Genomic DNA, 57,671 nt, shown 5'->3' on the forward strand with positions numbered 1-57,671 from the left:
CCGCTACTACGACGGTTACCGGTACGGCGCCAGTGTCTTCAAGGTCGACTACGCCCTCGACGGCCCCGTGCCCTGGACCGCGGAGGCGCCCCGCCGGGCGGGCACCGTGCAGATCGGGGCCACCAGCCAGGAGATCGGCACCGCGCTGCGGGCCGCGTCGCGCGAGGACCGGGCCCCGGACACGCCCTTCCTCATCACCGTCCAGCCCGGCGTCGCCGACCCCACCCGCGCCCCCGAGGGCAAGCAGGTCTTCTGGGCGTACGGCCATGTGCCGAACGGCTGGCGGGGCGATCTGACGGACGCCGTCGAGCGGCAGCTGGAGCGCTTCGCGCCGGGCTTCCGCGACCGCGTCCTCGCCCGCGCCACCGCGGGCCCGCCCCAGCTCGCCACGCGCAACGCCAACTACGTGGGCGGCGACATCGCCTGCGGCGCCGCCAGCGGCCTGCAACTGCTCCTGCGGCCCCGGCTCACCGCGTTCCCGTACCGCACCCGGCACCCGGCCGTGTTCCTCTGCTCGTCCGCGACCCCGCCGGGGCCCGGCGTGCACGGCATGTCCGGGCACAACGCCGCGAAGGCCGTCTGGAAGCGGCTCAGGGAACAGGACGCGACCCGATGACCGCCCGCGTCACGCTCGTCCGGGGCGACATCACCGAGCAGCACGCCGACGCCATCGTGAACGCGGCGAACTCCTCGCTGCTCGGCGGCGGCGGTGTCGACGGCGCCATCCACCGCCGCGGCGGCCCCGAGATCCTCGCCCACTGCCGCCGTCTGCGCGCAGGGCACTACGGCAAGGGACTCGCGACCGGCCAGGCGGTGGCCACGGTGGCCGGGAAGCTGGCCGCCGCGCACGTCATCCACACCGTCGGGCCCGTCTGGTCCGCGACCGACGACCGCTCCGCGCTGCTGGCCTCCTGCTACCGCGAGTCCCTGCGGATCGCCGCCGCGCTCGGCGCCCGTACGGTCGCCTTCCCGGCGATCTCGACGGGCGTGTACCGCTGGCCGATGGCGGACGCGGCCCGGATCGCGGTCCGCACGGTACGGGAGACCTTGGCGGCGGCCCCGGGAGCGGTGAGCGAGGTGCGGTTCGTCCTCTTCGACGAAGCGGCGTACGAGACGTTCGAGAGCGCCCTGGCAGCCGAAGGTTGATGTCGGATTCCCGCCAGCCCCGGGGGCGTCGTTCGCCGATCCTTGAGGCATGCCGACCGTGACGCCCCCCGCCCCCGAGCCGACCGCCCCCACGCCGCGCACCGCCGCGCCCGCGGGGATGCACGGGGACTTCGACCGCTGCGTGCGGGCCGTGCGGTCCAAGGACGACCGGTTCGACGGCTGGTTCTTCACCGCCGTCCTGACCACCCGCATCTACTGCCGGCCCAGCTGCCCCGTGGTGCCGCCCAAACCCGAGAACATGACGTTCTACCCGAGCGCCGCCGCCTGCCAGCAGGCCGGGTTCCGCGCCTGCAAGCGGTGCCGCCCCGACAGCAGCCCGGGCTCGCCCGAGTGGAACCAGCGCGCCGACCTCGTCGCCCGCGCCATGCGGCTCATCGGCGACGGCGTCGTCGACCGCGAGGGCGTGCCCGGCCTCGCCGCCCGTCTCGGCTACAGCACCCGCCAGGTCGAGCGTCAGCTGCTCGCCGAGCTCGGCGCCGGACCCCTCGCGCTCGCCCGCGCCCAGCGCGCGCAGACCGCGCGGCTGCTCATCGAGACGACCGCGCTGCCCATGGCGCAGATCGCCTTCGCCGCGGGCTTCGCGTCCATCCGCACGTTCAACGACACCGTCCGCGAGGTGTTCGCGCTCGCCCCGGGCGAGCTGCGGACCCGCGCCGCCCGCCGGGGCCGGGGCCACGGCGGGCAGCCGCCCGCCGCCAACGGCACGCTCTCGCTGCGGCTGCCGTTCCGGGCCCCGCTCAACCCCGACAACCTCTTCGGCCATCTGATCGCCACCGCCGTGCCCGGCGTCGAGGAGTGGCGCGACGGCGCATACCGCCGCACCCTGCGCCTGCCGTACGGGCACGGCGTCGTCGCGCTCACGCCGCACCCCGACCACATCGGCTGCCGCCTCACCCTCACCGACCCGCGCGACCTGACCCTCGCCATCAGCCGCTGCCGCAGGCTGCTCGACCTGGACGCCGACCCGGTCGCCGTGGACGGCCAGCTGCGCGCCGACCCGCTGCTCGCGCCCCTCGTCGACAAGGCACCGGGGCGGCGCGTGCCGCGCACCGTCGACGAGGCCGAGTTCGCGGTCCGCGCGGTGCTCGGCCAGCAGGTGTCCACGGCCGCCGCCCGCACCCACGCCGCGCGCCTGGTCACCGCGCACGGCGAGCCGGTCGACGACCCCGAGGGCGGGCTCACGCACCTGTTCCCGGCACCGGACGCGCTCGCCGCGCTCGACCCCGAGTCCCTGGCACTGCCCCGCAGCCGCCGCGCCACCCTCATGACCCTCGTACGCCATCTCGCCGACGGCACGCTCCGGCTCGGCGTCGAGAACGACTGGGAGCGGGCCCGCGCCCAGCTCACCGAGCTGCCGGGATTCGGCCCCTGGACCACCGAGGTCATCGCGATGCGGGCGCTCGGCGACCCGGACGCCTTCCTGCCGTCCGACCTCGGCATCCGGCGCGCGGCCCAGGCGCTCGGCCTGCCGCACACGCCCGCCGCGCTCACCGCCCGCGCGGCCGCCTGGCGCCCCTGGCGGGCGTACGCCGTCCAGTACCTGTGGGCCACGGACGACCACGCCATCAACCGCATCCCCGCGCACCCCACCCCGTGAAGACCCCCGCCCACCCCGAGACCCCGGGACCCACCGCCATGCACCGTACGCACACCGTCATCGACAGCCCCTACGGGCCGCTCACCCTCGTCGCCACCGACGGCACCCTCAGCGGCCTGTACATGACCGAGCAGCGCCACCGCCCCGCAGAGGAGACCTTCGGCGACCGCGACCCCGAAGGCTTCGACGCGGCGGCCGAGCAGCTCGCTGCCTACTTCGCGGGCGAGCTGACCCGGTTCGACCTGCCGCTGCGCCTGGACGGCACCGCGTTCCAGCAGTCCGTCTGGCAGCAGCTCCTGAAGATCCCGTACGGGCAGACCCGTACGTACGGGGAGCTCGCCGAGGCCCTGGGCAAGCCCGCCGCCTCCCGGGCCGTCGGCCTCGCCAACGGCAAGAACCCCATCGGCGTCATCGTGCCGTGCCACCGCGTCATCGGCGCGGGCGGCGGTCTGACCGGCTACGGCGGCGGCCTCGACCGCAAGCGGCGGCTCCTGGAGCTGGAGAGCGGGACGGCCCTGTTCTGAACCGGTCCGGGATTTCTTGAGCTGTGGGCTCTCAGCCGGTCCCGTCCGCGCCCGCCCCGGAGTCGGCGAGCTCCGCGATCACCTCGGCGTGACAGGGCTCCGGCACGCACCAGCACCCCAGGCGGTGCCCCCGCAGCGCGGGCAGCAGCGCGAGCAGGTCGGGGCGGCTGAGCAGGTGGTCCCGGTACATGGCCACGACCTCCTCCCGCGTCCCGTCCTTGCCGGGCCGGAAGGGGCTGGCGAGGGGGGACCCCTTCAGGTGCCAGCCGCCCCGGTGCATGGCCCGGCCCACGTAGACCACGTCGGCGTAGTCCGGGTCCTCCCGGTGCCCCTTGAGGTTGACGACGGTCGTACGGCTCATGACGCGGCTCCCTCCGGACGCGGCGCCGCGAAGATCGCGCAGGTCGTCGTGGCGTGGGCGTGGAGCTTGCCGTCGGCGACGTTGACGACGCGGGCCTCGGCGGTGGCCGTGGTCCTGCCGACGTGGACGGCGGTCCCCGAGCAGCGCAGCCGCGGCGTGTCCGCGAACACGGGACGGACGAAGTTCACGCTGAGCTGCGTCGTGGTGTAGGCCCGGCCCGGGGGCAGCAGGGTCGCCACCGCGCAGCCCAGGGCGGAGTCGAGCAGCGTGGCCAGGAAGCCGCCGTGCACCGTCCCCATGGGGTTCAGGAGGTGCTCGCCGGGGTCGCTCTCGAACACCGCCGTGCCCTCGCCGAACTCCACCAGGCGGTAGCCGAGCGTCGAGCCGATGGGCGGCTCCGGGAGCTCCCCGGCGAGGATCTTCCGCAGCAGCTCGGGACCGCTCACGTCGCCCGCGTCGGCCCAGGGCACCGGCGGCTGCCAGCGGTGCGTGCGGACGCGCGGCCCGTCCGGGTCCGGCTGCCCTGCCCGCCCTGCCTGCGCTGTCATCGGAACGCTCCGTCCTTCGGCCCCGCGCGCGCCGTCCGGCCCGCGCCGCTCTCCTTCGACTCTGGCTTGCTCCGGCGTCGGCCGCGCGCCGAACGCGCGGGTCAGCGGGCCCGGTGGCCGTCCTCGAGCTCCACCGCGCCGCCGCCCGCCGCCAGCACGTCGAGCGCGGCCCGCAGCCGGCGCGCGAGCGGCCCCGAGAGGTACGGCTCCAGGTCCTCGGGGGCCACCAGGCGCCAGGACAGCAGCTCTTCCTCCTGGAGCCGGATGGCCGCGAACCGCTCGTCGGGAAGCACCCCGCCGTCGTACACGAAAGCCACCAGCGGCGGCCGCTCGTCCGTGCCCGGCACCCAGTCGACCACCAGGAGGCCGCCGACCTCGACGTCCAGACCGACCTCCTCGGCGGTCTCGCGCCGCGCGCCCTGCCGCGGCGTCTCGCCGTCGGCCGACTCCACCCCGCCGCCCGGAAGCGTCCACTTCTCGCGGTAGTTGGGCTCGACGAGCAGTACGCGGCCCGCCGGGTCCCGGATGACGGCGGCGGCTCCGGCGAGGACCCGGGGGAGGCCCGCGATGTACGCGGCGTAGTCGAGAGTCGTCACGCAGGGAAGGGTAGCCCCGCGCGGCCGAGCCCCGGAGTGGCAGTCGGCCCCTCTGGGTGGTCTCACTCGTCCGTTCTGCCCCGGGACCTCGCGATCCGGCGGAGTCGGGGGTGCCGGTCGGCCGACTGCGTCGTCATGGCGTCGCCGACCATCGCCCGCACCGCGTCCCGCAGCCCGTGCAGGGCCGTGTGCCGCGCGGGCCCCGCCCCCGGGTCCACCCTGAGCTCCTTCAGGAGCGCCCAGCACAGCGCCAGCATGACGACGACGAACGGCAGGGCCACCAGGATGGTCGCGCTCTGCAGGGACTTGAGGCCGCCCGCGACGAGCAGCACGGCGGCCACCGCCGACATCAGCGCGCCCCAGGTGACCACGAGCCAGGTGGGCGGGTGCAGCGAGCCGCGGCTGCTGAGCGAGCCCATCACGAGCGAGGCGGAGTCGGCGCTGGTGATGAAGTACGTCATGACGAGGACCATCGCCACCCACGAGGTGACCGTGGTCAGCGGGAGGCCGTCCAGCATGGCGAACAGGGACGCCTCGGCGCCCTCCTTGGCCTTGGCCGCCATGTCCACCGCGCCGGTCACGTCGAGCCGGATGCCGGTGCCGCCCATGACGCAGAACCACACGACGGTCGCCCCGCTCGGCACGAGCAGCACCCCGATGAGGAACTCCCGGATCGTACGGCCGTGGGAGATGCGGGCGATGAACGTGCCGACGAACGGCGCCCAGGACAGCCACCACGCCCAGTAGAAGATCGTCCACGCGCCGAGCCAGGTGCTGTCGGTGAAGGCTCCGGTGCGCGTGGCCATCGGCAGGAGCTCGTGCAGGAAGCCGCCGACGCTCGCCGGGATCGCGTCCAGGATGAACACGGTCGGGCCGAGCACGAAGACGAACAGCATCAGGAGGGCGGCGAGCGCGAGGTTGAGGGTGCTGAGCCACTTCACACCGCGGTGCACCCCGGAGAAGGCGGAGAGCACGAAGGCCGCGCCGAGCGAGACGATGATGATCAGTTGGAGGGTGGTGCTGTCCTCGACGCCCGCGGTGAGGTGCAGCCCGGTGGCGACCTGGAGCGCGCCGACGCCGAGGCTCGTGGCGGTGCCGAAGACGGTCGCGAAGACGGCGAGCAGATCGATGACCCGGCCGGGCCAGCCGGCCGCCCGCGCCTCGCCGATCAGCGGCACGAAGACCGAGCTGAGCCGGTTGCCGCGGCCCTTGCGGAAGCCCGCGTAGGCGAGGGCGAGGCCCGCGATGCCGTAGATCGCCCATGGCGTCAGGGTCCAGTGGAAGAAGGAGTACTCGAAGGCGACGCGGGCGGCGCCCCCGGTGCGGGGCTCGGCGCCGGACGCGGGCGGCGGGTCCAGGTAGTGCGTGAGCGGCTCCCCGACGCCGTAGAACATCAGGCCGATGCCCATGCCCGCGCTGAACATCATCGCGATCCAGGCGAGGTTGGTGAACTCCGGCTCGGAAGTGTCGGCACCGAGCCTGATCCGGCCGAAGCGGCCGACCGCGAGCAGCACGCACAGGACCAGGAAGACGTCGGCGGCGATCACGAAGAGCCAGGCGAAGTTGTCCAGGACCCAGGAGAGGGCGGAGCCGGTCGTGCTCTCGAAGGACCTCTTGCCGATGGCCGCCCAGGCGACGATCCCGAGGGCGCCGATGCCCACGACGGTGAAGTCGGGGGAGCCGTCGGCGGCGGAGCCGGGCGGAGGGGGCGGCTCCGACGGGCCGCCGGGGGGTCCGTCGGGCAGCGGTTGATCGATCATTTCCGTGCTCATGCCGCCCCACTATGGGCGGCTATGCACCGGTTCTTCCGGCTGACGCGCCGTTCTTGCGCCCAGGTGGCCATGGGCAGGGGGCCCTTCCTGCGGTTATGGTCGCTGCGGCGCGACTGCCTTGACGCGAGCAAGGCCCGGAAGCAAGGGGAATGCACGGTGGCGGACGCTGCAGGGACGACAGCTCATGACGGGGGCCGCGAGGCGGGGCGCGGCGACGGCCGCGGACACGTGCTGATCGCCGCGGACAAGTTCAAGGGGTCGCTCACGGCCGTACAGGTCGCCCAGCGCGTGACGGCGGGCCTGCGCCACGTCGTGCCGGACCTGCCGGTGCGCGCGCTGCCCGTGGCGGACGGCGGCGACGGCACGGTCGACGCGGCCGTCGCGGCCGGGTTCGAGCGCAGGGAGGTGCGCGTCACCGGGCCGCTCGGCGACGAGGTCACGGCGGCGTACGCGCTGCGCGACGGCACGGCGGTCGTGGAGATGGCCGAGGCGTCCGGCCTGCAACGACTGCCCGACGGCGCCTTCGCGCCGCTCACCGCCACGACGTACGGCACGGGCGAGCTGATCCGCGCCGCCCTCGACGCGGGCGCGCGCTCGATCGTCTTCGGGGTCGGCGGCAGCGCGACCACGGACGGGGGCGCGGGCATGCTGGCCGCGCTCGGCGGGCGGTTCCTGGACGCGGCCGGGCAGCCGGTCGCACCCGGCGGCGGGCCGCTGCGCGACCTGGAGTCCGCCGATCTGTCCGGGCTCGACCCGCGCCTGAAGGACACCGGGATCGTGCTCGCGAGCGACGTCGACAACCCACTGACGGGCCCCAAGGGCGCCCCCGCGGTGTACGGCCCGCAGAAGGGCGCGTCGCCCGCGGACGTGGCGGCGCTCGACGCCGCGCTCGCGCACTTCGCGCGGGTGCTCGCCGAGTCGGTGGGGCCGCGGGCCCTGGAGCACGCCGACGCGCCCGGCGCGGGCGCCGCGGGCGGCATCGGCTACGGCGCCCTCGTGGGGCTCGGCGCGTCCTTCCGGCCCGGCATCGAGGTCATGCTGGACGTCCTCGGCTTCGCGCCCGCCCTCGCCGGGGCGCAGCTCGTCATCACCGGCGAGGGCTCCCTCGACGAACAGACCCTGCACGGCAAGGCGCCCGCCGGGGTCGCCGCCGCGGCCCGCGCCGCCGGGATCGAGGTCATCGCCGTCTGCGGACGCCTGGCCCTGTCGCCGACTGCCCTGGGCACGGCGGGCATCCGCCGCGCGTACGCCCTGACGGACCTGGAGCCGGACGTCCGGCGCTGCGTGGCCGAGGCGGGCCCGCTCCTGGAACGCCTGGCCCAGGGCATCGCCCGGGACTACCTGAGCTGACCGGTCCGGCGGGCCGGACGGCACCGCGCACAGCAGAAAGCCGGGTGGGCCCGAACCACGAGGATTCAGGCCCACCCGGCCACAGAGGTCACGCGAGGCTACGGCAGCTGTGCCGCCCGGGCCTCCCGCCGGTTGTCCCGGAAGTTGTTCACCCGCCGAGCCGTGGCGAAGAGCGGGATCACGGCCCCGAGCACCAGCTGGAGCGCGCAGCCCGTCTGGAGCAGCAGCTGCCCGCCCGGCGCGTCGAAGGCCCATGCCGCGAGCAGCCCCATCGCGGAGACGATCCACGCCAGCATGGCCACCGCGAGCGGCCCGCGCGGCTTCGGGTACTCGACCCGGCTGACCATCAGCCACGCCGTGCCGATGATCGCGAGGAGCGTGGCCACGAAGGGCAGCTCCAGGAGCACGATCGAGACGACCGTGAGCGCCCCGAAGGGCGACGGCATCCCCTGGAACACCCCGTCACGCAGCGTCACGCACGAGAATCTCGCGAGCCGTAGCACCACCGCCAGGAGGACCACGATCGCGCCCACCGCCGCGACCCGCTGATGCGCGTCGTCGGCGACCATCCCGTACACGAGCACGAAGTACGCGGGCGCGAGCCCGAAGCTGATCAGGTCCGAGAGGTTGTCCAGCTCCGCGCCCATCGGCGAGGACCGCAGCTTGCGCGCGACGAGGCCGTCGAACAGGTCGAAGACCGCCGCGCAGAGCATCAGGATCACGGCCGTGGCCGCGCTGTGCCGGGCCATGCCCGACTCGTCACTGCCCGTGAGGTGCGGGATGAGGATGCCGGTGGTCGTGAAGTACACCGCCATGAACCCGCACGTGGCGTTACCGAGCGTGAGGGTGTCCGCTATCGACAGGCGCAGCGACAGCGGCATGTCCTCGTCGGCGTCGTCCACCGCGTCGACGGCCTCGGGCACCCAGCCGCTCGTCTGCGCCTCGGGATCAGTCACGGTCAATGCGAGTCACCCCAGCCACGGTCTTCTGACCGACCTCGACATCCACCTCTACGCCCTCGGGCAGGTAGATGTCGACGCGTGAGCCGAAGCGGATCAGCCCGATCCGCTCACCCTGCTCCACCTTCGTGCCCTGCGGCACGTACGGCACGATGCGCCGGGCCACCGCGCCCGCGATCTGGATCATCTCGATGTCGCCGAGCTCGGTGTCGAAGTGCCAGACAACGCGCTCGTTGTTCTCGCTCTCCTTGTTGAACGCCGGGACGAACCCGCCCGGGATGTGCTCGACGGACGTCACCGTGCCGGCCAGCGGCGCGCGGTTGACGTGGACGTTGAGCGGGCTCATGAAGATCGCGACGCGGGTGCGCCCGTCCTTCCACGGCATGATGCTCTGCACGACGCCGTCGGCCGGGGAGATCACCCTGCCCTGGGTGATCTCGCGCTCGGGGTCGCGGAAGAACCACAGCATGCCCGCGGCGAGTGCGGTGGTCGGTACGGCGAGGGTCGCGGCGGCCTTGGACCGGCGAGCCCGGGCCAGGCTGAGTGCCGCGGTGGCGACGGTCGGCAGGAGCCACGGCGATGCTCCGCGCGCGAGGCGTACACCAGCCAGGCTGTCGCGAGGTGCAGAGGTTTGGCTGTGGGGCATGGATGACCTTCGTAGCGGATGATGCCGCACTGCATACGGGGGGACGGCGGCTTTCCCGGGATCGTATCGGTTGCGAGCCACAACTGGGCAAGCGAGGAAGCCGAGTCGGCCGCCCGAGCGTGCTGACTGGGTGTGATCTTCTTCTCGATTAGATCTCGAAGAAATCGCCCCAAACCGGGCATTCAGCCCTGGAATCGATACTCTTCGAGGAGTCGTCGGCCAATGATCATTTTCTGGATCTCGGCGGTACCTTCACCGATGAGCAGCATCGGCGCCTCTCGGTACAGGCGCTCGATCTCGTACTCCTTCGAGAAGCCGTAACCGCCGTGGATCCGGAACGCGTCCTCCACGACTTCCTTGCAGTATTCGGACGCCAGGTACTTCGCCATCCCTGCTTCGAGGTCGTTTCGCTCCCCGGAGTCCTTTTTGCGTGCTGCGTTTACCATCATCGCATGGGCGGCCTCGACCTTGGTAGCCATCTCCGCGAGCTTGAACTGAATTGCCTGGTGCTGCGCGATCGGCTTGCCGAAAGTGTGGCGTTGCTGGGCATAGGAGACGCCCAGTTCGAAGGCACGCTGAGCGACGCCGCAGCCACGCGCCGCCACGTTCACGCGGCCGACCTCGACGCCGTCCATCATTTGGTAAAACCCCCGGCCGGTGCTCCCGCCGAGCACGCGATTGGCTGGAATGCGCAGGTCATCCATGACCAGCTCGGTGGTATCGACCCCCTTGTACCCCATCTTGTCGATCTTGCCCGGGATGGTGAGGCCTGGGCGCACCTCGCCGAACCCCGGCTCCTTCTCCACCAGGAACGTCGTCATCGACTTGTGCGGGGCCGTGCCCTCCGGGTGGCCTTCGTCACTTCTGACGAGGACGGCCACGAGCGTTGACGTACCGCCGTTCGTCAACCACATCTTCTGACCGTTCAGGACGTACTCGTCGCCGTCCTTGACCGCCTTGGACGTGATCGCCGACACGTCCGAGCCGAGCGCCGGTTCCGACATGGAGAACGCGCCGCGGACCTCGCCGAGCGCCATCCGCGGCAGGAAGTGCTCCTTCTGCTCCCGCGTGCCGTGCTGCTTGATCATGTACGCCACGATGAAGTGGGTGTTGATGATGCCGGACACCGACATCCAGCCGCGCGCTATCTCCTCCACGCACAGCGCGTACGTCAGGAGCGACTCGCCCAGGCCGCCGTACTCCTCGGGGATCATCAGGCCGAACAGGCCCAACTCCTTGAGCCCGTCCACGATCTGCTGCGGATACTCGTCGCGGTGCTCGAGGTCCGTCGCGACCGGGATGATCTCTTTGTCGACGAAGTCACGGACGGTGGCCAGGATTTCCCGCTGCACATCGGTGAGGCCGTGGGTCTGGGCGAGTCGGCTCATGGCTTACTTCTCCTGAGTCTTCAGGTCCGGGCGGCCGGGCTGCTCGCCGCCGCGCTCCTTGATGTACGTCTCGGTCGGCACCATCACCTTGCGGCGGAACACGCACACCAGGGTGCCGTCCTGCTTGTAGCCCTTGGTCTCCACGTGGACGATGCCGCGGTCCGACTTCGACTTGGACGGCGTCTTGTCGAGGACGGTCGTCTCGCCGTAGATCGTGTCGCCGTGGAAGGTCGGCGCCACGTGCTTGAGCGACTCGACCTCCAGGTTCGCGATCGCCTTGCCCGACACGTCCGGCACGGACATGCCGAGCAGCAGCGAGTAGACGTAGTTGCCCACGACGACGTTCTTCCCGAAGTCCGTCGTCCTCTCCGCGTAGTTGCTGTCCATGTGCAGCGGGTGGTGGTTCATGGTGAGCAGACAGAACAGGTGGTCGTCGTACTCGGTGACCGTCTTGCCGGGCCAGTGCTTGTAGACGGCGCCGACTTCGAACTCTTCGTAGGTGCGGCCGAACTGCATGTCCCTTACGCCTCCGGAGCCTCGAACGTCGACGTGCGCTTCATGCCCGCAGCACGGCCCTTCCCGGAGATGACGAGCGCCATCTTCCGGCTCGCCTCGTCGATCATCTCGTCGCCGAGCATCGCCGAGCCCTTCTTGCCGCCCGCCTCCGAGGTGTAGTACGCGTACGCGTCGAGGATCAGCTCGGCGTGGTCGTAGTCCTCCTGGGACGGCGAGAACACCTCGTTCGCGGCCTCCACCTGGCCGGGGTGCAGCACCCACTTGCCGTCGAAGCCGAGGGCCGCGGCGCGCCCGGCGACCTCGCGGTAGCCGTCGATGTTCTTGATCTGGAGGAAGGGGCCGTCGATCGCCTGGAGGTCGTGGGTGCGGGCGGCCATCAGGATGCGCATCAGGATGTAGTGGTAGGCGTCCGCCGGGTAGCCGGGCGGCTGCATGCCCACGACGAGCGACTTCATGTTGATCGACGCCATGAAGTCCGCGGGGCCGAAGATGATCGTCTCAACTCGTGACGAGGCGCCCGCGATCTCGTCAACATTGACCAGACCCTTCGCGTTCTCGATCTGCGCCTCGATGCCGATGCGCCCGACCTCGAAGCCCATCGTCTTCTCGATCTGCGTCAGGAGCAGGTCGAGGGCCACGACCTGCTGGGCGTCCTGGACCTTGGGCAGCATGATGCAGTCGAGGTTCTGGCCCGCGCCCTCGACGACGGTCACGACGTCGCGGTACGTCCACTGGGTCGTCCAGTCGTTGACGCGCACCACGCGCGTCTTGCCCGTCCAGTCGCCCTCGTTGAGGAACTTGACGATCGTGTGCCGTGCCTCGGGCTTGGCGAGCGGCGCGCAGGCGTCCTCCAGGTCCAGGAAGACCTGGTCGGCGGGGAGGCCCTGGGCCTTCTCCAGGAAGCGGGGGTTGCTTCCGGGGACCGCGAGACAGGAGCGGCGGGGGCGAAGGCGATTGATGTCAGGAAGGTGCGCGGCGGAGCCGCTCGTTAGAGGGGTGGTGGCGGGCGACGGGCGGGTCATGCGGGGACCTCCAACGGGTCGAGGTGGTTCGCTGTGCGGATCTCGTCGACGATACGGCCGATGATCTCCGTGATGCCGAAGTCCTTGGGGGTGAAGACGGCGGCCACGCCCGCCGCCTTCAGGTCCTCGGCGTCGCTGCTGGGGATGATGCCGCCGGCGATGACGGGGATGTCGTTGGCCCCGGCGGCGCGCAGCCTGGTCAGGACGTCCGGCACGAGCTGCGCGTGCGAGCCGGAGAGGATCGAAAGGCCCACCGCGTGCACGTCCTCCGCGAGCGCCGCGTCGACGATCTGCTCGGGGGTGAGCCGGATGCCCTGGTAGACGACCTCGAACCCGGCGTCGCGGGCCCGGACCGCGATCTGCTCGGCGCCGTTGGAGTGTCCGTCGAGGCCGGGCTTGCCCACCAGGAAGCGGAGCTTGCCGGTGCCCATGTCGGCGGCCGTCTTCTCGACCTTCTCGCGGACCAGGGCGAGCGGCGTGCCCGCCTCGGCGGTGACCGCGAGCGGCGCCCCGGAGACGCCCGTGGGCGCCCGGAACTCGCCGAAGACCTCCCGCAGGGCACCCGCCCACTCACCGGTCGTCACACCGGCGCGGGCGCACTCCAGGGTGGCCTCCATCAGGTTGCCGGTGCCCTCCGCGACCTCCTTGAGCCGGTCGAGGGTCTGCTGGGCGGTCGGGAAGTGGAACGGGTCGCCACCGCCCTGCCGGTCCGAGGACTCCTGACGCGTGGTGCGCCAGTCCCGCACCGCGGTGACGACCCGCGCCTCGACCGCCGGGTCGACCGTCATGATCGCCGTGTCCAGGTCGGCCGTGAGCGGGCTCGGCTCCGTCGCCTCGAAGACGTTCACACCCACGATCTTCTCGTCGCCGGCCTCGATCCGCGCGCGCCGCTCCGCGTGCGAGGACACCAGCTGCGACTTCAGATAGCCGGACTCGACGGCGGCCATCGCGCCGCCCATCTGCTCGATGCGGTCCATCTCCGCCAGGGAGGCCTCGACGAGCGCGTCGACCTTGCCCTCGATAACGTGCGAGCCCGCGAAGATGTCCTCGTACTCCAGGAGGTCCGACTCGTGCGCGAGGACCTGCTGGATGCGCAGCGACCACTGCTGGTCCCAGGGCCGGGGCAGGCCGAGGGCCTCGTTCCAGGCCGGGAGCTGCACGGCACGCGCGCGTGCGTCCTTGGAGAGCGTCACGGCGAGCATCTCCAGGACGATGCGCTGGACGTTGTTCTCCGGCTGCGCCTCGGTCAGGCCGAGCGAGTTGACCTGCACGCCGTAGCGGAAGCGCCGCTGCTTGGGGTTCGTGACGCCGTAGCGCTCGCGCGTGACCTGGTCCCAGATGCGGCCGAACGCGCGCATCTTGCACATCTCCTCGATGAACCGGACGCCCGCGTTCACGAAGAACGAGATGCGCGCGACGACGTCACCGAACTTCTCCTCCGGCACCTGCCCGGAGGCGCGCACGGCGTCGAGGACGGCGATCGCCGTGCTCATCGCGTACGCGACCTCCTGCACCGGCGTGGCCCCGGCCTCCTGGAGGTGGTAGCTGCAGATGTTGATCGGGTTCCACTTCGGGATGTGCGCCACCGTGTACGTGATCATGTCGGTGGTCAGCCGCAGGCTCGGCCCCGGCGGGAACACATGGGTGCCGCGCGACAGGTACTCCTTGACGATGTCGTTCTGCGTCGTCCCCTGGAGCGTGGTGATGTCGACGCCCTGCTCCTCCGCGACGACCTGGTACAGCGCGAGCAGCCACATGGCGGTCGCGTTGATCGTCATGGAGGTGTTCATCTGCTCCAGGGGGATGTCCTGGAACAGCCGCCGCATGTCGCCGAGGTGGGACACCGGGACGCCGACCCGGCCCACCTCCCCGCGCGCGAGGATGTGGTCCGGGTCGTAGCCGGTCTGCGTCGGCAGGTCGAACGCGACCGAGAGGCCCGTCTGGCCCTTGGCCAGGTTGCGGCGGTAGAGCTCGTTCGACGCCTCGGCCGTGGAGTGACCGGCGTACGTCCGCATGAGCCACGGCCGGTCCTTCTGGCGTTCCGTCATGTGCGTAACCTCGGTGTCCTCTGTGTTCTCAATGGCCCCGGCGCCTCAGACGTTCCGGAAGCGGTTGATGGCGTCGATGTGCTGCGCGCGCTTCTCGGGGTCCCGCACGCCCAGGCCCTCGGCGGGCGCGAGCGCGAGGACGCCGACCTTGCCCTGGTGCAGATTGCGGTGCACGTCATAGGCGGCCTGCCCGGTCTCCGCCAGGGAGTACACCTTCGAGAGGGTCGGGTGGATCTTGCCCTTGGCGATGAGCCGGTTGGCCTCCCACGCCTCGCGGTAGTTGGCGAAGTGCGAGCCGATGATGCGCTTCAGGGACATCCACAGATAGCGGTTGTCGTACTCGTGCATGTAGCCCGAGGTGGAGGCGCAGGTGGTGATGGTGCCGCCCTTGCGGGTCACGTAGACGCTGGCGCCGAAGGTCTCGCGGCCGGGGTGCTCGAAGACGATGTCGATGTCCTCGCCGCCGGTGAACTCGCGGATGCGCTTGCCGAAGCGCTTCCACTCCTTGGGGTCCTGGGTGCGCTCGTCCTTCCAGAACCGGTAGCCCTCGGCGTTGCGGTCGATGATCGCCTCGGCGCCCATCGCGCGGCAGATGTCGGCCTTCTGCGGGCTGCTCACCACACAGATGGGGTTGGCGCCGCCCGCGAGCGCGAACTGCGTGGCGTACGAGCCGAGTCCGCCGCTGGCGCCCCAGATCAGCACGTTGTCGCCCTGCTTCATGCCCGCGCCGTTGCGCGAGACGAGCTGCCGGTACGCGGTGGAGTTCACCAGGCCGGGGGCGGCGGCCTCCTCCCAGCTCAGATGGTCCGGCTTGGGCATGAGCTGGTTGGACTTCACCAGGGCGATCTCGGCGAGCCCGCCGAAGTTGGTCTCGAAGCCCCAGATGCGCTGCTCGGGGTCGAGCATCGTGTCGTTGTGCCCGTCGCTGGACTCCAGCTCCACGGACAGGCAGTGCGCGACGACCTCGTCGCCGGGGTGCCAGGCGTTGACGCCGGGCCCGGTGCGCAGCACGACGCCGGCCAGGTCGGAGCCGATGACGTGGTACGGCAGGTCGTGACGCTTCGTCAGGTCGCTGAGCTTGCCGTACCGCTCGAGGAATCCGAACGTCGACAGGGGCTCGAAGATCGACGTCCACACGGAGTTGTAGTTCACGCTCGACGCCATGACCGCCACCAGGGCCTCGCCCGGGCCCAGTTCGGGCACCGGCACCTCGTCCAGGTGCAGCGACTTGCGCGGGTCCTTGTCGCGCGTGGCGAGCCCGGCGAACAGCTCGGTCTCGTCCTTGTGCACGGTCACGGCGCGGTACGACTCGGGCAGCGGCAGCGCGGCGAAGTCGGCGGCCGACGTGTCCGGCGATTGGATCGCGTCCAGGATTTCCTGCATGGGTTGCCTCCGGCGAAGGGCACCCCGTGGGGGGCGCTCTGAGGGGTACGTCGGGGTGGTGCGTGATGCGTGGTGCCTGGGGTGCTTCGAGGGGTGCGCGTGCTCGGTGCTCGACGGGTGCGAGGGAGCCTCGGGCCCGCGCGGTGACGGGAGGTGCGAAGCGGTGGTGCCGTCGGTTCGGCGGAGGTGGTGCGGCGACGCCGTGGTGGGGCGCGGGAGGTGCCTGTGACGCAGGCGTCCGGGCGCGCTCGCCGAGGCTTGCGGGGACAGCCGGCGTACGGGTGGTGTCCGTGCGCCGGCCGCCCGGACAACATCAACGTATGACACCGCGTGCCAGTCGGCAAGACACTCAGTGCCAAAAATTTCTCTCAGTTGTCATCGGCCCGGTTCATCTGAGCGATGATCGATCATCGCAGGTCAGAGCGGGTGCGCCGGACAGGTAGAAACCGGGCAGGCAGAAAGAAGCCCGCCCGCTCCGAGGGGGAGCGGGCGGGCGGAGTGGGAGTGCCGGGCGGGTCAGGGGCGCGTGCGGAGGGCCTTCTCGATGGTGCGCATGATCTCGTCGAGGGGCGCGTCCGTGCGGGCCACGGTCACCAGGACCTCGCCCCGGTCGGAGACGGTCGCGGGCGCCCCCGAGGGCGCCGCGTCCCGCCCGGCCCCGATCCCGGTGCCGAACGTCCGCCGCACGATGCCGAACGCGTGGTCGAGCTGCGACTCCACGTCCCCCTGCCCCCCGGCCCGCAGCCAGCGCCGCAGCACGTGGTTGTGGGCCGTGACGACGGCGGACGCCGCGACCTCCGCGAGCAGCGGGTCGTCGTTGCCGTCGTGGTGGGCGTGCTCGTCGAAGTGCCCCAGGAGATACCGGGTGAACAGCCGCTCGTAGCGCGCCACGGAGGCGATCTCGCGCTCCCGCAGCGTCGGGACCTCGCGCGTCAGCCGGTACCGCTCCACGGAGACGGCGGGCGAGGCCGCGTACATCTTCATGACTTCCTTGATGCCGCGGCACACGGTGTCGAGTGGATGCTCGTGCGCGGGCGCCGCGTTGAGCACGGCCTCCGCGCGGATCAACGTGTCGTCGTGGTCGGGGAAGATCGCCTCTTCCTTGGAGCGGAAGTGGCGGAAGAACGTCCGGCGGGCGACCCCGGCCGCGGCCGCGATCTCGTCGACCGTCGTGGCCTCGTAGCCCTTGGTCGCGAACAGCTCCATGGCCGCGGCCGCGAGCTCGCGGCGCATCTTGAGCCGCTGCGCGGCGGCACGGCTGCCCGCGGCGCTCTCCGGAGCGTCGGGCGTAGCGGGCGTACGTGAGGACTTGGCGGCCTTGGGCATGACCCGAACGTACTGCATGTGCGCAGCTGAGTGCGCCCGCGGGACGGGACCGCCCGCCGGTTCGAGCAGCCCTCCCCAGTCCGCCCGCCCGCCGCGCACGGCACCGTGCGCGGCGGGCGGGCCGTCCTGGGCCCCGTCAGCGCCGGGCATATTCGCGGAAGCCACGGCCCGTCTTGCGGCCGAGGCAGCCCGCGGCCACCAGATGCTCCAGGAGCGGCGCGGGCGCGAGGCCCGGCTCGCGGAATTCGCGGTGCAGGACCTTCTCGATGGCCAACGACACGTCCAGGCCGACGACGTCCAGGAGCTCGAAGGGGCCCATGGGGTAGCCGCCGCCCAGCTTCATGGCGGCGTCGATGTCGTCGAGGGACGCGTAGTGCTCCTGGACCATCTTGATCGCGTTGTTGAGGTAGGGGAACAGCAGGGCGTTCACGATGAACCCGGCCCGGTCCCCGCAGTCCACCGGATGCTTCTTGATCGTCGCGCACAGCTCGCGGGCCGTCGCGTGCACCTCGTCGGTGGTGAGCACCGTCCGCACGACCTCGACGAGCTTCATCGCGGGCGCCGGGTTGAAGAAGTGCAGACCGATCACGTCACCGGGGCGCGAGGTGGCGCGCGCGCAGGCGACGACCGGCAGCGAGGACGTGGTGGTGGCCAGGACGGCGCCCGGCTTGCAGATCTTGTCGAGCGTCGCGAACAGCTGCCGCTTGACCTCCAGGTCCTCCGCGACGGCCTCCAGGGCCAGATCGACGTCCGCGAACGCCTCGTACGAGCCGCTCGGCGTGATCCGGTCCAGGGTCTTCGCGGCCGACTCCGCGGTCATGCGGCCCTTGTCGACGGAGCGCGAGAGCGACTTGGCGATCCGGGTCTTCGCCGTGACCGCCTTCTCCTCGCTGCGGGCCGCGAGCACCACGTCGTACCCGGCCTTGGCGAAGACCTCCGCGATGCCGGACGCCATCGTGCCGGATCCGGCCACGCCCACCGCGCGCACCTCGCGCCCCCGCACCTGCCGCGCGCCCTCCACGGGCGTCAGCGCGTCCCGCACCACCTCGCCGCTGTCCGCCTCGGCGTACGTGTAGAAGCCGCGGCCCGCCTTGCGTCCCGTCAGGCCCGCCTCGCTGAGCTGCTTGAGGATCGGGGCGGGCGCGTGCAGCCGGTCCCGCGACTCGGCGTACATGGCGTCGAGGACGGTGCGGGCGGTGTCGACGCCGATCAGGTCGAGCAGCGCGAGGGGGCCCATCGGAAGGCCGCAGCCGAGCCGCATCGCCGCGTCGATGTCCTCGCGGCTCGCGTACTTCGCCTCGTACATCGCCGCGGCCTGGTTGAGATAGCCGAACAGCAGCCCGTCGGCGACGAATCCGGGGCGGTCGCCGACGGCGACGGGCTCCTTGCCGAGCGCGGTGGCGAGTTCGGTGACCGTGGCGACGGCCGCGGGAGCGGTCAGGACGGACGAGACGACCTCGACGAGCTTCATCGCGGGCGCCGGGTTGAAGAAGTGCAGGCCCAACACCCGCTCGGGGCGGGCCGACTCGGCGGCGAGCCGCGTCACGGACAGGGCGTTGGTGCCGGTGGCGAGGATCGCGTCCGGGCGCACGATGCCGTCGAGCGCGCGGAAGATCTGCTGCTTGACCTCGTACGACTCCGGCGCGACCTCGATCACCAGGTCGGCGTCGGCGGCCGCCTGGAGGTCGGTGCAGGTGCGGAAGCGGGCGAGGGCGTCCGCGCGCTCGCCCTCGGTGAGCCGCTCGCGGCGCACGGCGCGCGCCGTCGAGGCCTCCAGTGCGGCGACGGCGTGCGCGGCGGCCCGCTCGCTGATGTCGATGCCGATGACCTCGCGGCCCGCGACGGCGAGGACTTCGGCGATGCCCGCGCCCATCGTGCCGAGGCCGATGACGGCGACGGTGTGCAGCGGCGCGCCGGACGTACTGGACGAACTGGTGGAGGGAGCGTCCATGCGGGGACTCCAGGGAGTGAGTGACGACTGAGAGGGCGCACGCGCGGGGCGCGCGCGGGGGCGCACCGGACACGTCGGCACGCGCGCGTGGAAGCCATGCGAGCGGCGTGAAGGGGTGTACAGCGCGCGTGAGTTGCGCGAGAAGGAGAGCCGACGGGCCCTGTCCCGGAGCCGCGTCGTCCTGCGGTACGTGCGTACCGAACCGACAACACTCTCGACGGCTGCGTCACCAGGCCGTCAGGAGTCGTGGAACTGCTACGGGGAGTGCGCCCCGCTCACTTGAGATTAACCGGTGAGTAACGAGCGCGCCAGCCCCCGGTGTCTGTGACCTCGGTCGCGACTAGGCTCACCGCATGGATGCGGAGTTGCGGACGGTGACGGAGCGCTTACGACGCGAGGCGGCCGCGTCAGGAGCGCAGAAGGCATACGAGAAGCTGCTGGCCGTCAGCGATCCGGACGAGCTGGCGGGCATGCTCCAGGCGGCGGGACAGCCCCTGTGGGCACGGGAGTTGGCGGCGGTGCGGCTCGGCGCGGCGGGCGACAAGCGCGCCTTCGAGTCGCTGGTGCTGCTGCTCAACCACCGGGATCCGCCGCGCTGCGCCGCGGCCGCGTACGCGCTGGCCCGGCTCGGCGACCCGCGCACGGCACGCGCGGCGGCCGCGCTCGCCACGAACGAGCTGCGGGTGGCCTACGCCCTGCACCCCGTACGGCTGCTCACCGAGCTCCGCGCCCCGGAGTCGGCGCCCGCGCTGATCACCACGCTGCGGCGCCGCCTGGCGCCCAACGACCCCTACGGCAAGGTGGCGCTCGCCTGTGTGGAGGGCCTGGGCGCGCTGGGCGACGCCCGGGCGATCCCGGTGCTCACGGCCGCCGTCGCCCACCCGCGCCTCGCGGCGGCGGCGTCGGCGGCCCTGGCGCGGGTGTCGGCGTGAGGGGCGGCCCTGCTCCCGCATGGCCTCGCGCTACGCGCCCGCGGCGGCCTCGTCCGGCACGACCGCCAGGGCTTCTATCTCCATCAGGAACTCGGGCGAGATGAGCGCAGCGACCTGCACGGCCGAGGCCGCCGGAAGCCGCTCGGGGTCGAGGTACGCGTCCCGCGCGGCGCGCACCGCGGGCATGTGGGCCGTGTCCGTGACGAAGTACGTCAGCTTGATCACGTCGTCGAAGGTGGCGCCTGCGGCCGCCAGACAGCGGCGCAGGTTCTCGAAGACCCGCATGGCCTGCGCGGCGGCGTCGCCCGCGCCGACCAGCTCGCCCCGCTCGTCCAGGGCGAGCTGACCGGAGACGGCGACCAGGCGGCCGGTGCCCGTCACGACGTGGGTGTACGCCGTGGCGGGGGCGACTCCGTCGGGGGCGTGGATGTGCGTCAGTCGGCTCATGATCCCCATGGTGGACCATGGGTCTGACAACGCCCTCGGCGCAGTGGTGCGGGCCGTATCGGAAGGTCCGGTTCCGCAAGCCTGCCGGGGCTCCGGACCAGGTGGCGCGCCGGGCTCGGGATCAGCCGGCGCGCCGGGCTCGGGATCAGCTGCGGAAGCCGAGCAGCCCGTGCAGTTCGGCGCCCCGCGCCGCCTTGCCCGTGGGCTGCGCGCGCCGCGGCTTCGGATCGGGCAGTGCCTTGCACACGGCGTCGACCTCGCCGCCGCTGCTCGGTACCTCGCCCTTGTCCAAGTACTTCGCCAAGTACCGGTCCAGGCAGGCGTTCCCGCTCAGGGTGACCCCGTGGTTGCCGCCGCCCCACTCCACCACGAGGCGTGAGCCGCGCAGCTTGCGGTGCATCGTGATCGCGCCTTCGTAGGGGGTCGCCGCGTCGTCCGTCGCCTGGAAGAGCAGCACCGGTGGCAGCGCGGAGTTGCGGACGTCCGTCGGGCGCAGCGCGGCGGTCGGCCAGAACGCGCACGGTGCGTTGTACCAGGCGTTGTTCCAGGTCATGAAGGGCGCCTTCGCGTACACCGCCCAGTTGTCCTCGCGCCACCGGTCCCAGTCGCGCGGCCACGCCGCGTCCCGGCACTGCACGGCCGCGTACACCGAGTAGCCGTTGTCGCCCGCCGCGTCCACGGCGCCCAGGCTCTCGTAGGCCTTCACCAGCGGGCCGGTGCGCCCGTGGCGCGCGTAGGCGGCGAACGCCTCGGCGAGCAGCGGCCAGTAGCCGTTGTAGTAGCCGCCCGGCAGGTAGGTGTCCTCCAGCTCGGCGGCGCCGACCTTCTTGCCCGCGGGCTTCTTGGCGACGGCGGCGCGCAGGGCGTACCACTTCGCCTCGATCTTCGCGGGGTCCTTGCCGAGCTTGTACGCCGTGTGGTGCTTGGCCACCCAGGCGAAGAACGCCTTGTGGCGGGCGTCGAACGCGAAGTCCTGGCCGAGGTTGGCCTCGTACCAGACGGCCGTCGGGTCGACCACTGAGTCGAGCACCATGCGGCGCACGCGGTCGGGGAAGAGCCGTGCGTAGACGGCGCCCAGATAGGTGCCGTACGAGTACGAGAAGTAGTTGATCTTCCGGGCGCCGAGCGCCGCCCGGATCGCGTCGATGTCCTTGGCGGCGCTGACGGTGTCGATGTACGGCAGCACGTGCGCGTACTTCTTGGCGCACGCCTTGGCGAACGCCTGCACCCGGCGCAGGTTCGCGCTCTCCAGGGCGGGCGTCGCCGGCACCGAGTCGGGCCGGACCGGGGCGGCGTGCCCGGGGCGGCAGTTGAGCGCGGGGCTGCTGCGGCCGACGCCGCGCGGGTCGAAGCCGATGACGTCGTACTGCGCGGCCACCTTCTTGGGCAGGGACGCGGCGACGGCTCCGGCCATCGTCAGGCCGCTGCCGCCGGGGCCGCCCGGGTTGACCAGGAGGGGCCCCTGGTACGTCTTCGCGGTGTGCCGCACGCGCGAGAGGGCGAGCGTGATCTGCTGCCCGTGCCGGTGGTCGTGGTCGAGCGGCACCTTCAGGGACGCGCACTCCAGACGTGGGTGGTCGGGCGTCGCGCACTTCTTCCACACGAGGGTCTTCGGGGTGTGCGGGGTGCGCACGGTCCGTGAGTCGGTGCCCGCGGCGGAGGGCACCGCCGCGACGAGACCGGCCACCAGGGCGGCGATGCCGCACAGAGAGACGGCGCTTCTTCTCATCGAGCCTCCCGGGACGGAGGGTTCGGGGCCGTGCGGCCCACGACCCCCGCCGCATGGTCCCGGAAACGCCGCCCGGAAGAAGCCGTTCTGGAGAGAAATGACCTGAAAGGAGCACGGTGTGAACGAGTGCGCCCCGGCCGCCGGTCACAGCAGCGTGAGCTGCGTGGCGCCCGGTGCGGACGGGCCCTCCTGGGGTGCCTGCCGGAGCGCGCGGATGCGGCGCGCGGCACCCGCGCGCGTGGGGCCGATGCCGAACTCCTCGGCCAGCTCGTGCACGTGGCGGGTGATCCGGCGCTGGTACCACTTGGGGGCGTAGGCGCCCTCCGCGTACAGGCGCTCGTAGCGCCGCACCAGATGCGGGTGGTGGTGGCCCAGCCACTCCATGAACCACTCGCGCGCGCCGGGGCGCAGATGCAGGACGAGCGGCGTCACCGACGTCGCCCCGGCCTCGGCGATCGCCCGCACGGTGGCGCGCAGCTGGTCCGGGTGGTCGCCCAGGAAGGGGATCACCGGCGCCATCAGGACGCCGCAGCCGATGCCGTGCCCGGTGAGCGTGCGCACGACCTCCAGGCGCCGCCCGGGGGCCGGCGTGCCCGGCTCCACCGTGCGCCACAGGGTCTCGTCCAGGAAGCCGACGGACACCGAGATGCCGACGTCGGTCACGGCCGCGGCCTGCCGCAGCAGGTCCAGGTCGCGCAGGATCAGGGTGCCCTTGGTGAGGATCGAGAACGGATTCGCGTGATCGCGCAGGGCCTCGATGATGCCGGGCATCAGCCGGTAGCGGCCCTCCGCGCGCTGGTAGCAGTCCACGTTCGTGCCCATCGCGATGTGCTCGCCGTGCCAGAGGGGCGAGGCCAGCTGGCGGCGCAGCAGGTCGGGCGCGTTCACCTTCACGACGATCTGGCTGTCGAAGCCGAGCCCGGTGTCGAGGTCCAGATAGCTGTGCGTCTTGCGCGCGAAGCAGTACACACACGCGTGCGTGCAGCCCCGGTAGGGGTTGACCGTCCACTCGAAGGGCATGCGGGAGGCCCCGGGCACGCGGTTCACGATCGTCCTGGCCCGGATCTCGTGGAAGGTGATCCCACGGAACTCGGGCGTGTCGAAGGTCCGGGTGGTCACCGCGTCCGCGCCGAACAGCGCGGCGTCCGCGGTGCCCCGGCGCGGCCCGTCGGACAGGTTCTCCCAGCGCATGACGCCTCCTCGGTAGCACTGGTCACAGAATAGAACACATGTTCCCTTGATCGTGCGGACGTCACCCCCGACCTGAGGGGGACCCGATTTGGGGCGCCGCCGCACGGGGTGGTTGGGTGACGGTCGAACCCTTGAGACACCAACTGGAGGAAGTGCCATGGCGCAGGTCGAGGCGACCACGGAGCGGATCATCACGGCGCGGCCGGAGGACGTCTTCGATGCGCTCGCCGACTACAGCGGCACGCGCGAGAAGGTCCTGTCCGAGCACTTCAGCGAGTACGAGGTGCGTGAGGGCGGCGACGGCGAGGGCACCCTCGTCCACTGGAAGCTCCAGGCCACCAGCAAGCGCGTCCGCGACTGTCTGCTCGAGGTGAGCGAGCCCACCGACGGCGAGCTGGTCGAGAAGGACCGCAACTCGTCCATGGTCACCACCTGGCGCGTGACCCCCGCGGGTGAGGGCAAGGCGCGCGTGGCCGTCTCCACGGTGTGGAACGGCGCGGGCGGCATCGGCGGCTTCTTCGAGAAGACCTTCGCCCCCAAGGGCCTCGCCCGCATCTACGACGCCGTCCTCGAGAACCTCGCCACCGAGGTCGAGAAGTAGCCGCAGCGGGAAGCGGTCGGATCATCGGGAAGCAGCCGGATCATGGGGAAGCGGCCGAATCGAGGAATCAGTCGATTCGAGGAGTAGCCGAAGCCGAGACCGGCCGGGGCGTCGACGGGCAGTCGGGGCCGCACGGCCGGGCTTGAGGAGCGGCGGCGAGAAATCGCCTCACCCGGCAGGGGAGTTGGGGCCGGTGCGACACGGAGCCGTGTCGCACCGGCCCCAACTCCCGTTTAAGCCATCAGGGTTGTTCGCACGCTCACCGTTTCGAGTGGTTTCCGGCGCGGGCCGGTGGTGCGCCGTAGGGCTCCCACCGGCGCTTACGTGCGCCGGTGCACCTCTCGGGGGGACTCGTCGCGCTTGCTCGCAGTTGTCGCGTAATGCGAGAAATGGGCGGCGCAGGCGTGACTGAGGGGAGCAGCAGGTGGGCGGGACGACGCTGGCGATGAGCGCGGAGCACGGCGAACGGGCGGACACCCGGGCCCCGGCGGCCGACACGGCGCAGGAACCACCTCCCCCGGAAGCCTGGGGGCCAACCCCGCGGGAATTGAGCCCCGCCCGGGTGCGCATGGTCTTCTTCGCCCTGATGCTGGCCCTACTACTCGCCGCACTTGAGCAGATGATCGTGGCCACCGCCCTGCCGAAGATCGTCGGCGAGCTGCACGGCCTGGACCGAATGTCGTGGGCGATCACCGCGTATCTGCTCACATCCACCGTCGGCCTGCCCATCTACGGCAAGCTCGGCGACCTCTTCGGCCGCAAGGGCGTCTTCCAGTTCGCGATCGTCGTCTTCGTGATCGGCTCCGCGCTCGCGGGCTGGTCGCGGACCATGGACCAGCTCATCGCCTTCCGCGCCCTCCAGGGCGTCGGTGCGGGCGGCCTGATGATCGGCGTCCAGGCGATCATGGCGGACATCGTGCCCCCACGCGCGCGGGGGCGCTACATGGGCGTGATCGGGGCCGCCTTCGGCCTCGCGTCCGTCGCGGGCCCGCTGCTCGGCGGGTTCTTCACCGACCACGTCTCCTGGCGCTGGTGCTTCTACTTCAACGTGCCGTTCGGCCTGGTCACCCTGGTCGTCGTCACGCTCGTGCTCAAGCTCCCCAAGCCCGCCGCGAGGGGGCGCCTCGACGTGCTCGGCGCGCTGTTCCTCACGGCGGCGTCCACCTGTCTGGTCCTCCTGACGAGCTGGGGCGGCACCGAGTACGCCTGGGGCTCGCGCGTCATCCTGGGGCTCGCCGCGGGGGCGGTCGTGGCGACCGCGCTCTTCCTGGTGGTCGAACGGTTCGCGGCAGAACCGATCATCCCGCTCCGCCTGTTCCGTGATTCCGTCTTCAACATCACGGGTCTTGTAGGGCTCGTTGTGGGCATCGCCCTCTTCGGAGCGGCCAGTTACCTGCCGACGTTCCTTCAGATGGTCGACGGCGCGAGCGCCACGGAATCCGGGCTCCTCATGCTGCCGATGATGGGCGGTGTCGTCGGCGCGTCGATCGTCGCCGGACAGCTCATCAGCCACACCGGGCGCTACCGGATCTACCCCGTCCTCGGCGGCGTCCTGTCGGTGATCGGCATGTACCTGCTCTCGCGCCTGGAAGCCGATACGCCACGGCTGCACTACAGCCTCTGGATGGCCATCCTCGGCGCGGGCGTCGGCCTCGTCATGCCCGTGCTGATCCTCGCCGTGCAGAACGCCGTACCGCCCGCCGACCTCGGCACCGCCACCAGCGCCAACAACTACTTCCGGCAGATCGGCGGCAGCGTCGGTGCCGCCGTGTTCGGCACGCTCTTCGCGAACCGGCTCACCGACGCGCTGGCCGACCGGCTGCCCGACACCGCCGGTCTGCCGGACCCCGAATCGATCACCCCGCAGGTCGTCCACGTGATGCCCGCCCACCTGCGCGAGGGCTACATCCAGGCGTACGCGGACGCGATGCCCCGGATCTTCCTCTACCTGGTGCCGGTGCTCGTCCTCGGCCTGCTGTTCGCCTTCTTCCTCAAGGAGACCCCCCTGTTGTCCAGTGCCGCGTCCACGAACGCCTCCCTCGCCGAGCCTCCGGTCATCCCCGAGGCCCGCTCCCCGTACGTCGCCGGAGTGCCCGTCTGCGGCACCGTGCAGCACCCCGACGGCACCGTCGTGCCCCGCGCCGCCCTGACGCTCATCGATGTCGCGGGCCAGCAGATCGGCCGGGGCGCGAGCGGCGACGACGGGCGGTACGCGCTCGCCACCCCCGGGTCCGGATCGTTCGTGCTGATCGCGGCGGCAGGCGGGCACCAGCCGCAGGCCGTCACCGTCACCGTGGGCGAGCGGCCCGTGGAGCTCGACGTCGTGCTCGGCGGCGCCGGACGGCTCGCCGGGACCGTGCGCACCGCCGACGGCACGCCCGTACGGGACGCCGCCGTGACCCTCACCGACGTCCGCGGCGATGTCGTCGCCACGGCCCGCAGCGGACGCGAGGGCGGCTATGTGATCACGGAGCTGGTGGCCGGTGAGTACACGCTCGCCGCGAGCGCCCCGGCGTTCCGGCCCGCGGCCCTGCCCGTCAGCGTGCAGGCCTCCCGGGAGACCCGCCAGGACATCGAGCTCGCCGGCGGCGCCGTGCTGCGCGGCACCGTGCGGGCCAGCGGCGGCCGGCCCGTCGAGGACGCGCGCGTGACGCTCCTGGACGCCGCGGGCAACGTCGTCGACACGCTCACCACCGGCGTGGACGGCACGTTCCGGTTCATCGACCTGTCGTCCGGCGAGTACACGGTGATCGCGGCGGGTTACCCGCCGGTCGCCACGGTGCTCCAGGTCGCCGGTGGCGGTCGCACGGAGCGGGACCTGCAACTGGGCCACGAGGACTGACCGGGCCGACCCGACCGGCCGACTGACCGGGCCGACCCGACCGACTGACCGGACCGACTGGGTCGGGCGGGTCGGGCAGGCCGGGGCGGGCGGACCGCGAGGACCGGACAGTATCGCTCTCCGCGCGGTCAATTCGCGCAAGGCGGCGCGTGGCAACCCGTCCCGGTCGTACGGTGGTTGAGGGGCGGTGCAGATCTTGCCGCGCCGTTGGGAAGGAGCCTTGGCCATGGAGCGTGGGACCCCGGACGGCGGGACCGCGGCGCACAGCGCCGTGTCCGGCCGCATCCCCCTGGCCGTGGTCGTCATCGACGGCGCCGGTCTCGTCTCCCACTGGAGCACCGGCGCACGCCGTCTGTTCGGCTACGCCAAGGACGACGCCGTGGGCCACCCGGCGGGCGACCTGCTGCCCGTCTCCGGCGCGCTGCCGCCGCAGGACGGGACGCGCTACGGCACGTACGACGCCCTGGGGCCCGACCTGGGCAACTCCCTGGACGGGCACATCTCCTACCCGGCCGCGGGCCGCGCCCGGCTGACGCCGTCGGCGAGCGGCGGCGGCCACGGCGAGCGCGTCGACGTCCTGTGGTGGGCCTATCCGCTGGTCGGCCCCGGCCCGGAGCGGATGCTCGTGCTCGCCGCGGACGCGGCCCGGCTCGCCCGCGCCGACGCCGCGGACCGCGCCCATGTGGAGCGCATAGCGCCGGGGTTCGCGCTGCACACCGACTTCCCCGGAGCGGACGATCTCGCGGGGCGGCTCCCGGAGATCCTGCCCAGCATGAGCGTGGCCGAGAGCGCCCGCATCGTGTCGCAGATCCTGGAACTGGGCTATCCGGTCCTCGAGTTCAGCCAGCACGACCGGGTGCCCGTCACGCCGGACTGGGGCGTGGCGCGCCGGACCGAGCGGCAGGCGCGCAAGCAGCGTGCGGCCGAGGCGGCCGCCGCCGGACTCGCGCCGGGCCCGGCGGCCGCGGACGACGCCGAGGACCTGGAGTACGCGGCGGTCCGCGAACACCTGGAGTTCCTGAACGAGGTGAGCGCGCGCATCGGCTCCTCCCTCGACCTGTCCCGCACCATCCAGGAGGTCAGCAAGGCGGTCGTGCCGCGCTTCACCGATGTCGCGGGCACGTATCTGCGCGAGCAGGTCGTCGCGGGCGAGGGCTTCCCCGAAGGCGTGCCGGACGAGACCACGCTGTGGCACCGCGTCGCCGTGGAGCACACCGACGAGCCGGGCCGCTGGGACGACGTCGTGCCCGTCGGCGAGTCCATGCCGTTCCCCGCGCACACGCCGTTCTTCCAGTGCATGACGTCGGGCGATCCCGTGCTCGTGCCGCGCATCACCGAGGAGATGGGCAACGCCATCGCCTCGCAGTTCGAGAAGCGCGACATCCGGCCGCTCATCAACCACCGCTCCATGCTGATCGTGCCCCTGAAGGCACGCAACGTGGTGCTCGGCTTCATGATCCTGCTGCGCCACCGGGAGCGGCCCGTCTTCAACGACATGGACCGCGTGACCGGCGCAGAACTGGCCGCCCGCGCGGGCCTCGTACTGGACAACGCGCGCATGTACACCTACCAGGAGTCGGTCGCCGACACCCTCCAGGACAGCATGCTGCCGCACATCGCGTCCCGGATGTCCGGCTGCGACATCGCCACCCGCTATCTGCCGGGCACCCTGCTCGGCCGGGTCGGCGGCGACTGGTTCGACTCCGTGAAGCTGCCCGGCGCGCGGACGGCGCTCGTCGTCGGTGACGTCATGGGCCACGGCCTGAACTCGGCCGCGATGATGGGCCAGTTGCGCACCGCCGTGCAGACGATGGCCGCGCTCGACCTGCCGCCCGCCCAGCTCCTGCGGAACCTGGACGACCTCGCGCAGCGGCTCGGCGAGCACTACCTGGCGACGTGCCTGTACGCGGTGTACGACCCCATCGCGGGCGATCTGCACCTGGCGAACGCGGGCCACATCCCGCCCGTCCTGGTACGGGCCCGCTCCGGCCGCAGCGAGCTCCTCGACCTGCCGACCGGGGCGCCCATAGGAGTCGGCGGCGTGCCCTTCGAGTCCGTCCGGGTCCGGGTCGCGCCCGGTGACCGGCTGCTGATGTGCACCGACGGGCTCGTCGAGGTGCGCGGCGAGGACATCGGCGTCGGCCTCGCCACGCTCGTCGAGTCCGCGGCCCACCCCGCCGCCTCCATGGACGCGGCCTGCGACACGATCATCCGCGCGCTCAACACCCGGGGCGGGCGCAAGGACGACGTGGCCCTGCTGATGGCCCGGCTGAACGGCGTCGCCTCCGAGGACGTCGGGCACTGGCGGCTCGCGGCCGACCCCTCCGAGGTCAGCAGGGCCCGCGACCTGGTGCGCCGCCAGCTGCGCGACTGGGGCCTGGACGCCCTGGAGGACACGGCGACCCTGCTGGTCAGCGAGCTCGTCACCAACTCCGTACGGCACACGCGCGGTGGCCGCATCGGGCTGCGCCTGGTCCGCTCCGGTCGGGTCCTGTGCGAGGTCGACGACGAGGACCCGTCGCTGCCGACGCTCCTGAACGCCGGGCCCGGCGATGAGTTCGGGCGCGGCCTGCGCATCGTCACCCGGCTCGCCAAGGAGTGGGGCACGAGCAGCGGCAGCTCCGGCAAGACGGTCTGGTTCGAACTGGAGTCGCCGCGCCGGTAGCCCCACACGGGGCGCGCGCCGCGGGCCGCGCCCCGTCACTCGTGCCGGTACGCGGGCACACGCCCGGGGAACACGTATCGAAAGCGCCGTGAAGGTGCGCGCGTGTGGCTTGTCGAGCGCCCCCCTGAGCGGTAGACCGATCTTGTCGTCGCATTGCGGCGGCACCGGTCGCACCGGCCACCCGCGTCCGTCGCACCGGTCACACCCTGGGGAGCTGGGCATGAGCGTCACGAGTCGGTACCGGGAAGCGTGGGAGGGCTTCTGGAGCGAGGCGCCCGAGGACGAGGGCGCCGTCTTCTGGGACGCCGAGCCCGCCCTGACCGTGGGCCTGCACCTGGCCCTGTTCGAGCCGCACGTGGCCGCGCCCGGCCTGCCGGTCGTCGACGTCGGCTGCGGCAACGGCACCCAGACCCGCTTCCTCGCCGACCGCTTCCCGCGCGTCCTCGGCCTCGACCTCTCGGCCGCCGCGATCGCGCACGCCCGGCGCTCGGACCCCGCGGGGCAGGCCGAGTACCGGCAGCTCGACGTGGCGGAGAAGAGCACCGCCGAGCAGCTCCACGCGGAACTCGGCGACGTGAACGTGTACATGCGGGGCGTGCTGCACCAGTGCGAGCCCGACGACCGGCAGCCCCTCGCCGACTCCCTCGCGGCGCTCATCGGCGAGCGCGGCCGGGTCTTCGTCGTCGAGCTGGCCGAGGCGGCGCGGCCGGTCCTGGCCGGTCTCGCCCAGAGCCCGGGCGGCCCGCCGCCCAAGCTGGCACCGGTCTTCGCCCATGGCCTCACGCCCGGCAAGGTCTCCGACGCGGCGCTCCTCGACCACGTCCACGCGGCGGGCCTGACCATCCTCGCCAGCGGGGAACTTCCGCTGTCCACGACCGAGTTCACATCCGACGGCACCCGCATCGAGCTGCCGTCCACCTGGCTGGTCGCGGGCCGCGCCGACTTTTCCACAGGAGCCAGTGGTCTGAACCAGTGAGAGTTATCCACAGGCCTGGCACGGGGTCGTCGCGACCGCGTACGGTTTCGAGGCATGAAGATCCTCATCTCTGAGGATCTTCATGGTGACCCGCGTTGATTCAAGATTTGGGGTGCTTGACAGGTCATTGGAGGCTGTTGAGATCCACTGGCGCCCATGGTGGAAGCTGTCAGAAGTGATGTCACCCTCAGGATCGCTTACGATCCGTGATCGTGGCTGGTCTGCGACGATCATGGGGCCATTCTCCTGGTCTGTACTGTGTGCGCTGCGGGCGATAAGGGCAGTCTGTGGCAGATATGCGTGGCGCACCTTGTGGCGGAGTCTGGATGTACGGCAGCCGCCCGGCCCCGGTTCGCCCGGAGCCAGAGGTGGTTTTCGTGCGTTCAGTGAGGGCTGTGGTGCGGGTCATCGGAGCGGTCACGCAGTCCGCCAAGCAGGAGCCATGCTGCGTGGTGTTCCGTGCCTGTGTTGTGGTGCTCCCGCCTCTCGTTCGGTTTCCCGACGAGTCGGCGAACCGAGATGAGGGCAGTCGTGGCTAGGCGAGGCGATCGGCCGGTCCTGCGGAGGGCGGGCCGCGCAGATCCACGTCGTGGCGCGAACGTGGGGCGAGTGCGTGACGTGTCAGCGCGACGAGCGTGTGATCACCATCATGGAGGGTGGGCCAATTGGCCCGACCAGCCCCCTCTGCGCTTTCAGCCCATCCTCTATATGGCCAGCCTTCGCTGCATCCACGACCTTGGGCGCTCCACCGCTGTCCTCCTGGAACAGGGTTATGATCCCGCCGCCACCAAGCGGCTCCTCGGGCACGCCCGCATCGGCGCCATCGCTGCCGTCCACGCCCCCGCGTGCGACCCCGCCTCCAACGCCAAGTCGACAGCCTGAGTGGCGCTCGGGGTGGCGCTGAGGAATTCCCTGGTGGTCCGCCCGCCGCGACGCTCGTCCGCTGAATTTACCGTGTGTCTTGCTGTCAGACGTCTGGGAGCCCTCGCAGAGTACAGATTCGGCGAGGGCTCCCAATTATCCCCGAATGAACTCACAAGTCCCTGGTGATTTCCCGTTCGACGGCCCAGAGATGTTGGCTCTTAGGGCAAGTTATGCCAGGCGTGGTTACAAGTTCCTCGGCACTCTGTTTCCCTTCGGCGTGTGTCGGCTACGACGAACGTGGACAAGAGTACGCGAATGGACTTCACGTACCCGCCAGGGGGCAGATTTATTATCTTCCCCATTTGTTCGAGAATCGGCTCTCGGACAATCAGTACTGCCGGGGTCATGGTCGGCCTGACGCCCGATCGCGCTAGCCCTTCACGTGCGTCGCCCACTGTTGCGTGGGCCTGCATGGCATAGCGAACAGCCTCGTGCAGGACAGCTTTCTGCTCAACCTGATCCAGCGATGAGAACCAGGCCGCAGCGTCGTCCAAGCTGCGAATCCCTTGGGTGACTTCGTTGACGATCCGTGCTGACGCTTGCAAGTCCTCACCTACTCCGGAGCTCGAATGCAACGTACGACTCGTTCCTGTCAAACTCCGCATTGTCTGGGCGGTTTGGATTGTAACTCTGCCAGAAGTCTCTGCCACGCCCAATCCCTTCACCGTTGCCCGTCCCTCTCGGTAGAGATTCTTGACGCTGTGGCGATTTCTGGACGGGCCGGACAGATGTAGTCCCAGTCTGATGCTGGGTTTGGTGTTCCGTTCGCGCGACTCCCGACCACGACGATTGACTGCCCGACTCTATCGGCGGCGTTCTGGATTCGCTTGGAGTTGTTCAGGCTGATGCCGGCTTCCGCTGCCGTTCTCAGTCTAGGTCCGCACCATCCATTGGAATTGTGGACCAGGACCGAAGTCTCGCCCGCCAGCACATAGTACGTGTGCAGGCCCCCGATGGTGAGGTTGTAGGTGCGCTGATGATCTCGGTGCTGATCATGACCATTCATCTTCCGGCCCTGGTGGCGTCACATTGCCAGCACCGAACCGCGCAGGTGGTCAGGGCTGTGGCAACGCTTGATCGGTCGGCAATCCTCTGTCGGGGCACGCCCGGCCAGCCCGGCGCCGACAAAGCACCATCCCTGGTCGACGATCGACACCGCGTGATCGAGGCGCCTCGGTCAGATATCTCGTGAGTCAGACCCCAACCCGGGACAGCACCCACCGATACGCCCAGCCCTCGGCAGGGCGCCGGTCGGCTCTGCAGTAGCAAAGACGGGTTGAGCATCAGAGTCCGTGGCATTGTGGCCGCGATTGTGTCGACGCACGACCGAAGCCGCGGCGGCCGCCCTCTGGAAGTTCTCCTGTTCCACAACATGAGACTGGGCGCAACAACGTCACGAATGCACGGGAGCCTTGCTGATATGAAATCAGCAAGGCTCCCATATTCATCTCATAAAGAGTTTTCTAGATTCGATAAACCCTGAACGGATAAATGGCACTGCTGGCGCTCTCAACTGTCCGCAGATGGCATGCCCCAAGAGGATCCCAAAGTCCCCCTTATCGTCCTGGCGATGATCCGTAGGTCATTCCATTGAGTTGCTACTTCGAGAGCGTTATCCGACCAGATAGAGTCTGGTCCTTCGTTTACCGAATCCACTCCTCTGTTGACTGTCAGGAGTAGGAGATAATCCTCTCGTTCGAGTGAGCCATTGGCCACTCTGGCACGAGCCACATGCAGCACGTCATCGAACTGGAGCAAGAGCTCGTCAGCCCCCGTGCCCGACTCTTGCAAGTATGAAATTTGACGCTCCGGTGTTGCGCCGAGCAATCCCAGCACGTCCAGAGCCCATCGTCGAAATTCGACAGTACCCTTCGCGAAGCTCATCGGATAATACCTCCCAGATCTCCTTCAGGTCCTACGACTCGCCAATAGGCGCCGGGGCCGTGATGGCCACCACCAGGGTTCCATCTGAGCATCCGTCCAGTCGGATCGCCGCGACTTGTGTACTCGCGAACTACCCAGCCGCCACCAGAATTGCGCCCTCTTCCCAGCCCTTCTTCCCTCCAACCCTTCTGGCCTGAAAAGAAGGGACGAACCTGATCAGGCTTAACACCTCCGCTCAAAGCCGAAGGCGTATCAAAGATGTCATCTGCAGAACGGATACCTGGGAGCCGTCCTGCCTTCTCGCTGAGGTCCCTGCGCAAGCGTTCACCACTGGCAGCACTCGAGGGGCAGTCCGGATCACATTCGGAGGGCGCGCCCTTCTTGGCTCTCCCGGCTACCCCTTCCGCTTTCTTCGCTTTCTTGATGGCCTTGGCAATGGCCTTGGCTGATGCTTTGAACATCTTGCCGAACGGAATGACTTCCGCGCCAGTAACGCCACAGTCCCAGTTGGCTCCGGGATTATCCCAGCACCCCTTTGCTGAATCTACGTCAGGAGTGACCAGATCCTTAAGGTCGCTGAAGAACTGCTTCGGAGTCGGCGGCTTGGGGAACGGGATCGGATTGAAGGGGAACCCGAACTCCGTTTGGGTCATCCGGCCGCCACCGCCGCCGGTGTACAGGGCGTTGCTGGTGGATCCGCTGCCGCCCCAATAGCCGCCGCCGATGTTTCTGCCACCGCCACCGCCACCGCCCCCGCCGAAGCTGGGGCTAGCGCTGCTGTCCGAGCGCTGGGAGCGGAAGTAGGAGACGGCGTTGTTGTAGAGCTTCTTCGCCGACCGCATCAGATCGATCACGCCGAGCATCGAGAACTGGCCCGTCGCATCGGAATACACCAGCGGGCTGTTGTTGCCGTAGGCGTAGCCGTTCATCTGCTGTGGGTCCGTCAGGTCCATGATGGGGTCGACGGAGATGAAGCGGCCGGTGGTGGGGTCGTATTCGCGGGCGCCGAGGTGGATCAGGCCGGTGGAGGCCGTGTCGTCGGTGCCGCCGACGAACGTCTTCGTGCCGGGCCAGGCCTTGGGCTGCTCGCCGCGCGGGCCGCCGAAGGGCAGCGTGCGGCGCTGGTTCAGCTTCAGGTCCGCGCCCGCGATGGAGAGCTGGCCGGTGCCCTGGTGGTCGGCGGTGGTGAAGGTGACCGTGCCGTCGTCAGCGGTGACGGCCTCGTGTCCGCCGCCCAGGGGGGTGTAGCGGGTGGCCTTGGCCTTGGAGGCGCCCTTGGGGAGGGTGACTTCGGTGTGGCCGAGGTAGAGGGTGGTCTCCGTCGGGGTGCGGGCGATCAGACGGTTGCCGTTGGTGTCGTAGAGGTACTCCGTGGTCTTGGTCTTGGCCTTGCGGTTCCCACTGGCATCCGGTTCGGTGACCTTGGCCAGGTGGCCCTCGGCGTCCCAGGTCAGCTTCTGGGTGTCGCCGCGCAGGGTGCGGGTGGTGGTGTTGCCGGTCGCGTCGTAGCCGTAGGAGTCCTTGGTGGCGGTCCCGCCGGGCTGCTGAGTGGTGACCGAGGTCAGGGCGTGCGGCTGCGAGGCACCCGGCTTGGGGTAGTCGTAGGTGCGCTTGGTGTCCTTGGCGTTGTCGCCGGTGGCGCCGCTGGTGTCGTGGAGGGTTTCGGTGAGGCGGTTGCCTGCCTTGTCGTAGGTGTAGGAGTGCCAGTACGGGGCCGGGCCGCCGACCTTGTCACCGACAGGGGCGGTGCCGCAGGCCTTGTCGCCCTGGGTCCACGCCTCCGTGAGGCGGCGCAGGTAGTCGTAGGTGAAGCACTGGGTGTCGGTACCGGTGCGCGAGACGTCCGAGACGGACAGGATGTTGCCCGCGTCGTCGTAGCGGTAGGTGTCGTGCTGGTCGACGCCCGGCTGGTCCTCGCGGTCGACGCGGGAGGTGGCCAGGCGCTGGGTGCCCCACTCGTAGGTGTTGGTGGCCCAGATCTTCTTGCCGCCGGAGGTGCCCAGCGTGTACTGGAGCGGCTTGCCCGTCAGGGAGTAGCTGGTGTCGGCCTTGAGGCCGTCGCCCAGAACGGACAGGGGGCGCAGGGTCTCCTTGTCGTAGGTGGTGTTGTAGCTGCCGCCGGGCAGGGAGCCGGCCTTGGAGTAGCTGATGCCTCCGACGAGTCCCGAGGTCAGGTACTGGGTGCCGGTCTGGTAGGTGCCGGCCAGCGCGCCTTCCTTCTCGGGGATCACCACGGCGGACTTCATCGGCCGGTAGAGGGAGTCGAGCATGGTGACCTTGGACGTGTACGCCGCCCCGTCCACGTAGCGCGTGGACTCGGCCAGCTGGCCCTTGGCCCCGTCGATGGTGTCGTAGACCCACTTCGCGCGCAGTTCGCCGGTGGGGCTGCCCTCACGCAGTTCGGTCGCACGGCCGAGGTTGTCGTAGACGTGGGACAGGACGGTCTCGCGGGCGTCTTCGGTCTTGGTGACCTGGCCGCGGTCGTCGTACGTGGTGGTCGTCTTGCCCTTGTCCGGGTCGTCGGTGCTTGTCTGACGGCCCATCTGGTCGTAGCCGTACGACCACGTGTTCCCGGCCGGGTCGGTGACCTTCTCGAGTTCGCCACGCGGTGTGTACGTATACCTCGTGGTGTCGAACTCCGCTTCGACGCTGCGCTTGTGGTGCTGACGCAGCTCTGTGGTCCGGCCGCGCGCGTCGGTGAGGGTGGTGGCGGCCGTGTCGCCTTCGGGCGGGATGACCGTGGTGCGGTCGCCGCCGTAGATGGTCTTGGTGGTGGCCAGGACCTTGCCGCCGTCACCGTTTCCGGCGATCTGACGCAGCTCGACCGGACGGCCCAGGCCGTCGTAGGTGGTGCGGGTCTGGGACTCGACGCTCAGCGCGTTGTCCGGCTTGAACAGGTCGCGGTTCGGGTTGCCCTCGGTGTAATAGGGGGCGAACGTCTTGGCAGCCAGGCCCCGTTCGTCGTAGAAGGTGTCGGAGAGGATGCGGCCGCCGTCCGGGCCGACCGCCTGGGACTGGCGCTCGCGCAGGAAGCCGTCGTAGATGGTGTACGAGGCGATCTGGCCGCCGTTGTTGTTCAGGGTCTGGGTGCGGACCGCGACCGGCTTGCCCTCGTCCACGAAGTACGTGAACTCGTGACTCGGGGTCTGGCTGGTGCGGCGGTCGGGCAGCCACACCTTGGACGAGCGGCCGAGCGCGTCGTAGCTCAGCTCGGTGCGCTTGCCGTTGGTGTCCACCGTGGCAGTCGGCTGACCGCGCAGCGGCTCCAGTTCCGTGACCGAAGTCTGCGCCGAGTCCGGATCGGCGGCCTTCGCCGGCGGCGTCGTCTCGGTGATTTTGGCCGCGAAGCCGGTGGCCGGGCTGTAACTGGTCGTGACGGTGCGGCCGTCCTTGCGCACGCTGCGGACAGGGTCGCCGCTGCCGGTGACCGTGACGTCAGCGGTCAGGTCGGTGGCCGTCAGCGGGCGTCCGTAGTCGTCGAACGTCGCGCCGGACTCCAGATAGGTGGCCTTGGAACCGTCGTGCTTCTTCAGCGTGGCGGTCGCCGTGACATCGCCCTTGGTCGGGGCCTCACCATAGGCACCGCCGTCGTAGGCGGTGCGTACGTCGGAGACCACGTCCTTGGCACGGTCCGGCTTGTCAGCGCACGCGCCCGTGACCGTCTCCACGCGCGACGGCAGCATCAGGATGTTCTTGTCGGCGTTGGTGGCGTACGTGGTGCGGGTGCACTGGTTGTCGGAAGCCGTGGTGCTGTCGCCGCGGTCGTCGACCTGCACGGGGCGGCCCGCGACGGTGTCGTACTCCGTCGAGACGGAGGTGGTGCGCCAGTCCTTGCCCGCGCCGTCGTCCAGCGAGGTCCAGGTCTTGCTGTGGGAGACACCGGTCAGGTTGGCGGTGACCGTGCCCCAGTCACGCACCTTCTTCGCCGTCTGGTGGTGCCAGGGGCGGTTCACGGTCTTGGACAGCACCTTGCCGCCCGGCCCTGAGTAGGCGACGGTCTTGTACTCAACACCGGCGGCCGACTCATGGTCGGTGATCGGGTCGCCCTCGTCCTCGCCGAGCTTGACGTCGACGGACTTGGTGCCGCCGGAGGGTTCCTTGCGGTCGCCGTCCATGCCGCGCAGGAAGTAGGAGTCCTGCTGCGTCTTCAGCGCGTCGCCGCCGCCCTGGCCGCCCGTCTTCACGCGGACGTGTCCGTAGCCGCGCCACTGGGACCAGGTCTTGAACTTCTTCTTCGTCAGACCGTCGTCATCGTCGTAGTGCCAGGCCGCGTCGCCCAGGTAGTCGTACGTCGTGACGGCGTCGGGAGCGCCACCGGTGCGGTCGGTGGTGGTCGTGGAGGTGACCACGTACTTGTTGAACCACTGCTTCTCGGGGTCGTCCCCCGAGTCTCCGCCGATGTACTGGGGGAAGCAGCGGGTGGTGTTGGACTGCGGGGTGGGCAGTGCGTCCCACTTGCACGCCGGGGCCGAGTAGTTGACGTCGACCTGGCCGCCGGACTCGTCGGCGATCGTGGACAGGCGGTCCTTGATGAACGGGGCGAACCCGTCGCCGATCTTGTCCAGGCGGTTTTCGAGCTGGGTGTAGGAGAAGGTGGTCCGCGGCAGCGTCACCGCGGGCTCGGCGGTGTGGCCGGTGCGCTCGACGGAACCGAGGAGCAACTGGTAGTCGACGTCTGCCTTGCCCCAGCGGTGGCGCAGCTTCCAGGAGTCGACCTTGCTGTACGTGTCACCCTTGAGGACCTGGGTGGTCACGCCCGTCAGGCGCTTGCGGGTGAAGAAGGACGGGGACAGGCGGCCCTTGTCGCACTTGCTGCCCGCCTTGCAGTTCAGGTCCCACGGCGTGTCGTACCAGTAGTAGGCGTCCTTCTCGATGTCCTTGCAGTCCGTCTTGCTGTCGACGATGCACCGCTCCGACGTGGTGAAGTCGACCTTGGCCAGCGGCTTGCCGCCGTACATGGAGGAGGACTTCAGGCCGTACTCGATGCGCTCGAGGGAGCCGCCGCGGGTGTAGGGAGTGTCGTCCTCGGCCTTGAGGTTGCGGCCGTAGGAGTTCTTCTCCTCGTCGTAGTAGTAGGCGATGGCGTTGCCGCGCGGATCGACGACGTAGTCGAGGTTCCAGCGCCAGGCCTGCTGGCACCAGGACTCGGCGAAGGAGTCCTTGTGGCAGGGCTCACCGCTGTCGTTGCCGAAGACCGGCACCGTCCACGCGGAGTTGGTGGCGGCCTTGCCGTCCTTCCAGCCGGGCAGGCGGTTGTAGCCGAAGTAGTACCGCACGCCCTCGGGGTCGGTCAGGCGCCAGTACTCGCCGTCGTCGTCACCGTTGCCGCGGTTGGTCGACGCGAGCTTCTTGATGCGGCTGCCGTCGTCCTGCTGGAACTTGAACTCGTCGTCCCCGGCCGGGACGAGCTCGCCGCCCTTGCCGTTGAACGTGATGAACGCGTTGTCGTAGTCCCAGCACTGGTCGCCGGGCTTGTTGCCGTCCGAGTTCTTCTGCCCGTCGTCGGCGCATCCCTTGTAGCGGCGCTCGATGTAGCCGGGCCACAGGTCGAAGCCGTCACCGACCCAGGAAGACTGGTTGTTCGTGTTGCCGGTGCGTCCGTCCATCGAGCCCGAGGAGTACGACAGGCCCACGTTCGGCTTCAGATCACCCGGTACTTCCGGTACCGGCATGTCGTACGACCAGGAGAAGTCACCGGTGCGCAGGTCCGTGTCCCACTTCGCTGACGGGGACAGCGAGGTCGCTTTGTAGTCGCTGTTCTTCCCGCCTTCCTCAGCGACCGCTGCCAGCACGGTCGGGCCGGAGGCGCGCAGGGTGACCGCGCTCGCGGTCAGGGTCTGCTTCTCGGTGTCGTTGACCGTGCGGACCGGCTTGCCGGTGCGGCACTTGTCCTTCGAGGGCGCGTCGAGGGCGCAGCCGGGCAGCTCGACCAGGGTGAGGCGGGAGGCGTAGCCGCCGCCGAAGGCCTCGGCGAAGCTGGAGTAGTCGACCTTCGTCTGGACCGTGCCGGCCTTGTCGGCCTTGCGGTCTCCGGATTCGAGGGTGAACAGCAGGCCCTTGACGCCTGCTCGTTCGGCTGCCTTGCGGCTCAGTACGCGGGCCTCGACGCCGCCGCTCGCGGCGGGGCTGGGCTTGGTCGCGCTACGACTGGCGGAGCGGGCGGCAGCGGCCTTCGGAGCGCCGACGGACAGGGGCAGCCCCTGGGCCTTCTTGGGTGCGCCAGCGGCCTTCGGCGCGGCATCCGGGACGGTCACCACGGCGGAGCCGGGGCGCGGCCACGCGGCCTTGGGCTTCCGCGAGGGCGTCGTCGGCCCGTGGTCTGTCTTGCGCGGCTCGGTCTTGGCGCCGTCGCGGCCCGCGACGGGCTTCTCCGCCGAGGGAAGCCCGGGACGTCCGCCGCTGTCTGCGGTCGCCGTGGAAGTGGTGGCTGCTTGCAGCAGCGTGCCCACCATCACAGCGGACACCGCCACTGCCACTCTTCGCCGTAGCCCCTTGTGGCCACGGCGTGGTCTGGATATGCCGTTCATTGAGTGATTCAGATCCCTTGTATGCCGTCGGTAGGGCGGCATGCCTGACTGCCCGCCGCATGCGGGCAGGGTCGGTGACGTTGAACAGGAACAGAAATGAAGTACGGGTGGTGGGCCCCGGCACGCGGGGCCCACCGTGCGAGCGGTCGGCTCAGTCGTCCGTGGGGACCTCGGTCGGAACGTCCATCGTTCGGTTCTCCATCCGCTGAATCTGGGCGTCGGACAGAGCACCCTGGAAGACCCACACGTCATCGACGGTTCCGGGGAAGTACTCTCCCGATGCGCCGTCGGTCTTGGTGCGGCCGACCTGGAGCGACTTGGTCGCCTTGAAGGCCAGCGTGTCCTCCGACCAGGAGACGAGGTCCTGGCAGCCGGACTCGTCAGCCTCGCCGTCACCGTCGGCATCGCCGCATGCGACTTCCTGCAGCGCTCCGTTCACATACAGGCGGGCTTCCTTGGAGAACCCGTCGTAGACGACCGCGAGGTGATTCCACAGCCGCGCGTCGGTGAATTCGGTGTGGGCGATGCTCTTGACCGAGGCGTCGGAGTCGTCCTTGTCCGGGATGGCCAGCTCCCAGCGTCCCAAGCCCTCGGGGTCCTTCTTGTCGGGCACGAAGCGCACGGTGAACGCGCTCTGCCGGTTGCCCTCCGCGCTGACCAGCGCGACCTGGCGCTTGGGAAGCGCGGCCGCCCTGGCCCAGGCGGTCACGGTGTAACTGGTGCTGGTCCCCACCGGTGCGCCGCTGGTCGCGGCGTAGCCACTGGTGCCGTTCAGGTCCAGGCCGTGATCGTCGACCATTCCCTCGCCGGCCTTGGCGCCGCCGTGCAGGTTCAGCGGCCGGTCCTCGTCGGAGGAGTCCGGTGTGGTGGCCGAGCTCGTGCCGGTCACGGTTTCGAAGTTCCAGCGGCCCTTGACCAGCGGGCGCTGCTTGAACATCTGCCGCACTTCGTCGGCCGATACGGGCCGGTCCAGCAGGCGCACGTCGTCGATGGTGCCGGGGAAGTGGTTCTTGAGCTGCCCGTCGTAGGAACCGGCACCGATGTACATGGACTGGTCGGCGTAGAACGCTCCGGCCAGCTTGGTGGAGCCGGCCTCGGATCCGTTCACGTACAGCGTCAGAGTGTCGGCGACCATGTCGTGCACGCCCACCAGATGGGCCCATTCACCGACGTAGGCCTGGTCGTCGTCGGCCTGCATGGCCCGGATGGGCTTGGCGTCAGCGGCATCGGAGGAGTACTGGTTGACCGCCCACCGGTTGTAGGCGGAGGAGTAGTACAGCTCGAAACCGGGCGCCTTCTTTCCTGCCTGCGCGGTGATGATCGCTGCCCCGTCCGGCTTCCTGCTGAGCTTGGCCCAGGCCGAGACGGTGAAGCTGCGCGAGGTGTTCACGTGCGGGCCGCTGTTCTTGCCGATCCGGGCGTAGCCGTCGCTGCCGTTGAACTTGGCCGCCTTGCCCGTCACGCCCTTCACGCCGGTGGTGACGCCGCCCTGGTATGCGGCCGGAAGCACGCCGCCGTAGCCGGTGATCTCCTTCGCGTCCGCCTTCTCGTCCAGGTCGAAGACCGCGACCGCGGGGCGGCCGGGGTCACCGGCGCTCTCGTGCACGCGCAGCTTGTCGACCTCGTCCTGAGCGAGCGGCTTGTCGAACAGCTGTACCTCGTCGATCGCACCGGGGAAGAAGGCCGACGGCGTACCGCTGTAGGAAGCGGCACCCAGCTGGAAGCCGCGGCGGGCCTCCCACGGATCGGCGTATGCGGTCTTGCCGACCAACTTGCCGTCCACGTACAGCTCCAGGACGTCACGCGCCGAGTCGTAGGAGCCCACCAGGTGCGTCCACTTGTCCACGCTGACGCCGCCGGGCTTGTCCGCCATGACCCGGGCGATGCCCGCGTCAGGGGTGTCGGACTTGTACTGGTTGAACGCCCACCGGTCGTACTTCTGCGTGTAGTACAGCTCGAAGCCCGGGCTGTGGTTGCCCGGCTGGGTGGCGATCACCGCGGCGCCCTCGGGCATCTTCGACAGCTTGGCCCACGCCGAGATGGCGAAGCCGCGGCTGGTGTCCACGACCGGAAGGTCACTGGCGGCGTAGCCGTCGGTGCCGTTGAAGGACACCGCCGAGCCGCGCGCACCGGTCGCCCCCGGTGTGACCCCACCGTGCAGCTGCGCGGTGCGCGGGGGCGTCGATCCCTTGGCCTCGCTCGCTCCCTTGGGCTCGTCCAGCGACCAGGAGGCACGGTCGGGCTGGCCTGCCTTGACCCGGAACTCGTACGTATGGATCTCGCTGCCGTTGCCGGCCGCGTCGAAGGACTGCGCGGTGATGAAGTTCGGACCCGCCTCGGCAGGCAGCGCCGACAGCGTCTTGGCCGCACCGCCCGTTGTGGTGATCTTGTTCTTCGAACTGGGGTTGACATTGATGCCGTACCGGTAGGACGTCACGTCCTTCTCGGCGGCGTTCAGCTCGAACTTCCCGTACTTGCCCACCCCGTCGTACCACGGGTCCTCCGGGTCTTCCGAGTCGGAGGCCGGGTAGTCGCCCGAGGTGATCGAAGGCCCCTTGGGGACCTTGGTGTCGTGGATGAAGTAGCAGGCGGTCGGGTCTCCCGCGTAGGACCACGGCGAGTACTGAGCCCCGTCGTAGACCCGTGCGTACCAATTGATCTGCTTGTTCTCCGGAATCGACCCGGGCAGGCTGACGGAGAAGCCAGAACCGGACTTCTTGAAGGTGGTGCGGTCCGGCTTCCAGCTGCCGGTCTTGCCGTTGCCGGCATCCCACTTGGCCTGGAACTGCACCGAGACCTTGTCCCCGTCGGGGTCCTTCACGTTCTTGGCCCGGATCTTCCCGAGCGTCCTCACCCGCGGTGCGCTGCCCGGCTTCGCGCAGACGCCTCCGTACTCCATGCGCAGCTGCGCCATCTTCAGCTGCGACGGCGGGCGGTTGTACTTCACCCGCAAGAACGCCTTGTCCGAGAAGCGCTTCCAGCCGTACGCGTCGGACTCGCTGCCGGCCCGCAGGCCGAACGTCATCGTCGACGCCTTGTCGTCGGCCGCGGACTGCAGGGCCGACTTCACCGAGAACTCCGCGTCCTTGGCCGCACAGCCTTCAGCTCCGTGGGCGAAGGACTTAGAGGACAGCTCCTTCTTCCAGAACCCGGAAGCGTTCTGCGAGTTCCACGTCGTCGACGAGGAGATGTCCTTGGTCTGCCACAGCTCCACCGAGCGGTCCGAGCAGGAAGCCGACCAAGTGTTCCTCACCACGAACTCTGCCGAGAGGATCGACTTGCCCGCGAACTTCGACACCGGAATGCGGTAGAAGAGCCGCTTGGTGTCATGAGGCATGCAGTAGTACCAGTTGCAGTACCCCATGCCCGCGTTGTTCTCGCCGTTGAACTTCCACTGCGGCGAGTCGGCCCAGTACTTCGACGCCATCGTCCACGCGGACGTCCGCGGCGAGTACCACTGCGGGTCGATGAACACCGGATAGGTCGTGCCCTTGCCCTTCAGCACGTCCTCGTCCGGGGTCAGCACCAGCTCCTTGCCGCTCTCGGGGACCTCCACGCCCACGGGTGCGAGCTTGCCGGACTCCGCCGCTGCGGGCTCCGAGGTCTGCTGCTGGGCGGCACTGCGCAGCGCCTTGGCCCGCGTCCCGGTGGTCTTCTGCTTGGCCGGGGCGTCGCCCTGGCTTGAGTCCCACATCATCGGACGCGGGGCCTCGAACACCGCTCCCTGCGCGCCCTTGTCCGACGCCTCGAGTCCGCCCTCGGCGGTCTCCTTCACGTCCATGCCGTCGGCCGCGAGCTTCAGCCGCACCGCGGCGAGTTCCGGGCTGGCGGCCGCCTTGGCGGACTTGACGACGAGAAGCTGGGTGAAACCGTCCTCCTGCGCTCCCATCCGCAGGTCTACGTCCGGCAGCACGTTCTCGTACGTGGCAGTACTGCCGTCGAGCGTGGGCTCGGGCAGCTTCTCAGGCCAGGAGAGGGCAAGCTCGCGGCCGGCCTTCGTCATCCGTACCAGCGGCTCGTCCCCACCGCCGGAGAACTCCAGCCCTACCGTGGTCACCTTCGGAGCCACCGCGCCATCTGCGGCTTTCACAAGACCGGTATCGACAGACTTCCAGCCGCCGTCCACCCGGGCCCGTACGGGACGCACATACTCCCGAGCTTCCAGATTCCCGTCAGCGGTGGCGTAGACATCGCTCGACTCACCGCGCATGGACGTCACTTCGACCGGCTTGCCGGTGCGCTTCGCCTCGTCCTGAGCGGCTTCTGTCGTGGCCGCCCCGTCAGGTGTGCCTGTACTCGTGGTTCTTGTTGCCGTCTCACCTGGCGCAGCCGGATCCGCTTGCGCGACCGGTGCGGCACCCGCCAACAAGGCTCCGGTCAAGAGCCCTGTCAGCGTCCCTGTAACTCCGCGCGAGCGCGCGCGTCTCCACATACTGAACCCGTTTCAGACACAAAGATGAAGATTCCCTTAATGGGTAATCAGGCGACGACCCTATGCAGCGAAGGTCCCTGGTTTGGCTGGGTCGTACGGGCATTAGGGGTTTATCGGGCGGCCTTGATGTGGCATTGATCATGGTTGCCCCCCGTGCGGGGGTAACTGGATAACATTCGCAAAACGCAAGAATGCTGAATAATGCGCCACGCTATGAGCGGCGTACTCTCCTGGCCTGGACCGGGTCACGGACCTGGGGTCACTGGTAGTCGCCGCGGTCCGTCCGGGTGGTGCGGGGTGGCAAGTGCCCCGGAAGGTCCCAATGCAGAGATGCCCCCCGAGTCGGTGCCGCTCCTCGTAGCAGGATTTCGCGCCACCCCGTAACGTGGCAGGGCATGAAGATCCCCGTCACTGCCGCACGTTGTCGCGAACTGCTGTCACGGTGTCGACCGAACACTCCTGACCTGCGACGGGACGGCGTGTCATGAAGATCCTCATCAGCGCCGACATGGAGGGCGCCACAGGTGTGACCTGGCCGGCTGACGTGCTGCCGGGTACGCCGCAGTGGGAGCGGTGCCGGTCGATGTTCACCTCTGATGTGAACGCGGCGGTGCTCGGCTTCTTCGACGGCGGCGCCGACGAGGTGCTCGTCAACGAGGCGCACTGGACGATGCGCAACCTCCTGCTCGAAGAGCTGGACGAGCGCGTCCAGATGCTCACCGGCCGCCACAAGGACCTCTCCATGGTCGAGGGCGTCCAGCACGGCGGCAGCCAGGCCGTGGACGGCATCGCCTTCATCGGCTATCACGCGGGCGCAGGGATGGAGGGCGTCCTCGCGCACACCTATCTCGCCAACCAGATCACGGGCGTGTGGGTCAACGGCGTCCGGGCCAGCGAGGGCTTGCTGAACTCCCACGTGGTGGCCGAGTTCGGCGTCCCCGTGGTCCTCGTCACCGGCGACGACCTGGCCTGCGAGGACGCCCTCGGCTATGCGCCCGGCGCGCTGAAGGTCGCCGTCAAGGACCACGTGTCGCGGTACGCGGCGGTGTGCCGCACCCCGGCCCGCACCGCCGCCGACATCCGCGCCGCCGCGAAGGAGGCGGCGTCCCTCGCCGTGCGGCACGAGCCGGTGGCGGACGGCCCGTTCACCGTGGAGGTCGAGTTCGACGCCGAGCACCTGTCGATGGCCGCGACGGTGGTTCCGGGAGTGCGGCGCGTGGCGGAGCGGAAGGTCGCGTACACGAGCGAGACCATGTACGAAGGCATTCGCACGTTCAAGGCGGTCACCACGATCGCCTCCGCCGCGGTGGAGGAACAGTATGGCTGAGCAGGTGGACTCCCAAGCTCTGGACGAGGTCGTCCGGTTCACCTCCGATCTCATCCGCATCGACACCACCAACAGCGGTGACGGCGAGTGCCGCGAGCGCCCCGCCGCCGAGTACGCCGCGGCGCTGCTCGCCGAGACCGGCCTGGAGCCCACGCTCCTGGAGCGCACCCCGGGCCGGACGAACGTGGTCGCCCGCATCGAGGGCACAGACCCGGGCGCCGACGCCCTGCTGCTCCACGGCCACCTCGACGTGGTGCCCGCCGAGGCCGCGGACTGGAGCGTGCCCCCGTTCTCCGGCGAGATCCGCGACGGCGTCGTCTGGGGCCGCGGCGCCATCGACATGAAGAACATGGACGCGATGATCCTGGCGGTCGTGCGCGGCTGGGCGCGCGCCGGAGTGCGGCCCCGGCGCGACATCGTGATCGCGTTCACCGCCGACGAGGAGGCCAGCGCCCGCGACGGCTCCGGCTTCCTGGCCGACGAGCACCCGGAGCTGTTCGAGGGCTGCACCGAGGGCGTCAGCGAGTCCGGCGCGTTCACCTTCCACGACGGCCGGGGCAATCAGCTGTACCCGATCGCCGCGGGGGAGCGGGGCACCGGCTGGCTCAAGCTCACCGCGCGCGGCACGGCGGGCCACGGCTCCAAGGTCAACAAGGAGAACGCGGTCAGCAGGCTCGCTGCCGCCATCCACCGCATCGGGGAGTACCGCTGGCCGGTGCGGCTCACCCCCACGGTGCGGGCGGCCCTGGTGGAGCTCGCCGGGATCTACGGCCTCGAGGCCGACCCGGACGCCCCCGGTTTCGACGTCGACGGCTTCATGGAGAAGCTCGGCCCCACCGCCGGCCTGGTCGAGCCCACGGTCCGCAACAGCGCCAACCCCACGATGCTCCGCTCCGGTTACAAGGTGAACGTGGTCCCGGGTGAGGCCACCGCCTATGTGGACGGCAGATTCGTGCCCGGCGGCGAGGAAGAGTTCCGCACCACCCTTGACCGGCTCACCGGACCGGACGTCGACTGGGAGTTCCATCACCGGGAGGTGGCGTTGCAGGCGCCGGTGGACACGTCCACGTTCGCCAGGATGCGCGCGGCCGTGGCCGAGTTCGCCCCCGAGGGCCGCGTCGTGCCGTACTGCATGTCCGGCGGCACGGACGCCAAGCAGTTCTCGCGGCTCGGCATCCGGGGCTACGGCTTCTCGCCCCTGCGGACGCCGGAAGGCTTCGGCTACCAGGCGCTCTTCCACGGGGTTGACGAGCGGGTGCCGGTCGAGGCTCTGCACTTCGGCACGCGGGTACTCGACCGGTATCTGCGCACGGCCTGACCGGCCGACGGAGCACCTGAAGGACCACTGGGGGAACGGACTATGGGGGAGATGATCGACATGGCGCTGACCAAGCCGTACGGCTCGTGGCTGTCCCCGATCGACGCCGGGCTCGCCGCGGCGCACGACGGCCACCCCGCCTTCGCGGGCTTCGTCGGGGGCGAGGCGTGGTGGACGGAACCGCGCCCGCTGGAGGGTGGTCGGCGCGCGCTGCTGCGCCGCCGCCCCGACGGCCGGGAGGAGTCGGTACTGCCCGCTCCGTGGAACGTGCGCAGCCGGGTCATGGAGTACGGCGGCCTGCCCTGGACCGGTGCCGAGCGCCCCGGCGGCCCGCACGACCCCGACAGCACGCGCGGCCCGCTCATCGTGTTCACGCACTTCGCCGACCAGCGCCTGTACGCCTACGAGCCGGACGCCCCGGGGGCGGAGCCCAGACCCCTGACCCCGGTGTCGGACGTGGGCGGCGGGCTGCGCTGGGCGGACCCGCGGATCCACCTCGACCGGGGTGAGGTGTGGTGCGTCCTGGAGGAGTTCACCGGCGAGGGGCAGACCGACGTGCGGCGCGTGCTCGCCGCCGTGCCCCTCGACGGCTCGGCCGCCGGGGACCGGGCCGCGGTGCGGGAGCTGTCCGACGGGCGCCATCGGTTCGTCACCGGGCCCCGCCTGGCACCGGACGGCGCGCACGTCGCCTGGCTCGCCTGGGACCACCCCCGGATGCCCTGGGACGGCACGGAGCTGATGGTCGCCGAGGTCGGCGCGGACGGCACCTTCGGCGGCGCGCGCCGGTTCGCGGGCGGCCCGCAGGAGTCGATCGCGCAGGTCGAGTGGGCGCCGGACGGGCGGCTGCTGTTCGCGAGCGACCGCACGGGCTGGTGGAACCTGTACCGCGCGGCGCTCGACGGCAGCCCCGTCGCGCTCTGCGCGCGCGAGGAGGAGTTCGGCGGGCCCCTGTGGCAGCTCGGCCTCAGCTGGTTCGCGCCGCTGGACAGCGGCCTGGTCGCGGTCGTGCACGGCACGGGCGCCACCGCGCTCGGCGTCCTCGACCCGGAGACCGGCGAGGTCGTCGACGCGGCCGGGCCCTGGACGGAGTGGTCGGCCTCGGTCGCCGTCAGCGGCACCCGGGTCATCGGCGTCGCCGCGAGCCCCCGCAGCGCGTACGAGGTGGTGGAGCTGGACACCCGCACCGGCCGTGCCCGGGTCATCGGCGCGGCGCACGACGACCCGGTGGACCCCACGTACTACCCCGAACCGCAGATCCGCACGTTCCTCGGCCCCGACGGCCGGGAGATCCACGCGCACGTGTACCCGCCGCACCACCCGGGCCACCTCGCCCCCGACGACGAACTGCCGCCGTACGTGGTGTGGGCGCACGGGGGGCCCACCTCGCGGGCGCCGCTCGTCCTCAACCTGGTGATCGCCTACTTCACCTCGCGCGGCATCGGCGTCGCCGACGTCAACTACGGCGGCTCGACGGGCTACGGCAGGGAGTACCGCGACCGCCTGCGCGAGCAGTGGGGCGTCGTCGACGTCGAGGACTGCGCCGCCGTCGCCCTCGCCCTCGCCGAGGAGGGCACCGCCGACCCCGCGCGCCTGGCGATCCGCGGCGGCAGCGCGGGCGGCTGGACCACGGCGAGCTCCCTGACGACGACGGACGTGTACGCCTGCGGCACGGTCATCTACCCCGTCCTCGACCTGACGTCCTGGAGCGACGGGGAGACCCACGACTTCGAGTCGCGCTATCTGGACACCCTCATCGGGCCGCCCGACGAGGTGCCGGGCCGGTACGAGGAGCGCTCGCCGGTGCGGCACGCCGAGCGGGTCACCGCGCCGTTCCTGCTGCTCCAGGGCCTGGACGACGTGATCTGTCCGCCCGCGCAGTGCGAGCGGTTCCTGGCGCGGATGGAGGGGCGCGGGGTGCCGCACGCGTACATCGCCTTCGAGGGCGAGGGGCACGGCTTCCGGCGGGCCGACACCCTGGTCCGGGCCCTCGAAGCGGAGCTGTCGCTGTACGCGCAGGTGTTCAGGATCGATCCGGCGGGCGGTCTGCCGACGCTGGAGCTGACCAAGTGAGCGCGGTCGTCGAGCCGTTGACGCGGCCCGCGCGGCTCGCCCCCGGCGCCCGGGTCGCGGTCGTCGCGCCCAGCGGACCCGTCCCCGAGGACCGGCTCGCGGCGGGCCTGGACCTCCTGCGCGGCTGGGACCTGGACCCCGTGGCCGCCCCCCACGTCCGGGACACGCACCCGCGGTTCGACTACCTCGCGGGCACGGACGAGGACCGCGCGCGGGACCTGCAGAGCGCCTGGTGCGATCCGTCGGTGGCGGCGGTGTTCTGCGCGCGCGGCGGGTACGGGGCGGCGCGGATGGTCGACCTCCTCGACTGGGACGCGATGCGGGCGGCGGGGCCCAAGGTGTTCCTCGGGTTCAGTGACATCACCACGCTGCACGAGGCGTTCGCGTGCCGCATGGGGCTCGTGACGCTGCACGGCCCGATGGTGGCGGCATCCGACTTCCTGAAGAACACGCGGGCGCAGGAGCACCTGCGGGCCACGCTGTTCGAGCCGGAGTCCGTGCGGGTGATCGCCTCCGGAGGCAGGCCGCTGGTGGGCGGGCGGGCCCGCGGGGTGACGCTCGGCGGCTGCCTCTCACTGCTCGCGGCCGACGTGGGCGCGGCGGGCGCGCGGACCGGTGCGCGCGGCGGGCTGCTGCTCCTGGAGGACACCGGCGAGGAGGCCTACCGCCTCGACCGCTATCTGACCCAGCTGACGCGGGCGGGCTGGCTCGGCGGCGTGGCCGGGGTGGCGCTCGGGTCGTGGGCGGAGTGCGAGTCGTACGAGAGGCTGCGGCCGCTCCTCGGCGAGCGGCTTGAGGGGCTGGGGGTGCCGGTCGTGGAGGAGTTCGGGTTCGGGCACTGTGACGGGGCGCTGACGGTGCCGTTCGGGATACCGGGGCGCCTGGACGCGGACGCGGGGACGTTGACCTTGGACATACCCGCGCTCGCTTAGGGAGCGCGCGAGCACGTGTGGCGTGCGTCCCGTCCGCTGAATTGCCGTCAAGAATCCAGTGCCACGGGCGTTGCCCCCGCATGACGCGTGTCTCCGTACGAGCGCGCACCGGTGTCTGCCGGGCGGTGGTCGGACGCCCACACCGTGGAGGCCGTCTTGTTCCGTCATGCCGTGTCGTCGTTCCGCGCAGCCTCACCGAGGGGTGGCGCCGCACCCGGAAGGGGCGGCCGGGTGAGACTGCGGACGCCGCTCGCGCTGGTCGCCGCCGCCGCGCTCACCGCGCCCCTGCTCGTCGCCGCGCCCGCGTCCGGGGCCGGGGAGCGTGGCGGGGCCCGGAGCGGCCGGTTCACCGTCACGCCCCTTACGTTCACGGTCACGGCGGGGGAGCGGCGCTGCACCGTGGACGCCGATCTGTACCGCCCGCGGGGCGTGGACCGGGCGCACCCCGCGCCCGCCGTGCTCGCCACCAACGGCTTCGGCGGCAGCAAGGACGACGCCGCCACGGCCGCCATCGGCAAGATCGTCGCCGAGCGCGGCTACGTCGGGCTCGTGTACTCCGGACTCGGCTTCGGCAAGTCCGGGTGCCTGATCTCGCTCGACGACCCCGGCATCGACGGCCGGGCGGCCTCCGGGCTCCTGGACTTCCTCGCCGGTGAGCGGGCCGCCGCCGACGGCACCCGGGCCGACTTCGTGGTCGAGGACGCCCCGGGCGACCCGCGCGTCGGCATGGTCGGCGCGTCGTACGGCGGCGCGGTCCAGCTGGCGACGGCGGCCGACGACCACCGCGTCGACGCGCTCGTCCCGCTGATCACCTGGCACGACCTCGTCTACTCCCTCGACCCGAACAACGCCGTCGACCGGACCGCCGGGGGCCGCGAGGTGCCCGGCGCCGCCAAGTGGCAGTGGATGAACGGCTTCTACCTCGTCGGCGAGGGGCAGCCCCTGCTCGTGCCGAACCTCGACCCGTCCCGGATCAACTCCCTGGACTGTCTGCACTTCGTCACCCGGGCCTGCGAGACCATCCGCACGCTCAACTCGGGCCGCTATCCGGCGGACAGGACACGGCGGATGCTGGAGTACGCGCGCAGCGTGTCGCCGGTGTCGTACCTCGACCGGGTCGAGGCGCCGACGCTGCTTGTGCAGGGCCAGGCCGACACGCTGTTCAACCTGAACGAGGCGGAGGCGACGTACCGCACGCTCAAGGAGCACGGCACCACCGCGAAGATGATCTGGCAGTCCTGGGGGCACAGCGGCGGCATGGAAAAGCCCGCCGCCGGTGAACTCGACCTGGCCAAGGGCGACCTGGAGTCGACGTACGTCGGCCGCCGGATCCTGGCGTGGTTCGACCGCTATCTGCGCCACGACGAGAGCGCGGACACCGGGCCCGACTTCGCCTACTACCGCGACTGGATCAAGGACCCGGAGCACACCTACGCCACCGCGTCGCAGCTCCCCGCGGACCGGCGGGAGCTGTACCTCTCCGGCGACGGCAAGCTCGTCGACGACCCCGCGCGCGTGACGCCCGGCAGCCGGACGTACCGCAACGGGCTGCTGCCCACGAGCCACTCCGAGCGCTCGGTCGCCGGGATGGCGGGCCTGCCCGATCCGGCGCCGTACGACACCGAGGGCACCCACCTCGGCTGGACCACCGCGCCGCTGAAGAGGTCCGTCGAGGTCGTGGGGGCGCCCGAGGCGACCCTTGAGGTGCACTCGCCCCGCGCCGAGCGGGCGCAGCGCTCCGCTGACGCCGCCGACAAGCTGGTGCTGTTCGCGAAGCTGTACGACGTGGCGCCGGACGGCAAGCAGACCCTGGTCCACCGCCTCGTGGCGCCGGTGCGGGTGCCGGACGTGCGGAAGCCGTTCACGGTCCGGCTGCCCGGGATCGTGCACCGGTACGAGAAGGGGCACCGGCTGCGGTTCGTGATCGCGGCCAGCGACGGGGCGTACGGCGGGAACCGCGGCGTGAAGCCGGTGACGGTGACCAGCGCGCCCGGCGACACCGGGGTGCTGCGGCTGCCCGTGACGTAGCGGAAGTCACCCGTTCGGCCCACGGACCCACCCGCCCGCGTCACCCGCCGTGCGCCGTGCGCCGACCGCTGTCCATCCTGACGGGACGGGCAGCGGCCGGCGCTGCGACGGATACGGAAGGGTCCCGCCATGAGCAGTTCCACGGGCGGCTCCAAGAGTCCCTCGAAGGGCGGCGCGGCCGGGCTGATGACGCCCGGCAGGATCACCGTCGCCGTCATCGCCCTGCTCACCCTCGTGTTCATCTTCGAGAACACCCGCAGCACCAAGATCCGGCTGCTGATCCCCGAGGTGACCATGCCGCTGTGGATGGCACTGTTCGGCACGGCGGTGATCGGCGCGGTGTGCGGGGCCTACTTCGTCCGACGGCGCAAGTGAGCCGGGCACCCCGGTAACGTGGGGCGGATGCGCCAGCCGAGCCCCCGCCACCTCGCCGAAGGCCCCCGTGTGGGGATACGCGGCTTCACCCCCGCCGACGGGGCCGAGTTCACGGCCCGGGCGCGGGAGAGCCAGGAGCTGCACCGGCCCTGGCTGTTCCCGCCCACCACGGAGGAGACCTACGCGGCGTACGCGCGCACGCTCGTCGAGGACCCCACCAAGGCCGGGTTCCTGGTCTGCGAGCGGGACTCGGGCGCGATCGCCGGGTTCATCAACGTGAACAACATCGTCCAGGGCGGCTTCCGCTGCGGGGCGCTCGGCTACGGCGTGTTCGCGCACGCCGCCGGGCGCGGCCTGATGCGGGAGGCCCTCGGGCTCGTCGTGGACCACGCGTTCGGCGAACTGCGCCTGCACCGCCTGGAGATCAACGTGCAGCCCGGGAACGCCGCGTCGATCGCGCTCGCCCGCCGCCAGGGCTTCCGCCTGGAGGGCTTCTCGCCGGACTTCCTGTTCATCGACGGGGCGTGGCGCGACCACCAGCGGTGGGCGCTGACCACCGAGATGCGGGCCGCGTCGCAGGCCGACCGCGCGGCGGGCGCCGATCCCCGCGGGACGTGATACCGGCCGTGACGTCGGCCACGGTCAGGGCCATTGAAGGCGATGGCCCGTGTCGCGGAGGATGGACCGCATGCGGAACATCGTGGTCATCGACGCGCCCTCCAACCTGGGCCTGCGCCCGCCCGCCCCGGGCACCGTGCCCGGCTGCTACAAACTCGCGGGGGCGCTGCGCGAGCGCGGCATCCTGCGGCGCCTGAACGCCTTCGAGGGAGGCGTCGTCGTACCGCCGCGCTACGACCGGGGCGACTGGCAGGAGGGCGACGGCGTGTTCAACGCGGCCGCGATCGCCGCGTACACGCCCCGGCTCGCCGACCGCATCGAGCACCATCTGCGCGCCGGGGACCTGCCCCTCGTCCTGGGCGGCGACTGCTCCATCCAGCTCGGCGCGTCCCTCGCGCTGCGCCGCCTGGGGCGCTACGGCCTGGCGGCGATCGACGCCTCCGCGGACTTCCGGCACCCGGGCAACTCCGACCGGATCGGCGCGGCGGGCGGCGAGGAGCTGGCCCTTGCCACCGGGCGCGGCCAGGACGACCTCACCGACCTCGAAGGCCTGCGGCCCTATCTCAAGGACGAGGACGTACGGATCTTCGGCATGCGCGACGAGGACGAGGACCGCGCCGAGCTCGGCGAGCTGAAGATCCCGACCGTGACCGTCGGCGAACTGCGGCAGTGGGGCGCCGCCGACGTGGCCCGCTCGGCCGTCGTCGCCCTGGAGCACGAGGCCCTGGACGGCTTCTGGGTGCACCTGGACGCCGACGTGCTCGACCCGTCCGTGATGCCCGCCGTCGACAGCCCCGACGAGGACGGTCTGCACCCGGACGAACTGCTCGCGCTGCTGCGGCCGTTGGTCCGCTCGCCGCGCTGCGTCGGGCTCAACGTCACCATCTACGACCCGGACCTCGACCCCGAGGGCACGGCGGGCGACGTGCTCACCGACGTCGTGGTGGCGGCCTTCGCCGACGCGTGATCGCTCTCGGCTTCACGGGAAGCGGGCAGGGCCTCTGGTCCGGGCGGCGTTCAGCGTGTTCCATGGTCAACGACCCGATGACCTGAGGAGACCGCCGTGGCGACGACCGTGCGACGCGACGTACTGACCCTGCCCGCCGCCGCGTTGGGCCCGGACAACCCGCTGCCGCCGCTGCGCCTTCCGCGCGAGCCGCACCGGGTCGACGACAGCGCGCGGCAGGGGCTGCCGCGCGACATGGCGCGCCAACTCGGCTACGAGCCGCTGCGCTCGGTCCTGCCCGCGCCGCTGCGGGACGGCTACGGCAGACGGCGTACGGCCACCTCTTTCGACGTGCTCGTCCTGGAGAACGAGCGGCTGCGCGCCACCGTCCTGCCCGGCATGGGCGGTCGCGTGCACTCGCTCGTGCACAAGCCGACCGGGCGCGAACTGCTGTACCGGAACCAGGTGTTCCAGCCCGCGTGCTTCGCCCTGAACGGCGCCTGGTACGCGGGCGGCATCGAGTGGAACATCGGCGCCACCGGGCACACCGCGCTGTCCTGCGCGCCCCTGCACGCCGCCGTCGTGACCGCGCCCGACGGCGGCCCGATGCTGCGCCTGTGGGAGTGGGAGCGGCTGCGGGACGTGCCCTTCCAGGTCGACCTGTGGCTGCCGGAGGACTCCGACTTCCTGCATGTGGGCGTGCGGATCCGCAATCCGCACGAGAAGCCCGTGCCCGTCTACTGGTGGTCCAACACCGCCGTGCCCGAGGAGCGCAGGGTGCTCGCGCCCGCCGCCGAGGCCTGGCGGTACGACTACGCGCGCGCCCTCTCCCGGGTGCCGGTGCCCGAGCCCCACGGCCCGTACGCCGCCGACCACTTCTACGACGTGCCGGACGGCGCGCGCCGCTGGATAGCCGCGCTCGACGCCGACGGGCACGGCCTCGTCCAGACGTCCACGGCCGCGCTGCGCGGGCGCAAGCAGTTCCGGTGGGGCGCGGGCAGCGGCGGGCGGCGCTGGCAGGAGTGGCTGACCGGGCAGGACTCCGGCGGGTACGCGGAGATCCAGGCGGGGCTCGCGCGCACGCAGCTGGAGCACGTGCGGCTCGACGCGGAGAGCGAGGTCGCCTGGCTGGAGTCGTACGGTCCGCTGTCGCTCCCCGCGGACGTGGCGCACGGGGACGACTGGGCGGCGGCCCGCGCGGCGGCCGAGGCGGGGCTCGCCGACGCGCTGCCGCCGTCGGCGGTGGACGCGGCGTACGAGCGGTGGCTGCCGTACGCCGACGACGAGCCGGGGGAGACGCTCGCCGTCGGCTCCGGCTGGGGCGCGCTCGAAGTGCTGCGGGGCGAGTACAAGCTGCCGGGCACGCCGTTCGCCGAGGCCACGCTCGGGCCCGAGCAGGAGCCGTGGCTCGAACTGCTGCGGTCCGGGGCGGTGCCGGAGCCGTCCGGGACCGGGGCGCCCGGGCCCACGCTCGTCGCCCGGCACTGGCGGGACATGCTGGAGACGGCGCCCGCGCGGCCGCACGCCGAGTACCACCTCGGGGTCGCGCAGTGGCACGCGGGGGACCGGGCGCAGGCGGAGCGCAGCTGGGAGCGCGGGCTCGAACGGGCCGCGGTGCGCTGGCCGCTGCTGCGCTGCCTGGCGGTGGCCGACCTGGAGTCGGGGCACGGGGAGCGGGCCGCCGACCGGTACGAGGAGGCCTTCGCGGACCTGGGCGAGACCGAGGCGGCGGGGGCCGTGGGAGCGGCGCTCGGCCGGGAGGCGATCGAGGCGCTCCTCGCCGTGGGCCGTGCGGAGGCGGCGCGCGGGGTCTGGCGGCGGCTGGGCCCCGCCGTCCGGGAGCTCGGGCGCTTCCGGTTGCTCGACGTCAGGCTCCTGGTCGCGGAGGGGGACGCGGCCGGGGCGCGCGCGGTGCTCGACGAGGGCTTCGAGGTGGCGGATCTGCGCGAGGGGGACGAGGGCTTGGGCGAGCTGTGGGCGGCGGTGGCACCGGGGGTGCCGGTGCCACGGCGCTACGACTTCCGGATGCGTCCTGCCGCGGCCCCGGAGAGCGGGGCCTGAGTTCCCGGTGCGGGGCGGCCCGGCGCGGCGGTGACGTCACGCGTTGCGGTCGACGTACTCGAAGACCGTGCCGTCCGGGTGCATCGCGATCAGATTGCGGCCCGCGGGGGTGGGGACGGGGCCCGCGACGATGTGGGCGCCGGAGGCGGTGAGCGTGGCGTGGGCCTCGTCGACGTCCTTCACGGCGATGGTCGCCGTGACCTTGCGCAGGATCTCCAGCTCGTGCTCGGGCCCGCTCATCAGCAGGAAGCACCCGACCGAGGCGACCGAGACGCCGCCCCGGTCGAAGCGCATCGCTGTGCTGCCCGTCAGCCGCTCGTAGAAGGAGACGGACGCCTCCAGATCGGTCACGCAGACACGCAGCACGGTTCCCAGGATTTCCATACGAACGAGCCTAGTTGGCCGGGGCCGGGCAGGAGATCCATTCGGCCGAGGTCACGCGCGCGGGCTCACGCGCCCTTGGTGACCTTGCGGATGGCGTCCCGGGTGCGGTCCACGACGGTAGCGACCGGCGCCGTCGCGACGTTCTTCAGGGCGGTGTCCGTGCCGGGGTGCGGCCGCGTCGGCGCGACGGCCTCGGCGGCCCGCACGGCGCGGGCGAGGGTCTCCAGCTTCTTCCGGTCGGTGACGCGGTGGAAGTGCGCGAACTCGTACCGCTCCTCGGCCTCGGCGTGCGCGAGCACGTCCTGGCGCAGCGCGGCGAACAGGTCAAGGAACTCCGGGGAGTCCGGGTCCATGTCATCGAGCCGGGCCAGGGCCTCCTTGGCCCCTTCCTCCTCCTTGAGGCGGTCGGCGACGACCAGCTCGCCGCCGTCGATGTTCCTGCGGGCGAAGGGGTGGACGACCTCCTCCTCGGCGGTCTCGTGCACCGCGAGGAGCCGGACGGCGTCCTGGAAGCACTCCTTGCGCTCCTCGCCCTTGGTGGTCGCCACCTTGTCGAGCAGCTCGCGTATCGCCGTGTGCTGTGCCGTGAGCAGCTCCACGACGTCGTTGCGCTCGGTCATCGTCGGCCTTCCTCCCGGTCCGTCTCCACGGACCTCTCGGGTGTCCTTCCGGTGCGAGCGGCCCGGGTACCCGGGGCCAAGGGTCGTTACGCGCCGCGACCGCGGGGTACCCGGCGGCCATGACTGCATCGGACCCTCACCACCAGCATCCGATCCCCCCTTCGAGCACGCCGAGCACGCCGAGCACACCGAGCACACCGAGTGCACCGAGTGCACCGGGCAAGGCGGCCACCGGCCTCGCGACCCCCGCGACGGCGCTGAGCGACGCGCTGTCGCAGGTCGTCCACGAGGCGGTACGCGCGTCCCTGCAGGAGTCGGTGCGCACCGAACTGCGCACCCAGCTCCGCGCCGAGCTCGCCGACGCGGCGCGAAAGCAGCGCCGCAAGGCCTCGCTGTACGCGACGGCCGGAGTCTTCGCGCTGTACGCGGGCGCCGCCGCGGCGCTCACCCTCGGACTGGTCGTCGCGATCGGCCTGCCCGGCTGGGCGGCGGGCCTGATCGTCACCGCACTGCTCGCGGCCGTGGCCGTGGTCCTGCGCAACGCGGCCCGGCCCGCCCGGTCCGCGCCCCCTGCCGACAGCCGCGCCTCCGAGGGCGCCGCGGCGGCCGAGCACGCCGTGCCCCCCGCTCCCCGCGGCGGCCCGGGCACCGCCGACTTCCCGGCGGTGCCGGCCACCCCGCCCGGCGT

At 71.0% G+C, this 57,671-nt stretch carries 43 protein-coding genes (2 of these 43 only partly in view); 22 read left to right on the forward strand and 21 right to left on the reverse strand.

Annotated elements, in window-relative coordinates; genetic code table 11:
* From IG74_RS0100545 to IG74_RS0100560, 4 genes are all read left to right on the forward strand, one after another.
* On the forward strand, positions 1–616 hold the 3' portion of the coding sequence (locus tag IG74_RS0100545; RefSeq protein ID WP_030667623.1) for a phytoene desaturase family protein. The gene continues 806 nt to the left of window position 1, outside the view; only the last 616 of its 1,422 coding nucleotides appear in the window; its start codon lies off the left edge, out of view; the stop codon is at positions 614–616.
* The gene (locus IG74_RS0100550) at positions 613–1,146 is read left to right on the forward strand and encodes an O-acetyl-ADP-ribose deacetylase (RefSeq protein WP_030667626.1); all 534 of its coding nucleotides are present in this window, start codon (positions 613–615) and stop codon (positions 1,144–1,146) included. Before IG74_RS0100545 ends, IG74_RS0100550 begins: the two co-directional genes overlap by 4 nt.
* A 118-nt stretch (positions 1,147–1,264) precedes the next feature.
* Positions 1,265–2,764, forward strand: a complete 1,500-nt coding sequence (locus IG74_RS0100555) for an AlkA N-terminal domain-containing protein (RefSeq protein WP_030667629.1) — start codon at positions 1,265–1,267, stop codon at positions 2,762–2,764.
* A gap of 38 nt (positions 2,765–2,802) precedes the next feature.
* Positions 2,803–3,288 (forward strand): methylated-DNA--[protein]-cysteine S-methyltransferase, encoded by a 486-nt coding sequence (locus IG74_RS0100560; protein ID WP_030667631.1) that lies wholly within the window; start codon positions 2,803–2,805, stop codon positions 3,286–3,288.
* A gap of 31 nt (positions 3,289–3,319) precedes the next feature.
* Here the strand turns inward: IG74_RS0100560 and IG74_RS0100565 are convergent, their stop codons facing one another.
* From IG74_RS0100565 to IG74_RS0100580, 4 genes are all read right to left on the reverse strand, one after another.
* Positions 3,320–3,649, reverse strand: a complete 330-nt coding sequence (locus IG74_RS0100565; RefSeq protein ID WP_030667634.1) for a DUF4326 domain-containing protein — start codon at positions 3,647–3,649, stop codon at positions 3,320–3,322.
* The gene (locus IG74_RS0100570; protein ID WP_030667637.1) at positions 3,646–4,197 is read right to left on the reverse strand and encodes a PaaI family thioesterase; all 552 of its coding nucleotides are present in this window, start codon (positions 4,195–4,197) and stop codon (positions 3,646–3,648) included. Before IG74_RS0100570 ends, IG74_RS0100565 begins: the two co-directional genes overlap by 4 nt.
* A 101-nt stretch (positions 4,198–4,298) precedes the next feature.
* On the reverse strand, positions 4,299–4,793 hold the full coding sequence (locus IG74_RS0100575; protein WP_030667638.1) for an NUDIX domain-containing protein: 495 nt from the start codon (positions 4,791–4,793) through the stop codon (positions 4,299–4,301).
* Positions 4,794–4,855: 62 nt separating this feature from the next.
* A complete protein-coding gene (locus IG74_RS0100580) occupies positions 4,856–6,565 on the reverse strand; it encodes a BCCT family transporter (protein WP_030667642.1) in 1,710 nt (569 codons plus the stop codon).
* A gap of 228 nt (positions 6,566–6,793) precedes the next feature.
* On the opposite strand from IG74_RS0100580, the gene IG74_RS0100585 reads away from it, so the two are divergent.
* On the forward strand, positions 6,794–7,915 hold the full coding sequence (locus tag IG74_RS0100585; RefSeq protein ID WP_030667645.1) for a glycerate kinase: 1,122 nt from the start codon (positions 6,794–6,796) through the stop codon (positions 7,913–7,915).
* A gap of 98 nt (positions 7,916–8,013) precedes the next feature.
* Here the strand turns inward: IG74_RS0100585 and pssA are convergent, their stop codons facing one another.
* The 9 genes from pssA to IG74_RS0100630 all read right to left on the reverse strand — a co-directional run bounded on the left by pssA (position 8,014) and on the right by IG74_RS0100630 (position 19,154).
* Positions 8,014–8,877 (reverse strand): CDP-diacylglycerol--serine O-phosphatidyltransferase, encoded by an 864-nt coding sequence (gene pssA / locus IG74_RS0100590; RefSeq protein ID WP_078868474.1) that lies wholly within the window; start codon positions 8,875–8,877, stop codon positions 8,014–8,016.
* Positions 8,864–9,520: a phosphatidylserine decarboxylase gene (locus tag IG74_RS0100595; RefSeq protein ID WP_078868475.1), complete on the reverse strand. Its 657-nt coding sequence runs from the start codon at positions 9,518–9,520 to the stop codon at positions 8,864–8,866. The genes pssA and IG74_RS0100595 overlap by 14 nt, the downstream gene beginning before the upstream one ends.
* Before the next feature lie 182 nt (positions 9,521–9,702).
* Complete coding sequence (locus IG74_RS0100600) at positions 9,703–10,908, reverse strand: acyl-CoA dehydrogenase family protein (protein ID WP_030667654.1); 1,206 nt, start codon at positions 10,906–10,908, stop codon at positions 9,703–9,705.
* Between the two features lie 3 nt (positions 10,909–10,911).
* Complete coding sequence (locus IG74_RS0100605) at positions 10,912–11,424, reverse strand: MaoC family dehydratase (protein WP_030667658.1); 513 nt, start codon at positions 11,422–11,424, stop codon at positions 10,912–10,914.
* Between the two features lie 5 nt (positions 11,425–11,429).
* Positions 11,430–12,446: an HpcH/HpaI aldolase/citrate lyase family protein gene (locus IG74_RS0100610; RefSeq protein ID WP_234334169.1), complete on the reverse strand. Its 1,017-nt coding sequence runs from the start codon at positions 12,444–12,446 to the stop codon at positions 11,430–11,432.
* Positions 12,443–14,494, reverse strand: coding sequence for a protein meaA (locus IG74_RS0100615; RefSeq protein ID WP_030667664.1), 2,052 nt, complete (start codon positions 14,492–14,494; stop codon positions 12,443–12,445). Before IG74_RS0100615 ends, IG74_RS0100610 begins: the two co-directional genes overlap by 4 nt.
* A gap of 45 nt (positions 14,495–14,539) precedes the next feature.
* A complete protein-coding gene (gene ccrA, locus IG74_RS0100620) occupies positions 14,540–15,877 on the reverse strand; it encodes a crotonyl-CoA carboxylase/reductase (RefSeq protein ID WP_030667667.1) in 1,338 nt (445 codons plus the stop codon).
* A 516-nt stretch (positions 15,878–16,393) separates the two neighbouring features.
* On the reverse strand, positions 16,394–17,203 hold the full coding sequence (locus IG74_RS0100625) for a TetR family transcriptional regulator (protein WP_107058841.1): 810 nt from the start codon (positions 17,201–17,203) through the stop codon (positions 16,394–16,396).
* A 136-nt stretch (positions 17,204–17,339) separates the two neighbouring features.
* Positions 17,340–19,154 (reverse strand): 3-hydroxyacyl-CoA dehydrogenase family protein, encoded by a 1,815-nt coding sequence (locus tag IG74_RS0100630; RefSeq protein ID WP_030667674.1) that lies wholly within the window; start codon positions 19,152–19,154, stop codon positions 17,340–17,342.
* 353 nt (positions 19,155–19,507) lie between these two features.
* On the opposite strand from IG74_RS0100630, the gene IG74_RS0100635 reads away from it, so the two are divergent.
* Entirely contained in the window at positions 19,508–20,086 is a 579-nt protein-coding gene (locus IG74_RS0100635) for a HEAT repeat domain-containing protein (RefSeq protein ID WP_030667677.1), read from the forward strand.
* A gap of 30 nt (positions 20,087–20,116) precedes the next feature.
* On the opposite strand, the gene IG74_RS0100640 is transcribed toward IG74_RS0100635, so the two are convergent.
* The 3 genes from IG74_RS0100640 to IG74_RS0100650 all read right to left on the reverse strand — a co-directional run bounded on the left by IG74_RS0100640 (position 20,117) and on the right by IG74_RS0100650 (position 23,453).
* The gene (locus IG74_RS0100640; protein ID WP_030667680.1) at positions 20,117–20,533 is read right to left on the reverse strand and encodes a RidA family protein; all 417 of its coding nucleotides are present in this window, start codon (positions 20,531–20,533) and stop codon (positions 20,117–20,119) included.
* Between the two features lie 145 nt (positions 20,534–20,678).
* Positions 20,679–22,262, reverse strand: coding sequence for an alpha/beta hydrolase (locus IG74_RS0100645; protein WP_030667684.1), 1,584 nt, complete (start codon positions 22,260–22,262; stop codon positions 20,679–20,681).
* Between the two features lie 144 nt (positions 22,263–22,406).
* A complete protein-coding gene (locus tag IG74_RS0100650; protein ID WP_030667687.1) occupies positions 22,407–23,453 on the reverse strand; it encodes an Rv2578c family radical SAM protein in 1,047 nt (348 codons plus the stop codon).
* Positions 23,454–23,610: 157 nt separating this feature from the next.
* Here IG74_RS0100650 and IG74_RS0100655 point away from each other — a divergent pair, with 157 nt between their 5' ends.
* From IG74_RS0100655 to IG74_RS51825, 5 genes are all read left to right on the forward strand, one after another.
* Entirely contained in the window at positions 23,611–24,054 is a 444-nt protein-coding gene (locus IG74_RS0100655) for an SRPBCC family protein (protein WP_030667690.1), read from the forward strand.
* Positions 24,055–24,478: 424 nt separating this feature from the next.
* On the forward strand, positions 24,479–26,896 hold the full coding sequence (locus IG74_RS0100660) for an MFS transporter (protein WP_030667693.1): 2,418 nt from the start codon (positions 24,479–24,481) through the stop codon (positions 26,894–26,896).
* Positions 26,897–27,122: 226 nt separating this feature from the next.
* Positions 27,123–29,561: a SpoIIE family protein phosphatase gene (locus IG74_RS0100665; protein ID WP_030667695.1), complete on the forward strand. Its 2,439-nt coding sequence runs from the start codon at positions 27,123–27,125 to the stop codon at positions 29,559–29,561.
* 220 nt (positions 29,562–29,781) lie between these two features.
* Positions 29,782–30,537 carry a class I SAM-dependent methyltransferase gene (locus IG74_RS0100670; RefSeq protein WP_030667696.1) on the forward strand — a complete coding sequence of 252 codons (756 nt, stop codon included), beginning with the start codon at positions 29,782–29,784 and terminating at the stop codon, positions 30,535–30,537.
* 708 nt (positions 30,538–31,245) lie between these two features.
* A complete protein-coding gene (locus IG74_RS51825) occupies positions 31,246–31,419 on the forward strand; it encodes a hypothetical protein (protein ID WP_158857367.1) in 174 nt (57 codons plus the stop codon).
* Between the two features lie 200 nt (positions 31,420–31,619).
* On the opposite strand, the gene IG74_RS54585 is transcribed toward IG74_RS51825, so the two are convergent.
* Positions 31,620–32,066 carry a DUF5958 family protein gene (locus tag IG74_RS54585; protein ID WP_420709846.1) on the reverse strand — a complete coding sequence of 149 codons (447 nt, stop codon included), beginning with the start codon at positions 32,064–32,066 and terminating at the stop codon, positions 31,620–31,622.
* Between the two features lie 371 nt (positions 32,067–32,437).
* On the opposite strand from IG74_RS54585, the gene IG74_RS51830 reads away from it, so the two are divergent.
* Positions 32,438–32,653, forward strand: coding sequence for a hypothetical protein (locus IG74_RS51830; RefSeq protein ID WP_158857369.1), 216 nt, complete (start codon positions 32,438–32,440; stop codon positions 32,651–32,653).
* Between the two features lie 688 nt (positions 32,654–33,341).
* Here the strand turns inward: IG74_RS51830 and IG74_RS0100680 are convergent.
* Complete coding sequence (locus IG74_RS0100680) at positions 33,342–39,797, reverse strand: RHS repeat domain-containing protein (RefSeq protein ID WP_051854412.1); 6,456 nt, start codon at positions 39,795–39,797, stop codon at positions 33,342–33,344.
* A 226-nt stretch (positions 39,798–40,023) separates the two neighbouring features.
* Positions 40,024–44,082, reverse strand: a complete 4,059-nt coding sequence (locus IG74_RS0100685) for a LamG-like jellyroll fold domain-containing protein (protein WP_030667702.1) — start codon at positions 44,080–44,082, stop codon at positions 40,024–40,026.
* 706 nt (positions 44,083–44,788) lie between these two features.
* On the opposite strand from IG74_RS0100685, the gene IG74_RS0100690 reads away from it, so the two are divergent.
* The 9 genes from IG74_RS0100690 to IG74_RS0100730 all read left to right on the forward strand — a co-directional run bounded on the left by IG74_RS0100690 (position 44,789) and on the right by IG74_RS0100730 (position 55,979).
* A complete protein-coding gene (locus tag IG74_RS0100690; RefSeq protein ID WP_030667705.1) occupies positions 44,789–45,631 on the forward strand; it encodes a M55 family metallopeptidase in 843 nt (280 codons plus the stop codon).
* Positions 45,624–46,949, forward strand: a complete 1,326-nt coding sequence (locus IG74_RS0100695) for a M20/M25/M40 family metallo-hydrolase (RefSeq protein WP_030667708.1) — start codon at positions 45,624–45,626, stop codon at positions 46,947–46,949. Before IG74_RS0100690 ends, IG74_RS0100695 begins: the two co-directional genes overlap by 8 nt.
* Positions 46,950–46,991: 42 nt before the next feature.
* A complete protein-coding gene (locus IG74_RS0100700; RefSeq protein WP_030667710.1) occupies positions 46,992–49,019 on the forward strand; it encodes a prolyl oligopeptidase family serine peptidase in 2,028 nt (675 codons plus the stop codon).
* Positions 49,016–49,951: a S66 peptidase family protein gene (locus tag IG74_RS0100705; protein WP_030667712.1), complete on the forward strand. Its 936-nt coding sequence runs from the start codon at positions 49,016–49,018 to the stop codon at positions 49,949–49,951. The genes IG74_RS0100700 and IG74_RS0100705 overlap by 4 nt, the downstream gene beginning before the upstream one ends.
* 231 nt (positions 49,952–50,182) lie before the next feature.
* Positions 50,183–51,979 carry a CocE/NonD family hydrolase gene (locus IG74_RS0100710; RefSeq protein ID WP_030667715.1) on the forward strand — a complete coding sequence of 599 codons (1,797 nt, stop codon included), beginning with the start codon at positions 50,183–50,185 and terminating at the stop codon, positions 51,977–51,979.
* A 129-nt stretch (positions 51,980–52,108) separates the two neighbouring features.
* On the forward strand, positions 52,109–52,354 hold the full coding sequence (locus IG74_RS0100715) for a LapA family protein (protein WP_030667718.1): 246 nt from the start codon (positions 52,109–52,111) through the stop codon (positions 52,352–52,354).
* 27 nt (positions 52,355–52,381) lie between these two features.
* On the forward strand, positions 52,382–52,972 hold the full coding sequence (locus tag IG74_RS0100720; RefSeq protein WP_037824137.1) for a GNAT family N-acetyltransferase: 591 nt from the start codon (positions 52,382–52,384) through the stop codon (positions 52,970–52,972).
* Between the two features lie 70 nt (positions 52,973–53,042).
* On the forward strand, positions 53,043–53,939 hold the full coding sequence (locus tag IG74_RS0100725) for an arginase family protein (protein ID WP_030667723.1): 897 nt from the start codon (positions 53,043–53,045) through the stop codon (positions 53,937–53,939).
* Positions 53,940–54,035: 96 nt separating this feature from the next.
* Positions 54,036–55,979: a DUF5107 domain-containing protein gene (locus tag IG74_RS0100730; RefSeq protein ID WP_030667726.1), complete on the forward strand. Its 1,944-nt coding sequence runs from the start codon at positions 54,036–54,038 to the stop codon at positions 55,977–55,979.
* Between the two features lie 36 nt (positions 55,980–56,015).
* Here the strand turns inward: IG74_RS0100730 and IG74_RS0100735 are convergent, their stop codons facing one another.
* On the reverse strand, positions 56,016–56,363 hold the full coding sequence (locus IG74_RS0100735) for a VOC family protein (RefSeq protein ID WP_030667729.1): 348 nt from the start codon (positions 56,361–56,363) through the stop codon (positions 56,016–56,018).
* A gap of 65 nt (positions 56,364–56,428) precedes the next feature.
* Positions 56,429–56,983 carry a hemerythrin domain-containing protein gene (locus IG74_RS0100740; RefSeq protein WP_030667732.1) on the reverse strand — a complete coding sequence of 185 codons (555 nt, stop codon included), beginning with the start codon at positions 56,981–56,983 and terminating at the stop codon, positions 56,429–56,431.
* Between the two features lie 119 nt (positions 56,984–57,102).
* Here IG74_RS0100740 and IG74_RS45390 point away from each other — a divergent pair, with 119 nt between their 5' ends.
* Positions 57,103–57,671 carry the 5' portion of a phage holin family protein gene (locus tag IG74_RS45390; protein WP_078868478.1) on the forward strand. Its footprint extends 49 nt past the window's final position, so the window shows 569 of its 618 coding nt (coding positions 1–569); its start codon is at positions 57,103–57,105; its stop codon lies beyond the right edge, outside the window.

The sequence above is a fragment of the Streptomyces sp. NRRL B-1347 genome (genome assembly GCF_000720325.1).
GTDB lineage: Bacteria > Actinomycetota > Actinomycetes > Streptomycetales > Streptomycetaceae > Streptomyces.

What these genes read in the sequence shown, in the direction of transcription:
- IG74_RS0100635 (WP_030667677.1), top strand. Translation starts at nt 19,508, where the DNA reads ATGGATGCGGAGTTGCGGACGGTGACGGAGCGCTTACGACGCGAGGCG.
- ccrA (WP_030667667.1), bottom strand. Translation starts at nt 15,877, where the DNA reads ATGCAGGAAATCCTGGACGCGATCCAATCGCCGGACACGTCGGCCGCC.
- IG74_RS0100740 (WP_030667732.1), bottom strand. Translation starts at nt 56,983, where the DNA reads ATGACCGAGCGCAACGACGTCGTGGAGCTGCTCACGGCACAGCACACG.
- IG74_RS0100580 (WP_030667642.1), bottom strand. Translation starts at nt 6,565, where the DNA reads ATGAGCACGGAAATGATCGATCAACCGCTGCCCGACGGACCCCCCGGC.
- IG74_RS0100715 (WP_030667718.1), top strand. Translation starts at nt 52,109, where the DNA reads ATGAGCAGTTCCACGGGCGGCTCCAAGAGTCCCTCGAAGGGCGGCGCG.
- IG74_RS0100725 (WP_030667723.1), top strand. Translation starts at nt 53,043, where the DNA reads ATGCGGAACATCGTGGTCATCGACGCGCCCTCCAACCTGGGCCTGCGC.
- IG74_RS54585 (WP_420709846.1), bottom strand. Translation starts at nt 32,066, where the DNA reads ATGCGGAGTTTGACAGGAACGAGTCGTACGTTGCATTCGAGCTCCGGA.
- IG74_RS0100550 (WP_030667626.1), top strand. Translation starts at nt 613, where the DNA reads ATGACCGCCCGCGTCACGCTCGTCCGGGGCGACATCACCGAGCAGCAC.
- IG74_RS0100700 (WP_030667710.1), top strand. Translation starts at nt 46,992, where the DNA reads ATGGGGGAGATGATCGACATGGCGCTGACCAAGCCGTACGGCTCGTGG.
- IG74_RS0100695 (WP_030667708.1), top strand. Translation starts at nt 45,624, where the DNA reads ATGGCTGAGCAGGTGGACTCCCAAGCTCTGGACGAGGTCGTCCGGTTC.
- IG74_RS0100625 (WP_107058841.1), bottom strand. Translation starts at nt 17,203, where the DNA reads ATGCCCAAGGCCGCCAAGTCCTCACGTACGCCCGCTACGCCCGACGCT.
- IG74_RS0100555 (WP_030667629.1), top strand. Translation starts at nt 1,265, where the DNA reads ATGCACGGGGACTTCGACCGCTGCGTGCGGGCCGTGCGGTCCAAGGAC.
- IG74_RS0100735 (WP_030667729.1), bottom strand. Translation starts at nt 56,363, where the DNA reads ATGGAAATCCTGGGAACCGTGCTGCGTGTCTGCGTGACCGATCTGGAG.
- IG74_RS0100670 (WP_030667696.1), top strand. Translation starts at nt 29,782, where the DNA reads ATGAGCGTCACGAGTCGGTACCGGGAAGCGTGGGAGGGCTTCTGGAGC.
- IG74_RS0100610 (WP_234334169.1), bottom strand. Translation starts at nt 12,446, where the DNA reads ATGACCCGCCCGTCGCCCGCCACCACCCCTCTAACGAGCGGCTCCGCC.
- IG74_RS0100690 (WP_030667705.1), top strand. Translation starts at nt 44,789, where the DNA reads ATGAAGATCCTCATCAGCGCCGACATGGAGGGCGCCACAGGTGTGACC.
- IG74_RS0100600 (WP_030667654.1), bottom strand. Translation starts at nt 10,908, where the DNA reads ATGAGCCGACTCGCCCAGACCCACGGCCTCACCGATGTGCAGCGGGAA.
- IG74_RS0100565 (WP_030667634.1), bottom strand. Translation starts at nt 3,649, where the DNA reads ATGAGCCGTACGACCGTCGTCAACCTCAAGGGGCACCGGGAGGACCCG.
- IG74_RS0100680 (WP_051854412.1), bottom strand. Translation starts at nt 39,797, where the DNA reads ATGGTGGGCACGCTGCTGCAAGCAGCCACCACTTCCACGGCGACCGCA.
- IG74_RS0100615 (WP_030667664.1), bottom strand. Translation starts at nt 14,494, where the DNA reads ATGACGGAACGCCAGAAGGACCGGCCGTGGCTCATGCGGACGTACGCC.
- IG74_RS0100685 (WP_030667702.1), bottom strand. Translation starts at nt 44,082, where the DNA reads ATGCGCGGTGAGTCGAGCGATGTCTACGCCACCGCTGACGGGAATCTG.
- IG74_RS0100665 (WP_030667695.1), top strand. Translation starts at nt 27,123, where the DNA reads ATGGAGCGTGGGACCCCGGACGGCGGGACCGCGGCGCACAGCGCCGTG.
- IG74_RS0100605 (WP_030667658.1), bottom strand. Translation starts at nt 11,424, where the DNA reads ATGCAGTTCGGCCGCACCTACGAAGAGTTCGAAGTCGGCGCCGTCTAC.
- IG74_RS51825 (WP_158857367.1), top strand. Translation starts at nt 31,246, where the DNA reads ATGGCCAGCCTTCGCTGCATCCACGACCTTGGGCGCTCCACCGCTGTC.
- IG74_RS0100640 (WP_030667680.1), bottom strand. Translation starts at nt 20,533, where the DNA reads ATGAGCCGACTGACGCACATCCACGCCCCCGACGGAGTCGCCCCCGCC.
- IG74_RS51830 (WP_158857369.1), top strand. Translation starts at nt 32,438, where the DNA reads ATGATCTCGGTGCTGATCATGACCATTCATCTTCCGGCCCTGGTGGCG.
- IG74_RS0100570 (WP_030667637.1), bottom strand. Translation starts at nt 4,197, where the DNA reads ATGACAGCGCAGGCAGGGCGGGCAGGGCAGCCGGACCCGGACGGGCCG.
- IG74_RS0100595 (WP_078868475.1), bottom strand. Translation starts at nt 9,520, where the DNA reads ATGCCCCACAGCCAAACCTCTGCACCTCGCGACAGCCTGGCTGGTGTA.
- IG74_RS0100630 (WP_030667674.1), bottom strand. Translation starts at nt 19,154, where the DNA reads ATGGACGCTCCCTCCACCAGTTCGTCCAGTACGTCCGGCGCGCCGCTG.
- IG74_RS0100650 (WP_030667687.1), bottom strand. Translation starts at nt 23,453, where the DNA reads ATGCGCTGGGAGAACCTGTCCGACGGGCCGCGCCGGGGCACCGCGGAC.
- IG74_RS0100720 (WP_037824137.1), top strand. Translation starts at nt 52,382, where the DNA reads ATGCGCCAGCCGAGCCCCCGCCACCTCGCCGAAGGCCCCCGTGTGGGG.
- IG74_RS0100560 (WP_030667631.1), top strand. Translation starts at nt 2,803, where the DNA reads ATGCACCGTACGCACACCGTCATCGACAGCCCCTACGGGCCGCTCACC.
- IG74_RS0100645 (WP_030667684.1), bottom strand. Translation starts at nt 22,262, where the DNA reads ATGAGAAGAAGCGCCGTCTCTCTGTGCGGCATCGCCGCCCTGGTGGCC.
- IG74_RS0100655 (WP_030667690.1), top strand. Translation starts at nt 23,611, where the DNA reads ATGGCGCAGGTCGAGGCGACCACGGAGCGGATCATCACGGCGCGGCCG.